Source organism: Rhodococcus sp. GA1, assembly GCF_024321955.1.
Lineage (GTDB): Bacteria > Actinomycetota > Actinomycetes > Mycobacteriales > Mycobacteriaceae > Rhodococcus > Rhodococcus pyridinivorans.
The window spans coordinates 115,344-167,169 of record NZ_CP097187.1; the positions used below are offsets into that span (position 1 = coordinate 115,344).

At 65.4% G+C, this 51,826-nt stretch carries 37 protein-coding genes and 3 pseudogenes (1 of these 40 running past the window's edge); 19 read left to right on the forward strand and 21 right to left on the reverse strand.

The window, feature by feature from the left end; all coding sequences use genetic code 11:
• Positions 1–682: the start of an IS21 family transposase gene (istA, locus tag M3330_RS23860; protein WP_247848311.1), read on the reverse strand. 974 nt of this gene lie to the left of the window's left edge; only the first 682 of its 1,656 coding nucleotides appear in the window; its start codon is at positions 680–682; its stop codon lies beyond the left edge, outside the window.
• Between the two features lie 318 nt (positions 683–1,000).
• Between istA (M3330_RS23860) and M3330_RS23865 the strand changes: the two are divergent.
• A pseudogene (locus M3330_RS23865) lies at positions 1,001–1,804 on the forward strand (recombinase family protein).
• A 249-nt stretch (positions 1,805–2,053) separates the two neighbouring features.
• Positions 2,054–2,206, forward strand: a pseudogene (locus M3330_RS23870) (leucine zipper domain-containing protein); the annotation flags it as partial.
• Between the two features lie 139 nt (positions 2,207–2,345).
• Here the strand turns inward: M3330_RS23870 and M3330_RS23875 are convergent.
• From M3330_RS23875 to M3330_RS23890, 4 genes are all read right to left on the reverse strand, one after another.
• Positions 2,346–3,113: an ATP-binding protein gene (locus M3330_RS23875; protein WP_006898359.1), complete on the reverse strand. Its 768-nt coding sequence runs from the start codon at positions 3,111–3,113 to the stop codon at positions 2,346–2,348.
• Positions 3,113–4,714 carry an IS21 family transposase gene (istA, locus tag M3330_RS23880; protein ID WP_006898358.1) on the reverse strand — a complete coding sequence of 534 codons (1,602 nt, stop codon included), beginning with the start codon at positions 4,712–4,714 and terminating at the stop codon, positions 3,113–3,115. The genes M3330_RS23875 and istA (M3330_RS23880) overlap by 1 nt, the downstream gene beginning before the upstream one ends.
• Before the next feature lie 288 nt (positions 4,715–5,002).
• A complete protein-coding gene (locus M3330_RS23885) occupies positions 5,003–6,550 on the reverse strand; it encodes a DASS family sodium-coupled anion symporter (RefSeq protein ID WP_255029160.1) in 1,548 nt (515 codons plus the stop codon).
• 12 nt (positions 6,551–6,562) lie between these two features.
• Positions 6,563–7,024 carry a hypothetical protein gene (locus M3330_RS23890; RefSeq protein ID WP_255029162.1) on the reverse strand — a complete coding sequence of 154 codons (462 nt, stop codon included), beginning with the start codon at positions 7,022–7,024 and terminating at the stop codon, positions 6,563–6,565.
• A 302-nt stretch (positions 7,025–7,326) separates the two neighbouring features.
• On the opposite strand from M3330_RS23890, the pseudogene M3330_RS23895 reads away from it, so the two are divergent.
• A pseudogene (locus tag M3330_RS23895) lies at positions 7,327–8,609 on the forward strand (IS3 family transposase).
• A gap of 82 nt (positions 8,610–8,691) precedes the next feature.
• On the opposite strand, the gene M3330_RS23900 reads toward M3330_RS23895, so the two are convergent.
• Positions 8,692–9,426, reverse strand: a complete 735-nt coding sequence (locus M3330_RS23900; protein WP_255029163.1) for an IclR family transcriptional regulator C-terminal domain-containing protein — start codon at positions 9,424–9,426, stop codon at positions 8,692–8,694.
• 174 nt (positions 9,427–9,600) lie between these two features.
• Here M3330_RS23900 and M3330_RS23905 point away from each other — a divergent pair, with 174 nt between their 5' ends.
• From M3330_RS23905 to M3330_RS23930, 6 genes are all read left to right on the forward strand, one after another.
• On the forward strand, positions 9,601–10,842 hold the full coding sequence (locus M3330_RS23905; protein WP_255029343.1) for an aromatic ring-hydroxylating dioxygenase subunit alpha: 1,242 nt from the start codon (positions 9,601–9,603) through the stop codon (positions 10,840–10,842).
• A complete protein-coding gene (locus M3330_RS23910; RefSeq protein WP_209912139.1) occupies positions 10,842–11,306 on the forward strand; it encodes an aromatic-ring-hydroxylating dioxygenase subunit beta in 465 nt (154 codons plus the stop codon). The genes M3330_RS23905 and M3330_RS23910 overlap by 1 nt, the downstream gene beginning before the upstream one ends.
• On the forward strand, positions 11,303–12,277 hold the full coding sequence (locus M3330_RS23915) for a PdxA family protein (RefSeq protein WP_255029168.1): 975 nt from the start codon (positions 11,303–11,305) through the stop codon (positions 12,275–12,277). The genes M3330_RS23910 and M3330_RS23915 overlap by 4 nt, the downstream gene beginning before the upstream one ends.
• A 1-nt stretch (position 12,278) precedes the next feature.
• A complete protein-coding gene (locus M3330_RS23920) occupies positions 12,279–13,295 on the forward strand; it encodes a 2Fe-2S iron-sulfur cluster-binding protein (RefSeq protein WP_255029170.1) in 1,017 nt (338 codons plus the stop codon).
• 194 nt (positions 13,296–13,489) lie between these two features.
• Positions 13,490–14,140, forward strand: a complete 651-nt coding sequence (locus M3330_RS23925) for a hypothetical protein (RefSeq protein WP_255029172.1) — start codon at positions 13,490–13,492, stop codon at positions 14,138–14,140.
• Positions 14,137–15,093: a PDR/VanB family oxidoreductase gene (locus tag M3330_RS23930; RefSeq protein ID WP_255029173.1), complete on the forward strand. Its 957-nt coding sequence runs from the start codon at positions 14,137–14,139 to the stop codon at positions 15,091–15,093. Before M3330_RS23925 ends, M3330_RS23930 begins: the two co-directional genes overlap by 4 nt.
• Here M3330_RS23930 and M3330_RS23935 read toward each other — a convergent pair.
• From M3330_RS23935 to M3330_RS23970, 7 genes are all read right to left on the reverse strand, one after another.
• Positions 15,076–16,239 (reverse strand): IclR family transcriptional regulator C-terminal domain-containing protein, encoded by a 1,164-nt coding sequence (locus M3330_RS23935; protein WP_369683130.1) that lies wholly within the window; start codon positions 16,237–16,239, stop codon positions 15,076–15,078. The genes M3330_RS23930 and M3330_RS23935 overlap by 18 nt on opposite strands.
• Before the next feature lie 57 nt (positions 16,240–16,296).
• Positions 16,297–17,070, reverse strand: a complete 774-nt coding sequence (locus tag M3330_RS23945; protein WP_255029346.1) for an IclR family transcriptional regulator — start codon at positions 17,068–17,070, stop codon at positions 16,297–16,299.
• A gap of 50 nt (positions 17,071–17,120) precedes the next feature.
• Positions 17,121–18,263: a 3-oxoadipate enol-lactonase gene (pcaD, locus tag M3330_RS23950; RefSeq protein WP_255029347.1), complete on the reverse strand. Its 1,143-nt coding sequence runs from the start codon at positions 18,261–18,263 to the stop codon at positions 17,121–17,123.
• 53 nt (positions 18,264–18,316) lie between these two features.
• Entirely contained in the window at positions 18,317–19,672 is a 1,356-nt protein-coding gene (locus M3330_RS23955; RefSeq protein ID WP_255029179.1) for a lyase family protein, read from the reverse strand.
• Positions 19,669–20,301: a protocatechuate 3,4-dioxygenase subunit alpha gene (gene pcaG, locus M3330_RS23960; RefSeq protein ID WP_255029181.1), complete on the reverse strand. Its 633-nt coding sequence runs from the start codon at positions 20,299–20,301 to the stop codon at positions 19,669–19,671. Before pcaG ends, M3330_RS23955 begins: the two co-directional genes overlap by 4 nt.
• The gene (pcaH, locus tag M3330_RS23965) at positions 20,301–21,014 is read right to left on the reverse strand and encodes a protocatechuate 3,4-dioxygenase subunit beta (protein ID WP_209912106.1); all 714 of its coding nucleotides are present in this window, start codon (positions 21,012–21,014) and stop codon (positions 20,301–20,303) included. Before pcaH ends, pcaG begins: the two co-directional genes overlap by 1 nt.
• A gap of 425 nt (positions 21,015–21,439) precedes the next feature.
• Positions 21,440–22,846, reverse strand: coding sequence for an IS1380 family transposase (locus M3330_RS23970; RefSeq protein WP_082908796.1), 1,407 nt, complete (start codon positions 22,844–22,846; stop codon positions 21,440–21,442).
• 494 nt (positions 22,847–23,340) lie between these two features.
• On the opposite strand from M3330_RS23970, the gene M3330_RS23975 reads away from it, so the two are divergent.
• Together M3330_RS23975 and M3330_RS23980 are read left to right on the forward strand one after the other, a co-directional pair.
• Positions 23,341–25,671 carry a LuxR C-terminal-related transcriptional regulator gene (locus M3330_RS23975; RefSeq protein WP_255029184.1) on the forward strand — a complete coding sequence of 777 codons (2,331 nt, stop codon included), beginning with the start codon at positions 23,341–23,343 and terminating at the stop codon, positions 25,669–25,671.
• A gap of 110 nt (positions 25,672–25,781) precedes the next feature.
• Positions 25,782–26,513 (forward strand): alpha/beta hydrolase, encoded by a 732-nt coding sequence (locus tag M3330_RS23980; protein ID WP_255029186.1) that lies wholly within the window; start codon positions 25,782–25,784, stop codon positions 26,511–26,513.
• 28 nt (positions 26,514–26,541) lie between these two features.
• On the opposite strand, the gene M3330_RS23985 is transcribed toward M3330_RS23980, so the two are convergent.
• From M3330_RS23985 to M3330_RS24010, 6 genes are all read right to left on the reverse strand, one after another.
• Positions 26,542–27,177: a LysR substrate-binding domain-containing protein gene (locus M3330_RS23985; protein ID WP_209912233.1), complete on the reverse strand. Its 636-nt coding sequence runs from the start codon at positions 27,175–27,177 to the stop codon at positions 26,542–26,544.
• A 346-nt stretch (positions 27,178–27,523) separates the two neighbouring features.
• Entirely contained in the window at positions 27,524–28,930 is a 1,407-nt protein-coding gene (locus M3330_RS23990) for an IS1380 family transposase (protein WP_082908796.1), read from the reverse strand.
• Positions 28,931–29,892: 962 nt separating this feature from the next.
• On the reverse strand, positions 29,893–30,321 hold the full coding sequence (locus M3330_RS23995; protein WP_198150781.1) for a heavy metal-responsive transcriptional regulator: 429 nt from the start codon (positions 30,319–30,321) through the stop codon (positions 29,893–29,895).
• Positions 30,322–30,564: 243 nt separating this feature from the next.
• Positions 30,565–32,082, reverse strand: coding sequence for a recombinase XerD (locus tag M3330_RS24000; protein WP_083961625.1), 1,518 nt, complete (start codon positions 32,080–32,082; stop codon positions 30,565–30,567).
• A 24-nt stretch (positions 32,083–32,106) separates the two neighbouring features.
• Positions 32,107–32,439 carry a helix-turn-helix transcriptional regulator gene (locus tag M3330_RS24005; protein WP_255026407.1) on the reverse strand — a complete coding sequence of 111 codons (333 nt, stop codon included), beginning with the start codon at positions 32,437–32,439 and terminating at the stop codon, positions 32,107–32,109.
• Positions 32,436–33,542, reverse strand: coding sequence for a tyrosine-type recombinase/integrase (locus tag M3330_RS24010; RefSeq protein WP_031264746.1), 1,107 nt, complete (start codon positions 33,540–33,542; stop codon positions 32,436–32,438). The genes M3330_RS24005 and M3330_RS24010 overlap by 4 nt, the downstream gene beginning before the upstream one ends.
• A gap of 591 nt (positions 33,543–34,133) precedes the next feature.
• Between M3330_RS24010 and M3330_RS24015 the strand changes: the two genes are divergently transcribed.
• Entirely contained in the window at positions 34,134–34,379 is a 246-nt protein-coding gene (locus M3330_RS24015; protein ID WP_138941586.1) for a hypothetical protein, read from the forward strand.
• Positions 34,380–36,664: 2,285 nt separating this feature from the next.
• Here M3330_RS24015 and M3330_RS24020 read toward each other — a convergent pair.
• Positions 36,665–37,852 (reverse strand): IS701 family transposase, encoded by a 1,188-nt coding sequence (locus tag M3330_RS24020; RefSeq protein ID WP_219129076.1) that lies wholly within the window; start codon positions 37,850–37,852, stop codon positions 36,665–36,667.
• A 309-nt stretch (positions 37,853–38,161) separates the two neighbouring features.
• Between M3330_RS24020 and M3330_RS24025 the strand changes: the two genes are divergently transcribed.
• Positions 38,162–38,749, forward strand: a complete 588-nt coding sequence (locus M3330_RS24025; RefSeq protein WP_255029191.1) for a recombinase family protein — start codon at positions 38,162–38,164, stop codon at positions 38,747–38,749.
• 323 nt (positions 38,750–39,072) lie between these two features.
• Positions 39,073–39,489, forward strand: coding sequence for a recombinase family protein (locus M3330_RS24615; RefSeq protein ID WP_369683132.1), 417 nt, complete (start codon positions 39,073–39,075; stop codon positions 39,487–39,489).
• A 40-nt stretch (positions 39,490–39,529) separates the two neighbouring features.
• On the opposite strand, the gene M3330_RS24030 is transcribed toward M3330_RS24615, so the two are convergent.
• Entirely contained in the window at positions 39,530–40,966 is a 1,437-nt protein-coding gene (locus tag M3330_RS24030; protein ID WP_255029192.1) for a serine/threonine-protein kinase, read from the reverse strand.
• A gap of 137 nt (positions 40,967–41,103) precedes the next feature.
• Between M3330_RS24030 and M3330_RS24035 the strand changes: the two genes are divergently transcribed.
• The 5 genes from M3330_RS24035 to M3330_RS24055 all read left to right on the forward strand — a co-directional run bounded on the left by M3330_RS24035 (position 41,104) and on the right by M3330_RS24055 (position 51,825).
• Positions 41,104–41,280 carry a hypothetical protein gene (locus tag M3330_RS24035; RefSeq protein WP_006554216.1) on the forward strand — a complete coding sequence of 59 codons (177 nt, stop codon included), beginning with the start codon at positions 41,104–41,106 and terminating at the stop codon, positions 41,278–41,280.
• Positions 41,281–41,321: 41 nt separating this feature from the next.
• Complete coding sequence (locus tag M3330_RS24040; protein WP_255029194.1) at positions 41,322–41,519, forward strand: hypothetical protein; 198 nt, start codon at positions 41,322–41,324, stop codon at positions 41,517–41,519.
• 196 nt (positions 41,520–41,715) lie between these two features.
• Positions 41,716–42,345 (forward strand): hypothetical protein, encoded by a 630-nt coding sequence (locus M3330_RS24045; RefSeq protein WP_255029196.1) that lies wholly within the window; start codon positions 41,716–41,718, stop codon positions 42,343–42,345.
• Positions 42,346–42,626: 281 nt separating this feature from the next.
• Positions 42,627–51,551 carry a helicase-related protein gene (locus tag M3330_RS24050; RefSeq protein ID WP_255029348.1) on the forward strand — a complete coding sequence of 2,975 codons (8,925 nt, stop codon included), beginning with the start codon at positions 42,627–42,629 and terminating at the stop codon, positions 51,549–51,551.
• A gap of 85 nt (positions 51,552–51,636) precedes the next feature.
• Positions 51,637–51,825, forward strand: a complete 189-nt coding sequence (locus M3330_RS24055) for a hypothetical protein (protein WP_006554218.1) — start codon at positions 51,637–51,639, stop codon at positions 51,823–51,825.
• The last annotated feature ends 1 nt before the right edge of the window (position 51,826 follow it).

Consider the following 51,826-nt stretch of genomic DNA (forward strand, 5'->3'; position numbering starts at 1 on the left):
CCTCGCGGGCCCGGTCGCCGCGGGCGATCTGGTTCGATGCCGTCGAGGCGTTGTCCGGGACGATCACTTGCGCCGCGCCGCCGAAGTACTCGAAGGCCTGCAGGTGCGCGTCGAGCCAGTTCGCCATCTTCTCGTCCACGCAGCCGCACGCGAAGACCATCCCCGAGTACGGCAGCGACGCAACGAACACCGAGACCGTGGTCTTGGTACCGAGGACGGGGTCGAAGATCGCCATCTTTGTGCCCGCCCAGTCGACCTGCATCGTGTGCCCGGGCACGTGCGCGATCCGCATCGTCAGCTCGTTGACCTCGACGTACTCGCCGACGATCTGGCAGAACCGCTGATAGCTGTAGTGCCGCTGCCCCGGCGATCCGTCGCTGTCGAGGTAGTTGGCCCACAGCACCCGCAGCGGCAGCTTGTTCTTGCCCGTGCGCTTCTTCACGGTCGCCGCCACGTCGAAGGCGACGAACTCCTTCGACGGCGTCTTGCGCCCATCTGCGAACAAGACGTCGATCTCCTCGCCGCTGAGCGCCTCGACCTGGCTCGTGGCGGTCAACCCGTGCTCGTGGCAGACCTTCTTCGCCTTCGCGACAGTGCGATGCGAGCAACCCGCGATCGCCTCGATGTCCCGGTAGGACCTGTCCTGCAGCAGTAGCGACATCACCAATCGGTAATCAGTCACCCGTGCCTCCTGTTCGGATCCACGCGCAGCCTTGTTGCCACGCGTAGAACCGACACGAGCACACGAGGACCGGCACCGCTATCCGATGCTCATACTCGCGCTACCCGATCATCAGAACCCTGCTTTCCGAAGCACGTCCCTAACACAGTGCTGGCCGGCGGGCGGCACACGCGGCTGGGTCGTTGGGTACACCCGTGCGGGACGATGTGTCGCCAACCACCGCTGCTGTGTCACAGGGTCTAGTTCCATAGTTATGAAGCGTCTTCCCGTCGGGTCTAGGATCTATTGATACAGATCTCCGGACGGAAGGGTTTTTCGATGGCTGATCGGATCGGGACGCTCTCGAACCGGGCGGGTGATGGTGGCGAGGAGGTGCTCATCGTCAGCCGCGGGAGCGTGCGGACTCGGTTCCGTCGTCGGGACGAGTTGGGCTGGAACTTTCGGGTGGAGTCGACGGACTCGGAGAACATCATCGAGCGGAAGCCACAGTCACAGACGGATCCGAAGCCGGCTCGCCGGGCTTCGCGTCCGCGGGGACAGTGAGTGGCGTACGTGCGGGTGTCGGCCGCGGATCAGAATGAGGCGCGGCAGCTCGAGGCAGTGGGGGAGTGCGACCGGGTCTACGTCGAAAAGCAGTCCGCTCGCTCTCGTGCCGATCGTGTGAAGCTTGAAGAGTGCATCAGGTATCTGCGAGACGGTGACGAGCTGGTAGTCGCGTCGATGGACCGACTCGCCCGATCTCTCGTAGATCTCAAGCAGATCGTTGGCGAGATCACCGCCAAGGGCGCGAGCGTGGAGTTTGTCCACGAGCGGGCCACCTACGCTGCCGGCGCCCAGGATCCTCGAGCGGACCTGATGCTCTCGCTGCTCGGAGCATTTGCCGAGTTCGAGCGGGCGATCATCCGGGAACGCCAAGCCGAGGGCATCGCCATCGCCAAGGCTAAAGGCAAGTACAAGGGACGAAAACGAGTCCTGACGGACGAGCAGATCGCCAAGGCTCGTGCCCGCATCGAGGCAGGGGAGGGGCCGTCAGCGATCGCCCGCGAGCTCGGAGTGGGTCGGTCAACGCTCTACCGCGCTCTTCAGCGGGTACAAGTCGGGTCCGCAGACGTGGCGCGCTGATGTCGAGCGCGGTGCCTATAGAGCCTCGTCTGATCGGTCGGGTCCGGCAAGGAGCTGCTCGCCGAAGGCGAAGCCAGCTGCGTCGAGCACCTTCGCCCGGGCATACGAGCGAGAAGGGGGCGCGACACGTCGCATTAGCTGCGATGTCCAGGGATGTTGTCCCGATTCGCAATGGTGACTTCGGCTGAAGGCCTCCGGTTGTGAAGTGGAGCCGTCTGGTTCAATGCTTCACCGACCGGAGGCCTTCGTATTCCTAACGCGACCCTGGCCCCACGCTCCCGTTTGCGGCTGACAACACTGATCGTCGACGACGGGTGGACCTATGCCACTGCGGCGAAAATGTTCATGGTCGCGCCCCGAACCACAAGAAAGTGGGCCGACCGCTACCGCGCCCAGGGACAGATTGCGCCAGACGCAATAGCTAGAACGAAAACGCCTTGGCAGATAGGGCTTGTCGGTACCGCGGGTCCGGCGAGTTGGTACCGCTGTTCCGGCGACCCGGAACCGGCCCGCGCGTGAGGCGGGCCGGCACCGTCGGGGGTTACTCCCAGTAGCCGGTGGTCGCCCGGGCTTGGTCGTCGCGTTGGCGTCGCATGTCGACTTCGCCGAGGTTGATCTCGCGGGCGTTGTTGGCCAGCCGGTTGACGATGGAGTCCGCGGCCACCCGGTCAGGTAGGGCCTCGAGCCAGTACGCCGGTCGGGATTGTGAGGCGATCATCGTCGGCAGCCGGTGCTCCCGGTTGGCCAGCACGGCGAACAGGTCGTTCGCGGCCTCGGGGTCGATGCCCACGGTGAGGAAGTCGTCGATGATCAGCAGTTCCACGTCCGACAGGTCGTTGAGCATTTTTTGGTGGCGGATGCCGTCGCCGCGGGCGATGACCAGCCGCCGGGCGAGTTCGTCCATGCGGGCGTAGGTGACGGTGTGCCCGTTCTGGCAGGCGGCGATGCCGATCGCGCAGGCCAGGTAGGTTTTCCCGCCGCCGGTCGGTGAGAGGACCAGCAGGTTGGTGGGGTCTTGGCGCCAGTGGTGCCCGGCGTAGCGTTTCATCCGCACCGGGGTGATCCCGCGTCCTTCCTGGTAGTTGATCTCCGCGATCGAGGCCTGCGGGATCGGGAACTTCGCGGCGCGGATCAGCTTGTCGATCCGGTGGGCTTGGCGCTGGTCTAGGGCGTCGTCGACGGCGGTGAGGAAGATCTGCTCCGGGGTGAGCTCGTCATTGGCCTCATCGCTGATGAGCTCCTCGAACCGGGTCGCCACGTGCGTGATGCGTAGGTTGCGGAACTTCTGGTGATCGATCTCGGTGAACATCACACGCCCTCCCCGCTGCGGCCGCGCGCATAGTGATCGGCCGAGCGGACTTGAATCGCGCCGTCGTCTCGGGCCCCGGCCGGTGGCGGCGGTTTTCGTGTGGCCGCCGCCGGGACCACGGGCCGGGGCGCCTTGTGGTCGGAGTCGATGCTCGCCATGACGCGTTTGAGCACGCTGTAGCTACCGGCACTGTTCTGGTTGAGCAGTACCTGGCAGGCTGCCTCGAGCCGCTGGCGACTGCGCTTGCCGAGAGTTTCGAGGATGTTCTGGCAGTCCAGATAGCCCTGCGCCTCGATCACGTGACGATCAAGGATCTGGGCGATCACCTGCTCAGTGGCGGGGCCGAACCCGCGGGCACGGTCGGTGAACCACTGCCGGGACCACAGACCGTCGATACCCTGGTGCTCCTTCGGGGCGTGAGCGAGCACGGTCGAGTACTGGCCTTTGCGGCCGTGGCGCCGTGGGTGCTCGCAGACGACCTGGTCACCGTCGAAGAGCGTCACCGACTGCGCGGTCAACCGGACTCGCAGCAGTTGACCGGCGAAGGTGTACGGCACCGAGTAGTACTGCGAATCGCAGGAGACGTGATAGTTCCGTCCGACCTTGAGCTGCTTCCACTCCACCGTGGCGAACCCGTCGTCTGGCAGCACCGCCAGCAGCGGCGCCTCATCGGACTCGAATCGCTCCCACCGTGTCGTACCGTCAGCCCGGCGAATCTGGGTGTTGATCTCGGCGACGCGGTCATCAATCGCCGCGTTCAGGGCCTCGACGGTGGTCCACACCTCCTCGGCGAGGTAGCCGATCACGCGCTTGTTGACCACTTCCACTGCTGACTCCACGGCCGCTTTGTCGCGGGGTTTGCGGACCCGCGCCGGCACGATCGCGGTGCCGTAGTGGTCGGCCAGTTGCTGGTAGCGGACGTTGACAGCCCTGGCCGCCTCGCCCTTGGCCTGCCGGTGGGTGGCGGTGGTCGGGTTGTCGGGCACCACCATCTGCGGCGTCCCGCCGAAGAAGTCGAACGCTGCGACGTGAGCGTCGATCCACGACGGGGACTTCATATCCGTAAAACCGCGACAGAACACCGCACCGGAGTACGGCAGCACCGCCACGAACAAGTACAGCTTGGTGACCTCACCGGTGACCGCGTCGAGGACCTCGAGGGTGTCGCCGGCCCAGTCGACCAGCATCGTCCTGCCGGGTTCGTGATGCAGCGTGGCCACGACGTCCTTGATGCGGGCGTGGTCGGCGAACAGGGCGCAGTACTGGGAGTACCCGTACTTCTTCCCGGCCCCGACGGGGTCCGCGAGATATTTGCCCCAGGCCTGCTGGATGGTGAAGTGCCGGTTGAACTTCATCGACGCCAGCACCCGATCAAAATCGGGCTTGGTGTAGTCCTCCGAGACGCGTTTGCGCCCGTCGGGGAACATCCCGGCGATCTCGGCCGGGTTCATCGACGACGCTTGGCCGGCGGTGATGCCGTACGCGGTGATCGTCTTCTTCACCGCCGCGATCTCCCGACGCGAACACCCGACGGCGGCGACGATCTCGCTGTAGCTATGCCCGGCCAGCGCCAACGTCATGATGGCCTTGTACTCGGCCACATCAGCCTCCTCAAATAGGAAGAAGCGGCGCAGTCGCGCCGCCTCACCCCGAGCAGACCACCCCGCCCGCCCTAAGGAGTACCGAGTCGCCGGAATCGAAGTACCGGATCGCCGGACTAGGCGTACCCACTAGCCCTATCTGCCAACGCCTGCTCAAAGGCAGTCCAGGCCTGTGTGAGACAGGCCCTGCCCATGATGCGTTTGCTGCCGCGGGCCGCGGCGGCGCCGTTGGCAAAGTGCAGGTCGCAGCCACTACGAGGGGAGGTCGAACTTCCCTCGCTCCCGTTTCTACAAGCTAACGTTGAAGGCCAGCGGAACTAAGGTATGCAAAACGATCATGATCATCACTATGGAGATCATGTTCATCCAGACTCCGGCCCTCACCATCTGCTTGATGGTTATCTCCCCGGAGCCAAAGGCAACCGCGTTGGAGGGTGTTGCCACTGGGAGCATATATGCGGAGCAGACGGCCAAGGCTACGGCGATTGTCATGATCAGCGGATCCACGCCCACGGCCACGGCTACCGCACCGAAGATCGGGAAGAAGGCGGCCGCAGTGGCGGTGTTCGAAGTCAGCTCCGTGAGTGCTAGTCCAACGATGATAACGGCAAGGACGATGGCCCAGCCAGGCAGCAAACTAAGTCCGGAAACCTGGGTTCCGACCCACTCCGATAACCCGGTGGCGGTGAACATCGCCGAGAGTGACAGGCCGCCCCCAAAGAGCAGCAATAGTCCCCAGGGGACCTCTCGTGTGGCGGACCAAGTAAGCAGGGCCCCGCTTTTTGGGTTGTCACGGCGCTTTTCGGCGGGGACGATAAAACAGGCCATGGCGGCAGCGATCGCGACCTGGGCATCCGAGATCGATTCGAGGAACGGCAGGTAGTCCTGGATCACTGAGATCTCTGCGATGAAGGGAACCGCCACCCAGAAGAAGATTGCGACCAGGAAGACCAGTGCGATTCGCTTTTCCGCAGTCCGCATGGATCCGAGGTTTCGGTGTTCCTTTCGGATCAATTCGTCTCCACCGGGGATGTCATTCATCTCGGGGCGAAAGACAATTTTGGTCAGTACCAGCCAGCATGCTGCCGTCATGACCAAGGCAAACGGCACACCGACGATCATCCACTGGCCGAAGCCAATCTCGAAGCTGTGCGATTCCCTCAGGTATGCCGTCATCAAGGCCATCGGTGGCTGGCCGATGATCGTCGCCATGGAACCCATGGTCACGCCGTAACCGACGCCGAGGATCATGGCAGCAGAGAACTTCTTTCCGGCAGCACGGCTATCGACCTTCCGCACCAGTTGGATGATGGAGGAGGCGATCGGCACCATGATCACTGCGGTTGCGGTGCTGGACACCCACATGGAGATAAAGGCTGAGGCAATCATCAGGCCGAGGACGATTTGTGCGGGTTTGGTCCCCACGATCTTGATGGTCAGCAAGGCCACTCGCAGATGCAAATTTGATTTCTGTGTTGCCAGACCGAGTATTACACCCCCCAAAACCAGGAAAATAACCGAGTTGGCGTAGGGACTGGCTACTTCCTCCAAGGTTCCTGCCCCGACGAGCGGGAAGAGGATGAGCGGGAGCAGGGAGGTTGCCGGAATCGGCACGGCTTCGGTCATCCACCACAGCGCCATCCAGATCGCAATCCCGGCAATGGCACGTGCTTCAAAGGTTAGACTGCCCGGAAGTAGTAACGTCAGAACGAAGGCAACTACCGGGCCAGCAAGGATTAACCACCAATTCCGCCCGCCACCGGTGTCCATCGCATCCATGCCCGGCGGGGCCCCATCCTCAACGGCGACGGCATTCTGTTGCTTACTGATATCCATTGTGATGTCCCTTCAACGGTTGCGCGTAGCACGCGAGGCGGAGTTGCCTCGGCGCGAGAAAGAAAGCTGCGGAAGGCCGACGAGAGCAGCGACCGCAAACGAGCAGAGCGGCAGTAGCCAGCCAGCGTGGAAGGTGGCGCCGTAGTGCAGGACGAGGCCGAAGCCGAGCGGGCCGGTCGCAAATCCGAAATACATCGCGGTGACCATCGCGCCAGTGGCTGAGCTCAGTGCGCCAGCCGGGACGGCCGCGGCGAGCAGACCGAGGCTTACGCCAGAGCCGATCGCGATTCCCATCATCACGTGGCGGGCGGTGAACCGCGCCGACTGACCACCGAGGAAGAAGGCACCGCCCGCCGCCGAGATGAAGGTGACAGCGGACACGGCGCCGTACTGCGCGTCGCTCATTTCCAGGTCCTCGATGACCAGCGGTGACACCGCAGCCAGGGTGTACAGCATCAGCGGGCCGACAGCCATACACAGGGGTAAGGACACCGCCAGCACAAGGGTGTCCCTGCGGCGGTCACCCCTCGAGATCCCGGCCACCGGCCTCCGTTCGCTATACGTACAATTGTTCGGTTTCGCGCCCGGTTGATAAAACCATGTGAGGCGGATCACGTCAACCCCGGCATGTGGCCGGAGCCAGCGGGGCGCTGCGGTAGCGTGCGCGCATGACGGAGAACGACAAGCCCATTTGGCCCCGTTGTGCTGTTTTGATTTGGCCCTGAACCGCCCCGGGTTTCCCGCTGCCTCCTTTTCGAGTCGAGGAGGATGGTTGTATGCCGAAGAAGATCGATCCCGCGGTCAGGGAGCGGGCGCTGCGGATGGTGGCCGAGCACCGCGGGGAGTACGCGTCGCTGACGGCGTGCTGTGACCAGGTGGGCCGCCGGTTGGGGCTGGGCAAGGAAACGGTCCGCAGGTGGGCTGTGCAGGCCGACATCGACGCCGGAGCACGCCCTGGAGTGAGTACCGAGCAGGGCGCCGAGATCAAGCGCCTCAGGGCCGAGAACCGGCGGCTGACCGAGGACCTGGAGATCATGCGTCGGGCCTCGATTTTCTTCGAGGGGGAGCTCGGCCCCCGCAACAGGTGATCTGCGAATTCATCGACCAGATGAGAGCCGAGGGGCACGGGGCCCGAGTCGATTTGCCGTGGTCTGCGCAAAGTGGGTCTGCAGATCGCCGCACGCACCTATCGGATGTGGACCTCACCCCGGGCGAGCGATAGCGACCAGGGTCGTCAGGGACGAAAGAGGTGGAGGACGTCATACGGCAGCTGGTGTGGAAGCCCGATGCGCAGGGACGCCGGAAGATGCGGTTAGCCGGGCTATACGGGCGCCGCAAAATGCTCGCCGAGGTGCGCCGGGCCTGGCTGGCCACAGCGAGTCCGGGCGCGGTGGACCGGGCGATGCGCACGCTCGGTCTTTCCGGGGTGGTCAGGGCCACGAAGGTGTACACGACCTCCCCAGGTTCGGACGCTGTGAGGGCGCCGGACCTGCTGGACCGTGACTTCACCTCAGATCGCCCGGACCGGGTGTGGGTCGCTGACTCCACTTACGTCCGAACGTGGGCCGGCTTCACCTACGTCGCGTTCATCGTCGACGTATTCGCCCAGCGCATCGTCGCCTGGAATGCAGCGACCACCATGGCCACGGACCTGGTGATGACCCCGCTGCGCATGGCGCTGGGGCAACGCGAACGCGAGGGGCACCCGGTCGAGCCAGAGTCGCTGATCAGCCACTCCGTGCGGGCAGTCAATATACATCTGTAGCGTTCACCGAACGCCTCGCCCTTGAGGGGATCGAGCCGTCGATCGGCAGCGTCGGCGACTACGATAACGCCCGCATGGAGGCGATTAACGGGCTATACAAGGCCGAGTGCATCCGCTCATCGATCTTCCATGACGGGCCGTACAAGACGCTCGCCGACGTCGAGTACGCGACCGCCGCATGGGTCGAGTGGTTCGGGCAATGACCGGCTCCACTCGAGCCTGGGCTACGTCCCGCCTGTCGAGTTCGAGCAGAGTTGCTATGCCGCTCTCAACCGAGAGCTTCAACCCACATAGGAGCAGCGGGAAACCTGGGGCGGTTCAGTCGCTGGTCCGCGGCCTGGGCGCCCTTGTCGCCGTTGGCGGAGTGGCTTAAGGCTTAGAGCAAGCGGCTTAGCTCCGTCGCGTGCTGCTGCATCACCGGGCGCAGTCGGTTGCGAAGATCGTCTGTGGTTGTACGCGATGTCGATGCACTGACCGAGATGGCTGCGACTACGCGTCCCGTCGCATCGCGCAACGGTACGGCGATTGAGAGCAGGCCCGGCTCGAGCTCCTCGTCACCGATGGCTATCCCGTCGGCTCGTGCGGTCTTGACGCGGTGCTCGATTGCCTCGGCGCTCACCGGGGTGTGAGGTGCGCGTTCGGGGAACGGCGCAGCTCTTAAGTAGTCAGCGAGCTCGTCCTCACTGAGTGCGCTCAGCAGAACCTGCCCTGTTGACGAGGCGTAGAGCGGGAGTCGAGTGCCGATGCGCACGCCGGTGTGCAGCAGGCGAGATCCCTCACTGCGCGCGATGAAGAGCGAGTTGTCACCGTCGCGCACTGCTAGCGATGCTGTCTCGTCGATCGCGTCGCGGATGGCAGTCAGGTGCGGCTGCGCGAGTTGGGGGAGGCTCGCCGATTCAGTGTATATCGAGCCGATCCGGAGCGTTCGTGGCGTGGGCGAGAAGAACTTGCCGTCGAAGGTCGTGTAGCCGACTTCGGTGAGCGTATTGAGGCAGCGCAACACCGTCGCGCGGCTGAGCCCCGTGACCCGCGCGGCGTCGCTGATCGTCAGCCTCGGCATGTCCTTGCCGAACGCCTCTAGGACGGCGAGGCCCTTTGCGAGACCGCCCATCGTTTCCCTCGGCATAAGGGTGTCCTTTCTTGACATGCGCGACTTCAGCGATTGTACTGAACGCGAATGTCCGGAAAGCATACATGTGTTCGTATAGCGAACACAACTCGGCGTCATCGAAGGAGAGCCTGAGTGAGTGAACCGAAGGGCACTGCTACCGCGGTGGAAAGTGATATGTCCGCCCGCCATTGGCCGGAGCGCCTCACTGATGTGCCGTACTGGGTATTCCAGGACGAGGATGTCTACCGAGCTGAACAGCGCAACATTTTCCACGGTCGAATGTGGAACTATCTCTGTCTCGAGGCGGAGCTCGCCGAGCCAGGCGACTTCTGCGCGACCTTCATCGGTGAGCAGCCCGTCCTGGTGACGCGTGACCACGACGGCGAAATCTACGCATTCGAGAATCGATGCGCTCACCGCGGTTCTCTGATCGCAATGGAGCACTACGGTAATGCTCAGGACTTCACCTGTGTCTACCACGCTTGGACCTACAACCTGCAGGGCGACCTGACCGGGGTCGCTTTCGAGGACGGAATCGGCGGAAAGGGCGGCATGGGGCCGGGCTTCTGCAAGGCCGCGCACAGTCCTCGCCGGCTTCGGCTCGCGAACGTTCACGGGCTCATCTTCGGCAGCCTCAACAATGATGTGCCGGAGATCGAGGAGTACCTCGGCCAGGAGATTCTCGATTCCATCGAGCGGGTGCTCGGCGGACGCAAGCCGGTCGTGCTCGGCCGTTTCACACAGACACTTCCAAACAACTGGAAGCTCTACATGGAGAACACCAAGGACTCCTACCACGCGAGTATCTTGCACTTGTTCTTCACGACGTTCGGCCTCAACAAGCTGAACCAGAAGGGCGGCATCATCGTCTCGCCTAACGGTGCCCATCACGTGAGCTGGTCCGCGATCAACCGTGAGGCTGAGGCTGATGGACACTACAAGGATCAGGGCATCCGGTCTGATGCTGAGTATCAGTTGGAGGACCCGTCGCTTGTCGACAGCTTTAGCGAGGTCGGCGACGACATCACCCTGCAGATCCTCTCTGTGGCCCCCGGTTTTGTGCTGCAGCAGATTCAAAACTCGATTGCGGTCCGCCAAGTGCTGCCCACCGGCGTCGACTCCACGAATCTGAACTGGACCCTTCTCGGCTTCGAGGGCGACTCTGAGGAACAGCAGCTAATCCGGATGAAGCAGTCCAACCTCGTCGGCCCGGCGGGCTTCGTCTCGATGGAGGACGGTGCGATCGGCGGCTTCGTGCAGCGCGGTATCGCGGGTGCGAGCACTGAGTTCGCCACTATGCAGATGGGCGGCGACGAGGCGGTCTCCAGCGAGAGTCGTGTTACCGAGGCCTCGATCCGGGGCTTCTGGAAGGCCTACCGAGAAGCGATGGGCTTCACGATCGGGAAGGACGAGTGATGGACACCTTCACGCTGATCAGCCGCGCCCAGGCCAGCTATGTGCGCGTTATCGACGATGGCCCGATCGAGGACTGGCCCGAGCACTTTACGGACGACGCCTTTTATAAGGTCACCACCGCCGACAATCACCGGCGCGGCCTACCCGCCGGCGTCATCTGGGCCAACAACAAGGCGATGCTGCGCGACAGGGTCTCGGCGCTCAAGGAAGCCAACATCTACGAGCCACACGCCTACCGGCATCTGCTCGGCCAGCCCGCGATCCTCTCTGAAGGTGGCGAGACCGTGTCGAGTGAGACGTCCTTCCTCGTCATTCGGATAACCGGCAACGGCCCGACCGACGTCTTCGCGAGCGGTCGCTACCTCGATGAATACTCGCTCGCTGGAGGCAAGGCGTTGCTGACCCGCCGGGTCGTTGTATGCGACAGTTCCCGCACCGACACGCTGCTGGTGCTTCCGCTATGACAGGCGCCAACCGGTTGCTCTTGAGCATTGGTGATCCGAATGGCAGCGGTGCCGACATCGCCGCCGCGGCCGTCGCCGAGCTCGGAGCCGCTGCTCCAGTCGTAGTCGGAGACCGACACGTCTTCGCTCCCTCAGCCGAGCGGCAGGGGCTCGCGGTGCGGGACGCTGTGCCGGGTGCGATCGCAGAACCAGGGGTGTGCGACTTCGTCGACACCGGGGCGCTGAAGCCCACCGACCTGGCTCCCGGAAAGGTGACTGCGGCCGCGGGCACAGCGACGATCGTATACGTGACCGAAGCGGTGCGCCTCGCGGCATCCGGAGACTATGCCGGAGTGGTGGCCTGCCCGCACTCGGAGACCGCGGTACACCAGGCCGGCATCAAATTCGCGGGTTACCCGCCGCTAGTCGCAGAGCTGACCGGCACGCCGGAGGATGAGGTGTTCCTCATGCTGATCGGTGGCGGGATGCGAATTGCGCATGTGACCTTGCACGAGCAGCTCTCGGAGTCGATTGCGAAGCTCACCCCGGACAGGGTGGTGACGGCCGGGGTTGCACTGAACACGGCGCTGCGCCGGATGGGCATCAAGATGCCCACGATCCAGGTGTTCGGTATCAACCCCCACGCAAGTGAGGGGGGCCTGTTCGGCGGCGACGACGCGCGGGTCACTGAGCCAGCAGTGGCGAAGCTGCGCGAACTCGGCATCGACGCGGTCGGCCCCACCGGGGCGGACGTCGTGCTCGGTGGAGCTCGTGAGGCCGACGGCTACCTTGCGATGTATCACGACCAGGGTCACATTCCGATCAAGACGGTCGCCGGACGCGATGTTGCGGCGGTGACGATCGGTGCCGGCGTCTCATTCTCAAGCGTTGGGCACGGGCCGGTGTTCGGCAAGGCAGGCCTCGGCACGGCGGACCCGAGTGCGGTGCTATCGGCGCTGCGCCTACTTGCCCCTTCGGGCCGGAAGGATTGACATGACCACCATCAGCATCAATCGCTCCGAGATTGCCTTCGAGTGCGCACCGGAGCAGACCGTTTTGGAAGCAGCCGAGAGCGCGGGCTGGGGGATCCCGTATTCGTGCCGCAAGGGCGTGTGCGACACATGCATCGGTACCCTGACGTCCGGCGAGCTCAACGTTCCGGGCACCGGCACCGTCTGCGGCCCGGCCGAGGTGCATATGTGTCGCGCGCGGCCGGTCGGAAACGTCGAGATTGCGCCGAAGCGGATCGAAGCGCGCACGGCGCCTAAGCGCAAGCGCCTCACCACCACCGTCTACCGCCGCCGTCAGGTCGCCCCGAGCGTCACGATCCTCGACCTGCGGTACCCGATCGGTCGGCGCACGCCGTTTCGGGCCGGTCAGTTCCTCAACGTGATCCTCGACGACGGCGACACCCGTTCGTATTCGCTCGCTAACTCGCCCCAGCACAACGACCTCGCGCAGCTGCACGTGCGTCACACGGCAGGCGGCGCATTCTCGGCACGGATACTGCAGCAGCTCCATTTCCACGACACTGTCGAGATCGAGGCGCCTTTCGGCGAGTTCTTCGTTGACGACTCGGATGGCCATGAGGAGGGCTTGATTTCCGAGGATCCGATCTTGCTGCTGGCCACAGGCACCGGATTCGCGCCGATGCGGTCGATCATCCTTGACCACATCGCGCGCCGGAAGACCCGCCCCGTCCACCTGTACTGGGGTGCACGGAGTCTCGAGGACGTCTATCAGATGGAGCTTGTCCGTGCTGTGGCCAAACGCTTCGACTGGTTCTCGTTTACCCCCGTTCTCTCCCGCCCCAATCGTGATTGGGGCGGTGCCACCGGATGGGTGCAGCAGGCCGCCATGAACGACCATCCGGACCTCACCGGCCATAGGGTGTACGCCTGCGGCAGCGAAACAATGGTCCACTCAGCCGCCGACGATCTCGCCCGCGACTGCGGGCTCGTCCCCGAACGATTCCACTCTGACGCCTTCGTCTCCGCACTTCCGAAATAGACGTTCGTCCGTTAGCCCCTGATCCGCCGGTGCCGCGATCCGTACTGCCTGCCAGCCACCGCCGGCGTGAAGGACTAGGGCGTTTTCGATATCGGCGGTGACTGCCTCGACGGTTTGCGATCACTGACCACCTGCGACCGCTGACCACGCTTGGAAGTTGCCATCTACACGGAAGCGACATCGATGTGACTTGAATGGAGGTCCGCACCGATAGCGGCGGCGGTCTCCAGCAGGTCAGGGACGAATTTTGTCAGCGGTGGGATGCCCGTGTCTCCAGTGGGGTGGTCGGCGATGTGGATACCTGCGATCACTGCACCGGCGCGGTCCCGGATGGGCGTGGCGATCGTGCTCAGGCCGGTATCGTCCTCGTTCGGGTCGTGCCGCTAGGGAGCGGCGGCGCCCGGGTCGTCGAGGACCTCGGCGCCGCCGGAGTGGAAGGTGTTCGTGTACTGACCGCTCCTGACGCGGTAGCGGCTCAGACTACCCCGATCGGTGCCGAGGCATGGGAGCCTCCTGAGGGGTCGACGGCGGAGGTGACGGAGTCGGCCGACATGGTGGTTCTGGTCGGAAGCGACCTGTCCGACGTACCCGAGGACGTGGTGCGTGTGGTCTGCGAGTCAGCCCGCAACGGTGGTGACCTGGTGGCGGCGGTACTCGTGGCACCCAGACACTGGGAATCGCCAGCGGGTGCGTCGGCGATGAGGACCCTCCGGCACGAGGTTGACATGTTGGTCCAGGTGCGGGGACCGAGGCTGCTCGCCGCCCTGGTGGATGTGCTTCGCGGGGGCACGCGGACGGTCGACGACGAGCCCCCGCAGGCAGAGGAAATCGAGGTGCACGCATGACCGGAGAAGATCCGGAATTCTTCGACGTGACGGTCCGTCAAGTCAGACTGGAGGCTGACGATGTGGTCTCCGTCGAGCTGGTGCCTGACGACGGCCTGCTGCCGCCCTACGAACCGGGTTCGCACATCGACATTATGCTGTCCTCCGGCCTGGTGCGCCAGTACAGCATCTGCAGTCCGCCCTCGGATCTGAGCTTCTACCGCATCGCCGTGCTCCGTGAGAAGAACAGCCGTGGCGGTTCCGAGGAGATCCACGAGACCGCTCTCGTGGGTAAGAGGCTGAAAATCCGCGGCCCGCGGAACCACTTCCGAATGGAGCCTGCATCTCGGTACCTGTTCATCGCGGGTGGGATCGGCATCACCCCAATGTTGGCGATGGTGATCCGTGCAGAGAGGGAGAAGTCGCCGTACGAACTGGTGTATATCGGACGCGACCTGGACTCGATGGCGTTCCGAGATCGATTCGCCACCGGTCCGCACGTCAGGGCGATTGTCACCTCCCTATCAGGGCGGCCGGACATCAACGAACTCATTGCGCAGGCGGGCGACGACGCGCTCATTTACGCGTGTGGCCCGGCCGGCCTGCTCACCGCGGTCGAACAGGCCTGCGCCAAGGCTGGTCGACTCGATCAACTGCGGTTCGAGAAGTTCGACTCCGATGGCGCAGCCGCCGCCGAGGCCGCTAGTGGTGACTCGTTTGAGGTGGAGCTGGCTCGTTCCGGCACAGTGCTCACAGTCGGCGAGGACCAGGGTCTGCTCGAGGTTATCGAGCCGCATTGTGAGGTGATGACCTCGTGCGAGGACGGATTTTGCGGCACGTGTGAGACCCGGGTCCTCGAGGGTGTCCCAGAGCACCATGACTCAATCCTCAGTGAGAAGGAGCGCGCGGCCAACAACACCATGATGGTCTGCGTCGGTCGATCGAAGAGCCCTCGGCTAGTGCTCGATCTGTGAGTTCACGGCCAGCTCGGCTCCGATCGCTCGCGTGGTCTGCAGGAGCTCGGGAAGGACCTCCTCGCGGAGTTGCCGTGAGGAGGTCCGGCCGACCGGTGTGGAGATGTTGACCGCGGCCACCGCCCGCCCATCCGCGTACACGGGGGCGGCTATAGAGCGCAGGGTCGGATCAAGTTCCTGGTCGGCGATCGCGAAGCCATCGACGCGCGCACGCTCGATATTGCCCTTGATCTCCTCCGGGAAGGATCGGGTGCCGCCGGCCACCCTCCCGGGGGTCAGGGTGCGCAGGTAGTCCTCGAGCTCTTCCGGAGGAAGATCCGCAAGCAGAACCCGCCCGCTCGACATGATGAACGCCGGAAGCCGGGTACCGACTGCGATATTGACCGTCATGAGACGACTGGCCTTCACGCGGTCGACATACACCACGGTGTCGCCATCCAAAATCGTCAGGGAGCAAGTGTCGCGCACCCGCTCGGCCAGTAGCGCCAGGTGCTGCCGCGCCAGAGCAGGCAGGCCGAGTCTGTCGAGGTAGAGATCGCCGAGCTCCATCAGTTTGGGCCGGAGCCAAAAGGTGGGGCCGTCGGTGGCCACGTAGCCGACGTGCTGCAGAGACAGCAAGAGGCGCCGAGCTGTGGCGCGTGTGGAATCCGTACGTTCCGCGACCGCGGCGAGTGAGAGTGGGATCCCGGCCTCGCTGAGTACCCGCAGAATCTCGATTCCTCTCGCCAGCGACGTCACCCTGTCGTCAGGCGCTATCACGATGACAGCATAGTGGGACCGGCCGAGACGACCGCGCGCGGTAGCCGGGCCATCCGAGCCCGTCGGGGCCAGACGCGTTCGAAGTTGGCCGCGAGGCCCCTGCCCGCCGCCGATGCGCAGCGTCTCCAGGCCCCATCGGGCATCGCGACGCTCGAGCTCTCCACACAGGGTGGTGAGGATCCGGCCGCCCGTCGCCCCGACGGGATGGCCCAGGGAGACACCCGAGCCGTGGGGGTTGACGTGCCGAGGACAACGTCGTCGATCAGGGACGCCTCGAGTCCGTTCCGGGTCACGAGTTCGCGGATCACGGTGGCGGCCAGCGCCTCCACAGGAACGTCTCTGAAGACCCCGCTGAACCGGTCGGCCGGTGTGCGGAGAGGGGAACATGTCACGGCGTCGGGCACAGGGGTCCTCTCGGGGCGGGGCGCGCGACGGGCGGCCGGGTCATCTGTTGACGGCAACGAGATCCGCGCCGATCGCCTCGGCGGTGGACAGAAGGGGTGGGACGAACTCCTCGATAAGTTGCTCGGATGTGTATCGCATCGCGTGCGTGGAGAGGTTGATGGCGGCGACGACCCGTTCCTCCGCGTCGCGGACGGGTGCCGCAAGCGACCGCAGCCCGGGTTCGAGCTCCTGATCGACCATGCACCAGCCCTGCTCGCGCACGCGGTCGATCGCCTCGCGAAGCGACTTCTCGTCGGCGAGTGTGGTGGGGAAGCGCGCCTTGAGCGGGGTGGTCCGAAAATACTCATCCAGTTGCTTGCTATCGAGGCCGGCGAGCAGGACTCGTCCCATCGATGTGGCATAGGCGGGGAAGCGGGTGCCGATGGTGATGCCGACGGTCATGATCTGGCTCACCTGGACACGACCGACGTAGACGATGTCGGACCGGTCGAGGATTGATACCGAGGACGATTCCCCGAGGCGATTACTCAGCCGCTTGAGGTGGGGCTGCGCGACATCCGGCAGCGACGCCGAGCTGAGAAAACTGTAGCCCAGGTCGAGGACTCGGGGGGTGAGCCGGAACGTCGGTCCGTCAGTGTCCAGGTAGCCCAACTCGACGAGCGTGAGCAGGAACCGCCGCGCGGTGGCCCGTGTGAGCCCGGTGTTACGTGCGACCTCGCTCAGCGTCTGTCGAGGATTGTCCGCGTCGAACGCACGGATTACCGCGAGACCGCGGGCCAGCGACTGGACATAGTCGGGGGAGGAAGCGCGCACGGCCTCCGCGTCGGGACTCGATCCGTCGGCAACCGACCGTTCGTCCGCGGTCACGTCGGCTTCGCGAGATCTGCGAGCGCCGCCTTGCCGAGCGCGAAGGCGTGGTTGCTCTTGGGCACCCCTGCATAGATCGCAGTGTGGAGCAGCACCTCAGCGATGAGGTCGGAGGGGACTCCCGCGCGGAGGGCCGCGCGGAGGTGCATGTCCAGCTCGCCGTCGTTACCCAGCGCGGTGAGGACGGCGATGGTGAGCAGTCGGCGCTGCGTCTCGTCGAGCCCCGGTCGGGTCCACACGTCCCCCCATGCGGTGCGGGTGATGAAGTCCTGGAACGGGGCCGTGAAGTCGGTAGTGCCCGCGACTGACCGGTCGACGTGGGCGTCACCGAGCACTTCCCGGCGGCGGCGCATACCGGCGTCATACGCGGCTGTCCGGTCGGCCATGTACGCCGTACTGCCGGAGGAGGAGAGGACGTGGTCGCGCAGCAGGGCGGTGACTCGCCCCGGCAGTTCCACGGTAGGCAAGTGGGCGGCGGGGGAGAGTATCTCCCAGCGGGCGTCCTCGATGCCGTCGGCGATCTCCCGGACGAGTTCCGGCGGCGTCGACGGATCCTGGTCGCCCGCCGCGACGAGTGCCGGGCACCCGATGCGGCCCAGGTCGGCGCGGAGGTCGAAGGCGGACAGGGCGTCACAGCACGCCGCGTAACTCTCACCATCGGTCGCCAGGACCATCTTGCGCAAGGTGGCGACGAGGCGTGGGTCCCGTTCGGTGAGGGCTGGGGTGATCCACCGGGCCACAACGGCGTCAACGACCGCACCGACCCCATCACGCTGAACTGTGGCCGTACGGTCGACCCAACCCTGTGGTTCGCCGAACCGCGCGGCCGTGCACAGAAGTGCGATGGATTGAATTCGGTCAGGATGGTGTACGGCCAGCCACTGCGCGACCGCGCCGCCCAGGGAGAGCCCGGCGACATGAAATCGGTCGACGTCGAGGAAATCGAGCAAAGTGAGGACGTCGCCGGCGAGGTCATTGACCGTGCAGGGCCCGGGGATTGCCGCGGAGTCCCCATGGCCCCGGTGGTCGATGGCGATCACCCGGAAGAGCTTGGACAACTCCCGGATCTGTTGCGACCACATCGAGCGGTCCGATCCGAGTGAACCCAGCAATACGAGAGTGGGTGTGTCGACGGTCATGTGCGACGGGTTATGTGCCTCGTGGGCCAGATCCGCGGTCGCAGAGCTGCTGGTCACCGGTGGCCTTCCTGGGGGTCGGGCTCGGAGATCGGCGTGAGCGTGGGCAGTAGACGATCGACGAGGTCGGTGGCGTGGCCGGTGTAACCGGCGGGATCGAGCAGCTCGGCGAGGCGATCAGCGCCGAGGTTCTCGACGAGGCGCGGATCGCGGTCGAGCCGCTTGGAGTTGCGGCACGCCTCGGTGACGAGGCCGCGGGCGTCCAAGACCTCCCGACCCAGAGCCACAACCACTCGCTCGGCGAGAAGCGCTCCTCCGGTCATGTTGAGGTTCTGTGCCATCGCCTCCGGGTGTACCACGAGGTCCTCGAGGGCGTCCGCCAGACGGGCGAGGGCACCCACGGTGAGGCGCTGCAGATCGGAGAGTGTCTCCCACTCCGCGTGCCAGGCGCCGGCAGCACGCTGGTGTTCGTGGGCGGCGGCCGCGTGCATGGTCGCGACGAGCCCCGGCGCTCGCATCGCCGCGGCACGGGCCTCGATCGCGGCCGTGGGGTTGCGTTTGTGTGGCATCGCCGACGAGCCGCCGCCGTCGCGGACGGAGAGTTCGCCGATCTCGGTGGCCGCGTGTCGGATGATGTCACCGGCCGCTTTCGCGGTCGCGCCGGCGGTCGCGCCGAGCGCGCCCGCGTAGAGCGTCAGCACCGTACGGTCGGTGTGCCATGGGGACACCGCACGGGGAAGGCCGAGCTCGTCGGCCAGTGCGTCGGCCAGCGCAAGGCCATGGGGATGGAGCGCGGCCAATGTACCCGCGGCACCCCCGAACTGGACCGGCACTCCGTGCGCTGCACGGACCGCTTCCGCGGCGGCGCGGCGGATCGAGGCGCCCCAGCCCGCCGCCACGAGTCCGAAGGTGGTGGGCAGCGCCTGCTGTCCGAGGGTGCGGGCGACGAGCGGGGTGTCCCGGTGCTCGTGGGCAATGGCCGCACAGGCGGCAACGGCGCGGTCCGCGTGTCCGGCAAGGTTCGTCGCGGTCCGGTGGACGAACAGCGCGACCGCCGAGTCCATGACGTCCTGGCTGGTGGCACCCACGTGGACCTCGGATGCTACTGCGTGGGGGTCGGTTTGCGTCACCTCCGCGCGCAGGGCGGACACGAGCGGGATTACCGGGTTGCCGCCGGAGACGGAGGCCGGGCCGAGGGTGGCGGGATCGGCGTCGGGGATCCGCCCAGGCTCGGCGGCCAGGGCGGTGAGGGCTTCGGCCGTCGCGGTCCCGACGAGCCCGGAGCGAGAGGCGGCGCGCGCGAGTGCGGCCTCGACCTCGACAAGAGCGCGCGTCCATGCCTCGTCGGAGTGGTCGACGCCGTTGGTCTGGCCGAAGACCGGGTCGAATAGTGGGCCGCGCGTTCCGGTCACAGGTCGAAGAACGGGGTTTCGGGACGTGCGGGCGAATCCTGCAGCTGCACGGTGAGGTGGTACGTTCCCCCGCTCCGCTCGGCCACCAGCAGTTCGCGGCGTTTCTCGGGGAGTGCCGCGAGGACCGGGTCGACGGCGTGAGCTTCGGTGTCCTCCGGAAAGTACAGGCGGGTCACCAGTCGCTTGAGGATGCCGCGTGCGAACACGCCCACCGCCAGGTGCGGGGCCTGGCTCCCGTCGGTCCCAGCGCCGACCGGCCCGGGCCGGACCGTGTCGATGGTGACGGTGCCGGTCTCATCGGCGAATACCCGGGCGAGGCCGGTGAAGCCCACGCCCCCGACGAGCGGGGTGTCGCGGACAAACCTGCCATGGGCATCAGCCTGCCAGGTCTCGATCATGGCGTCGGTGACCGGCGCACCTTCGCCGTCGAGCACAGTTATGGTCACGTGGATGTGGCCCTCGGTGCCGGGTTCAACGAGAGTGCGGGAGGCTGTCCAGTCAGGTTCGAGACCGATATGCACGTACGGACCGACGGTCTGGGAGGGCGTTAATCCGAAGCCGGCGTCATCCTGGTCGCGCGCCGTGAGCGCGGGGTAGCGCGGTGCCGCGGGGTTGGCGGTGTCGATCATCAGTGCTCCTGGCCATTCTCGAAGGGGGTCGCGTTGCGGCCGCGCAGGACGATGTCGAACTTGAACGCCGGGGCCCAGCCGGACTCGGTGGCGTCGTAGTCAAAAACGCTGATCATCCGTTCGCGGGCGCCGGCGGGCGCGGCGTTGAAAATGGGGTCTTGGAAGTAGAACGGGTCGTCCGGGAAGTACATCTGGGTGATGAGCCGTTCGGTGTAGGCGCGCCCGAACAGTGAGAAGTGGATGTGGGCGGGGCGCCAGGCGTTGTGGTGATTGCCCCAGGGATAGGCGCCGGGCTTAATCGTTAGGAACCGGTAGCGACCATGTTCATCGGTCACACAGCGACCGACGCCGTTGAAGTTCGGGTCGAGGGGGGCCGGCCACGAATCGTTCTTGTGGCGATACCGGCCCGCCGCGTTAGCTTGCCATACCTCGACGAGTGTCTCGGGAACCGGCTTGCCATCGCTGTCGAGGACGCGGCCGTGGACGATGATGCGCTGACCGATCGCCTCGCCGCTCCCGACCAGTGTGAGGTCGGCCTCGGACTCGGTGACCGCCGACCCGCAGAAGACCGGACCGGAGAGCTCCCCCATCCGCTGGGGGAGCAGGACGAGGTCGTTGCGCGGTGCCCGGAGTCTAGTGGTGCCGTACTCGGGAAAGGCGAGCGGTGGGTTTGCGTCGCGGTCGTCGACGTACCGGGCGGGGAGATGCAACATGACGTCCTCTCGATAGAAGCGACTTCTGCCGCGCGGCGGACGCAGAGACGAGGCGTCCTGACGTTGGAAAAGTGACTCAGATTACAACCTTCTATGAGTCGGAAGATTAGTCAGCCAACCCAATGTGCGCAAGTCGCACATCTGTACATTATGTGAACGCGCCCTACGGAGTAGGGCATGGCAAACAGAGTGTTTCGCTCGGCCACTTGAGAAAGAACGCGGATCGAACGGCGCCATTGTCGCTGTGGGCAGATCCGGACGGTCCGGCATCCCTGTCACCCTTAACCTCGATGCACCGATCCGCTTGAGCGTGGTGGGGCCGGCCTGATCGTGGCGGGCTGACGACTCGTGGGCAGGGGTGAGTTCCGGGCGTCTCATCCCGGTCGTCCACTTCGTTCTCGGTCGTGCCGCAGTCGCGGCGATGGTCAGCTGGCCGTTGCCGGTGGTGGTGTGTGCGTGGTCGTGAACAGGCGATCGAACGCGGTCTGCCAGGGCCAGGCCTCGGGCAGGTGAAGAGTGATGCGACGCGCGGACCGGGCGAGGCGTGCCGGCACCTGGATGAGGGTGCGGCGGATCGTCGCGGTCGTCGCCCTGGCGAGCCGACCCGCTCGGTCGGCGATCAGCCCGGCAGCGCGGGTGAGGTTGAACGCGATCACCGCGAGAACGAGCCAGGCGCTGTTCGCGGTGAACACCCCGGAGGGCAAGTGCGCGAGCGGCCCGCCCTTCAGATCGGCGTGGACCTGTTCGATGATCGCGTGCCCCCGATGGGTCTTGTCCGCCGCGACGGTGCCCATCGACTGCTTGTCGGTGGTGGTGAAGAACGCGTGGTGCCGGTAGACGTCGAACAGTGTCGGCTGCTCCACCTTGTTCGGGTTCAGGTCCGGGATCCGTCGCACCACCAGTCGCCCGTCGACCCGCTCGGCGATCTTCCGGGACCGGAACGCGGTGAAGGGCACTTCGGCGACCTCTGCCTTCGAGATCCACCGCCCGGTGGTCTCGTCGCGGATCGCGTTCGGGTACTCGATCATCTCCCACGCATCATCCGGAATGGTCGCGATCGCGGCTTTCACCGCAGGGTCCATCCGCACGGTCACCGACACGTCCGCGCCGGCCCCCAGCGCGGTGCCGATGGTGCCGTGCCCGTAGAACGCGGAGTCCGCCCGCAGCAACGGCCGAACACTGCTTCCGGGGTGCATGCGGCGGAGGGTGGCGAGAGCGTCGCCGACGATCCTGGCGGCGCCTTTCGGGGACCCGGTCTTCCCCTGCCGCAACCGCTGGCCGACGATCACCGGCGCCGAGGTGGAGGTGCTGGCGGTGGCGATGAGGGCGTTCAGACCGCGGACCCCGGAGTACCCGAACGACGCACCCTGCTTCTTGTATCCGTGGACCTCGATGATCGTGTCGTCCAGATCCACCATCACCCGCTCACCGCCCCGCGTCTGCAGTAGCGGCGCCCGGGCGGCCAGGCTCACATTCACTCGGGAGGCGACGGCGTCGAGCTGGCGGACGTGCCCGAACCGGAACTCCCGCAGGAACGAGCCGAGCGTCGACGGGGCGAACGTCCGGTCGAACAACCGGCCCATCCCGCCATGGCGCAGCACGTTCATGTCGCTGATCGAATCGGCGCCGGCCAGCATCCCCGCAACCAGCGCCATCACCTTGCTGCCGGCGTTCGAGCCCTTGTCGGTCGGGACGGTCAACCGACCCTGCGCCAGCTCGTCAAGCCCCGCATGCTGGGCGAGACGGAGCATCGGCACCAGGCCCGCGACCGACACGAGATTCGGATCATCGAACACCGCAGACACAGCGGCAGGAGCGTGCTTGAATTGCATCTACGAGATGCCTCTCGGATCGGAACAGTAGAACCCTTAGCAAGCTCTATTCTTCCTGGTCAGAGAGGCATTTCTGCGTCACGACGCCCGACCAAACCCCACCCCATCGGTGCATCGAGGCTTAGGGATCACCTTGTTTCCTGGGCCAGCGGCAGGCGGGGATCGGAAGAATCGAAGTCGGTCCAAGACGGGAGACTATGGTGAGGGGCGCGTCGTCCGGACCAACTGGGAGAACGATGATCAGGGAGCCGCGTAGCACGTTCGTGGGTCGCGCGCCCGAGTTGACGGCGCTCGCTCGCGTTCTGGATGCGGAACGGCTGATCACACTCACCGGTGTGGGCGGGGTGGGGAAGACACGACTGGCCTTTCGGGCCGCCGTCGACTGGGGGGCGCGCCGGAGCGCCTCAGTGTGGATCGTGCCGCTCGAGTCCGTGACCGATCCCGGGTTGCTCCCTTTGACAGTCCTGCGCGCGCTCGGTCTGAATGATCAATCGATGCGCGATCCGACGGAGACCCTCACCGAGTCGCTCATCGACGCCGAAGCGCTGATCGTGATCGACAACTGCGAGCACGTCATCGACAGCGCGGCCCGGTTCATCAACGAGTTGCTGGACAGCCTTCCGCAGCTGCGGATCCTCGCCACGAGCAGGCGTCCGCTGGAGTTGGTGGGCGAGCACCTCTTCCCCGTCCCACCCTTGTCGCTCGGAATCGGCCCGGACGAAGCATCCGATGCGCTGGATCTGCTCACGGCTCGTGCCCGCTCGGCGGGGTCCCCCCTGGATCTCTCGGCGGACGGCCGGCGAGCTGCCGTGGAGCTGTGCCGAGCGCTGGATGGACTCCCGCTGGCGATCGAGCTAGCCGCCACTCGGATGCGGACGATGACGGTGCACGATCTGAATGAACGGCTCTCCGCTCGCTTCTCCCTCCTGCAGAACGGCCCCCGGAACGCCGTGCAGCGGCAGCGCACGTTACGCGCGATGGTCGACTGGAGCTATGAGCTGTGCACGCCCTCTCAGCAGGAGCTGTGGGCTGCGCTGTCGGTGTTCTCCGGCAGCTTCGATCTGCCGGCTGCCGTCTCCGTCTCGAACCTCTCTGGCGCCGAGGCGGTGGACACGTTGGACCAGCTCGTCTCGCAGTCCGTCGTCCTCGCAGACCACGAATCCGCACGGTTCCGCATGTTGGAGACGATGCGCCAGTACGGGCGCGAGCGCGCGGAGGAATCAGGATCATGGCACCGGCTCGTCCGCGGCCACGTCGACAACGTGCGTCTGATGGCTGCCCATTCGCGCCGCGATTGGTGGGGACCCCGGCAGGCCGAGACCCTGACGCGCCTGCGGGCGCAGCAAGCCGACCTCCAGTCCGCCCTGACGGCGCTGAGCGCGGGCGACGATTCCGACCACCGCGACGTCGGAGCAGCGCTGGATCTATTCACCGATCTCCGCTACCACTGGGCGGTCGGCGGATTCGTGCGCGAGGGCCGCGAATGGGCCGAACGTCTCCTTGCACCCGCGGGCTCGCCCCCCGAAAAGCGTCTGCCTGCGCTCCTGACGGCAGCGTGGCTGTGTCTGCTCCAGGGCGACCTGGACGACGCGGAAGCTCACCTCTCCGAAGCGGAGCATCTCGTCGGCACCGGGGAAGGGATACGTGCCGACCGTGCGGCATCCATCGTCGAACTGCAGCGCTCCTGGGGTACGCACGCATTGTTCTCGGGCGACCCCGCGGCCGCTCAGACGCACTTCGAGAGTTCGATCAGCGCAGCCAAGGCCGCTGCCTTGCCCGCCGAAGCGCTGCTCGCCCAGTTCCAGCTGACGACGGCTCGCATCCACACCGGCCGCGCGGATGCTGCAGAGCCCGCCGAGGAGGCGATTCGGTTCGCGGAATCCATCGGGGAAATCTGGATGCGCTCTCACGCCCTCCTCGCCGTGTCCCTCGCCGCACTGATCCGGGGGGATCTCACCTACGCGGAGGAGACCACGCGTGCGGCACTCACGGTGGAGAGGGCCGTCGACGATCCGATCGGCACCTGCCTGATGCTCGAGGTGCTCGCGTGGATCCAGGCGCGACGGGGCGCGCACGAGCGTGCGGCGATGCTCCTGGGCACTGCGGCTTCACAGTGGCGGCGGATCGGCTCCGACATCACCTCACGTGGACCTCAGATCGCCGCCCACCATGATGCGTGCGTCAGGGCCATCCGTGAAGCTCTGGGGGCACGCAAGCTCGCGACGATGCTTCAGGAGGGCGCGCGGTTGACGCCGGCGGAGGCCGTCGATCTGTCGCCGGTGGGCATCAACGGCGGCACGACGACGCTCAGCGACCGCGAACGGGACGTCGCGGAGCGCGTGCACCGCGGCCTGACCAACCGCGAGATAGCCGGTGAACTGGTCCTCTCCATCCGCACCGTCGATACTCATGTCCAGCGGATCTTCTCGAAGCTCGGTGTCACGTCTCGCGCGCAGGTGGCCGCATGGTACGAGTCCCAACGTGGACCTCAGATCGCCGCCCACCATGATGCGTGCGTCAGGGCCATCCGTGAAGCTCTGGGGGCACGCAAGCTCGCGACGATGCTTCAGGAGGGCGCGCGGTTGACGCCGGCGGAGGCCGTCGATCTGTCGCCGGTGGGCATCAACGGCGGCACGACGACGCTCAGCGACCGCGAACGGGACGTCGCGGAGCGCGTGCACCGCGGCCTGACCAACCGCGAGATAGCCGGTGAACTGGTCCTCTCCATCCGCACCGTCGATACTCATGTCCAGCGGATCTTCTCGAAGCTCGGTGTCACGTCTCGCGCGCAGGTGGCCGCATGGTACGAGTCCCACGTCGGGTGACTCTCACTCGGATTCGGTAGTCCTACGGATAGTCGGATGCTGCGGGAGAGCGCATGCTGGTGGCGCGACGACGACGTCTCGCGTGTATCCGACACGAAAGAAGGTCGAAGATGACCGAGCAAGCCCGACCCCGATTGATTCTGGTCCACGGCGCATGGGTGGGTCCCTGGGAGTTCGGCGCCCTCGTCGATGTGCTGCACGATCGCGGTTGGATCATCGACACGGTCAGCTTGCCGTCCGTCGGGTCGACCGTCGGGATCGCCGACGACGCCGGAGCTGTCACCGCAGCTCTCGACGCCTCTCCCGAACCCGCCATCCTCGTCGCGCACTCCTATGGCGGCATCCCCGTGACGGAAGCGGGAGACCACCCGAACGTGGAACGCATCGTGTACGTCGCCGCCTTCGCCCTGGGCGAGGGCGAGAGCGTCCTCTCGACGAAGGGTGGGACACAGCCCGACTGGTGGGATGTCGCGGATGGCATGGTCTCGGTGGGACACAGTCGCGCCGAGCGGGTCGCGATGCTCGCCGCCGATCTTCCGCCCGAGGCCGCGCCGGTCGCCGAACAGCTCGCGGACGTGTTACGCCCGCACTCGTACCGCGCCCTCACCGAGCCCGTGACCCGCGTCGCGTGGCACACGAAGCCAGTGACCTACATCCTGACCGAGAACGATGCGATCATCCCTCCCCCCTTTCAGGAGGCGCTCGCCACTCGGTGTTCCGACGACGTGGTGCGGATCGCGCACGGTCACAGTCCCTTCGCCGAGGACCCGGTGGGCTTCGCCGATCTTCTCGAGCGCGTCGTGCTCGGCACGCGCCCCGAAGTGCTGACTCCGGGGGCCTGAGACCTCGCGGCCCGCGTGACGGGAGGTCCTACTCGTCCTCGCCGAACTCCACCAGCTCGGCCGCCCTCCGTAGCTGCTGGACGAGCCACTGCAGTGCGGCATCGTCGGACTTCGAGGGGTGCCAGTGCGCCGCCTCCACGAGAACGCTGGGCGCGATCGAGGTTTCGGCGATGACGAGGCCCAGCGAGGCGGCATAGCGATTCGCCGTCCGCTCCGGAACCCAGCCGACCCATCGGGTGCCGGCGACCGCGAACGGAACCGGCATGAAACCCTGCACGGTGACCGCTGTGCGGGGCACGATGCCCGCCGCGCTCAGCATGTCGTCGACGTGGGTGGAGACATGCGGACCGAAGACGGAGCGGACGTACGGGAGGCGACTCAGTGCCTCGAGCGACAGAGTTCCGTCTTCGAGGGCGGGGTTCGCCGCATCAACGATGCACACGAATCGGTCGGAGAACAGGGACGCACGCTTGCCGGGCACACCCCGACCCGTACCGACGATCGTGATGTCGCGGCGAAGGAGATCGATCGGCGAGACGACATCCGCGACGGGAAGGGCGTCGAACTCGACACGCGTGTGGGGCGCCTCACGGCGCAGCACCGAGAGGAGCGGGCTCGTGATCTCGGCGAGGACGTAGTCGGATAGGGGGTCAAGCGTGGTCATTGCTACCCCCGGCTGCTTCGCATCGTCGACCGGCCCATTGTATTCCTGCCTTCAGAACAGGCCCGCTCCGCCCGTGCGATGTGAAGCGTCATCGAATGTTGCGAAACCGCCGACCTGGTCTGCGCCGACTACGGTCTCAGTTCCATGAGACCGTCGAAGATGACATCCGGGATCCGTCAGTGCTGCCAGTGCGGGGCCGGGCTTAGCCTCGATGCACCGATCCGCTTGAGCGTGGTGGGGCCGGCCTGATCGTGGCGGGCTGACGACTCGTGGGCAGGGGTGAGTTCCGGGCGTCTCATCCCGGTCGTCCACTTCGTTCTCGGTCGTGCCGCAGTCGCGGCGATGGTCAGCTGGCCGTTGCCGGTGGTGGTGTGTGCGTGGTCGTGAACAGGCGATCGAACGCGGTCTGCCAGGGCCAGGCCTCGGGCAGGTGAAGAGTGATGCGACGCGCGGACCGGGCGAGGCGTGCCGGCACCTGGATGAGGGTGCGGCGGATCGTCGCGGTCGTCGCCCTGGCGAGCCGACCCGCTCGGTCGGCGATCAGCCCGGCAGCGCGGGTGAGGTTGAACGCGATCACCGCGAGAACGAGCCAGGCGCTGTTCGCGGTGAACACCCCGGAGGGCAAGTGCGCGAGCGGCCCGCCCTTCAGATCGGCGTGGACCTGTTCGATGATCGCGTGCCCCCGATGGGTCTTGTCCGCCGCGACGGTGCCCATCGACTGCTTGTCGGTGGTGGTGAAGAACGCGTGGTGCCGGTAGACGTCGAACAGTGTCGGCTGCTCCACCTTGTTCGGGTTCAGGTCCGGGATCCGTCGCACCACCAGTCGCCCGTCGACCCGCTCGGCGATCTTCCGGGACCGGAACGCGGTGAAGGGCACTTCGGCGACCTCTGCCTTCGAGATCCACCGCCCGGTGGTCTCGTCGCGGATCGCGTTCGGGTACTCGATCATCTCCCACGCATCATCCGGAATGGTCGCGATCGCGGCTTTCACCGCAGGGTCCATCCGCACGGTCACCGACACGTCCGCGCCGGCCCCCAGCGCGGTGCCGATGGTGCCGTGCCCGTAGAACGCGGAGTCCGCCCGCAGCAACGGCCGAACACTGCTTCCGGGGTGCATGCGGCGGAGGGTGGCGAGAGCGTCGCCGACGATCCTGGCGGCGCCTTTCGGGGACCCGGTCTTCCCCTGCCGCAACCGCTGGCCGACGATCACCGGCGCCGAGGTGGAGGTGCTGGCGGTGGCGATGAGGGCGTTCAGACCGCGGACCCCGGAGTACCCGAACGACGCACCCTGCTTCTTGTATCCGTGGACCTCGATGATCGTGTCGTCCAGATCCACCATCACCCGCTCACCGCCCCGCGTCTGCAGTAGCGGCGCCCGGGCGGCCAGGCTCACATTCACTCGGGAGGCGACGGCGTCGAGCTGGCGGACGTGCCCGAACCGGAACTCCCGCAGGAACGAGCCGAGCGTCGACGGGGCGAACGTCCGGTCGAACAACCGGCCCATCCCGCCATGGCGCAGCACGTTCATGTCGCTGATCGAATCGGCGCCGGCCAGCATCCCCGCAACCAGCGCCATCACCTTGCTGCCGGCGTTCGAGCCCTTGTCGGTCGGGACGGTCAACCGACCCTGCGCCAGCTCGTCAAGCCCCGCATGCTGGGCGAGACGGAGCATCGGCACCAGGCCCGCGACCGACACGAGATTCGGATCATCGAACACCGCAGACACAGCGGCAGGAGCGTGCTTGAATTGCATCTACGAGATGCCTCTCGGATCGGAACAGTAGAACCCTTAGCAAGCTCTATTCTTCCTGGTCAGAGAGGCATTTCTGCGTCACGACGCCCGACCAAACCCCACCCCATCGGTGCATCGAGGCTTAACGATGCGCTCCTCCAGTGGGGGCGAAGCGCCGGATCTCGCGACCCACCGCGTCCTTGTGGGGCCCGATCGGAGTGTCGCGCTTCAGAAACTCTCCGGTGAGTTTGAGGCGGGAACTCACGATGCAGGTCATCCGCGCCGAGCGAATGCGCTCCGGCGACGCCAGGACCACGTCTTCTACACTCCCGCCGGTGGTGGCCACACCGTCGGTGGCATCGAGGCGGGCGGCCTCGCCGAGAACTGCCTCGAGAAACCAGGCATATCGACGGCAGTTCGCTAGCCTTGCCGTCGCGATTGATCCAAGCTGGCAGGCCTCAAATGACGGCGTGCGCCACTGGCGTCGTTAGAGGAAATTGACGGTTGCCACAAATTGTACTTATGGGTGCCGGGTTTTGAGGTGTCGAGTTCCCGGCGCTGGCTGGGCCCAGAGCGTTTTGGGGCGCCCAGTTCACCTGCGCCAGCTCTGAGAGAAGGTCCGGGCAACTCGGGTAGGGGCCGAGTTTGCACAATCTACAACTCGGCATCGTTAGGTGGAAGGTCTGCGTATTAGATTCATGCGTATTCGAGTCGGCAGGCAGGGGCCGTCCCTGGCCGTTGTTCCGAGCGGGTTCTCCCGCAGGGGGAGGCCGGATCACAACGTGCGGCCGGTACGGTTTGCGTGCCGGGTTGGCGGTATCGCGTTAGGGGATCCTCAATCGGAACCAGTCCGCAGATTGCTCAGCCGACCCGCGACCCAGGGCGAGGAGCAAGGAGGGGGCCGGAGCCCCCTCCTTGCTGGTTAGCAGCCGCAGCCGCAGAGTTCTGGCGGGCACATCGGGTCTTCGCAGCAGTCGTGCATCTCAGTTCACCTCCTTCTTTGTTTCAAGCCAAGTTCCTGGGGTCGGGGGTGGGCAATTCTCGGCAGGCAAGGCTGTGAGCATGGTCGTCATCTCGGTTCGCAGAGTTTTCAGACGTTTAATTTCTGCATCGAGTTCGGTCAACCGGCGGGTGAGTAGGTCTCCTGCCGGTTCACACGGACAGGCTCCTGTGTCTCTGACGGAGAGGAGGTCACGGATGTCGTCGAGCTTGAGGCCTAGCCGCTGTGCCCCCTGGATGAAGCGCAGACGATCCACCGCTTGCGTGCTGTAGATCCGATAGCCCGACGGGGTGCGGGCTGGGGGCGGTAGTAAGTCAACTCTCTCGTAGTAGCGGATCGTGTCCGGGCTGAGGCCGACGACGTTGGCGAGCTCTCCGATCCGCATGTAGCTCGTCATTGCCTGGCTTGTCATGACCTCACGGTAGACCTTGGAGTGCACTTCAAGGTCAAGCGCCGGGATCAGGAGTCTTCCCGTCAGCCTCAGCTAGTGCTCCATGTGGTTTGGTACCACCCAGCTCGTCGGCCGGATTTTGCTCGTCGACGGCGACTCCAGCGTTCGTCCGGACCCCATTCGGGAAACAGCGGAAACGCGTAACGTTGCCTGTTTTCGGATGCTGTGGACCCGAGTGTCTCCACGGCGGACGATTGCGCGACGCTACGGGGTATCCGTTGGGCGGGGGAGGGATCGGCCGACGTAGCGGGCCCAGGGTTCGGCTGTTTTGCTGGCGTGGCGGAAGGCGACTTGGTGGCTGTAGCCGAGGGCGTCGGCCACGAGTGAGGGCGGGCATTCGACGACGAGCTCGGCCAGGGCTCGGTTGCGTGCTCCGCGCAGGTTGATGCCCAGGCCGCGGAGTCGGTTTGCGACGGTGGTGGGGTGGAGGTGTCGTCCGGCGAGCGTGCCGGGCAGTAGCCAGGGGTTGTCACCGCCGGCGCCGGTGCGCAGGTTCGGGCGAGTGGCCAGGTGGGTGCGCAGGAGGCCGGCGAAGGGTTCGGGCACGTCGGTGGGGCGTAGGCCGAGTGCGATGGTCATCCCGTCTGCCTGGTCGGTGACGTCGGAGACTTGCAGGGTGACGATTCTGGTGATCGGACGGGCGTAGAGGAGCAGGAGTGTGCCGGCGACGCGGTAGGGCAGTGTCTCGCTGTTGCCGGTGAGGAGTTCGTGGATCCACGCGATCCGCTGGTCTTGAGTCAACGACGGGCTGCTGCGGGCGGCACGGTGCCCAACGGTGACGGTGGTGTTGAGGCGGGTGCGTGCGGCGACGACGAAGAAGGTCCGGATCAGTTGTCGGGTACTGGGTCCGGTGGCGAGCCACTCGTCGATGTCGGGCTGGGTGCAGGTTGCGGCAGTGCGCCCATAGGTGGTGTGCAGCCAGCTCAGGAACTTGATGGTCTCGGTGATCTCTTGCTTCGCCGAATGGATCGGTGCCCGGGTGGGCGTCCCGTCGGCGGCTTTGGCTCGGATGCGGCGCAGGTGATGCCAGGTCGCGAAGTGATGGACGGGCTGGCGGACCTCGTCGGGCAGGCCGTCGAGCTTCGTGGCGATCCACTGTTCGAACCGCGGCAAGTAGGGATCCCGTGTGGGTAGGAGGTCGTGGTGCTGTAGCAGTGCACGAACGTGTTCGGCCGGTTTGCCGCCGACGGCGTCGAATCCGTCGTGGGTGCAGGGGATTGAGCCGTCGCCGAGTCCGGTGAGCAGGGTTTTCACTTTGGGTGAGCGTTTCCAGGTGATGATCGATTCGGGTCGGTCGGCGGCGCACAGGGCGTCGACGAGACCGGCCAGTGTGGGATCGCTGGGGGCACTGCCGAGCAGGGCGTGAAGGTCCTCGCGCAGGACGCAGCGGACACAGAGGTTGCCGCGGTGATGGCCTGCTTCGGCGCCGCAGCGCTGGCAGTGGAAGTCGACGTCGATGCCGGCGCAGGTGCCGCAGACCGGTTCGCCGTCGGCGCCTGGAGGGCCGGGCAGGAGCCGGTCCTGTCGGCAGTTCGGGCAGGTGCCGTGGGTGTGGATCGCGGTGTTGTAGCAGGTGAAGCACAGTCGCCCCTCTGGCCAACGCGCTGCCAGGCGGGGGATGTTGCGGCCACACCGGGCACAGGGGTCATCTCGGGTACTGGTGGCGCGTGGTCGGCCGCGGCGGGTGGAACGAGGCGACAGGCCGTCAGGGGTCGGGTTCATTGGTCGTCCTCCTCGCGGGCGGGGCTATTCGTCGAGGATGTTGGCGCGGCGTGGGCGGACGGACCGGTCGAGGTCGACGACATTCGCTGCCGGGGTGGTGCCGGTTTTGCGGGCGCGTGCATCAGCAGCGGTGACGGTGAGCAGGTCGTCGGGTCCGCAGTTGAAGATGTCGCACAGGGCGGCTACGACCTGCAGGGAGATGCGTTCGGGGCGCTGGGTAACCAGTCGGTAGACCTGCGGCCGGGACAGGGTGATGTCGCGTTCGGCCAGGTGCGGGATCAGTTCGGTGGTGTTGTGCATGCCGCGTGCGGCCATGAGCTCGGCCAGACGCCAGCGGTAGTCGACGGTGCGCTTCATGATGGTCCGCTCCGATCGTCGGGTGACAGTGCTTGATTCATCGTGCGGTCGAGCGCGGCGCGGAGGGTGGAGCGCCGGAACTCATCGGAGGTGAACTGGTAGATCCCGGTGGTCGAGGCGTACTCGTGGCCCATCTGGTCCTGGACGAACCGGGGATCCCATCCCGCTTCCAGCAGGTGAGTGGCGTACGAGCGACGGAAGGAATGGATATCGAGACCATCGGAGAATCCGAGTTCGTCGCAGTACCGGCGTAGCCGACGCAGCAAGGTCGATTCCACGACGAGTCCGCCACGTTCACTACAGAACAGCTCGAGGCCGTCGGGGGCGCCGCGGCCATTGGCCAGCCAGTCTTCGAGGATGCTTGGAGTCCAGCGCCATACGGTCAACACGCTGCGGGGCCGAAAGGGAGAGGCGCGTCGGGATTTTCCGTAGCGGACCTTGCAGAGGCCGAAGGCCCCGAATTCGCGGGCGTGGGGATTGCGGGCGAAGTCGACGGTTTGCAGGTGGCGCAACTCGTTGAATCGCAGACCGTAGCCGTAGGCGATCTTCATCATGACCGCGTCCCGGTAGGCGGGCTGCCAGCCTTTCCGCCCGGAGGCGCCAGCGCGTGCGACTTCGTTGTCGGCGTGCTCAAACAGTGCATCGAGTTCCTCGCGAGTGTAGGGCCGCTTTGTGGCCCGCCCGTCGTAGGCCTGCACGTGTGGTGCGGTGTTCCAGTCGAAGAACACCTGCGCCGGATGGGTGCCGAAGTGCTGCTCGCACACCCGATCCCAGCCGTAATCCGGATTGGCGATGTAGCTGGTGAACGCCCGCAGTGCGCAGTGGTAGCCGCGAAGAGTGGAGTGGGCGACGTGTTTGACCGTACGGAGATCGGCGGAGAATTCCTCGACCATCGCCGGGGTCCAGTGCCACGGCTCCGCATTGACGTGGTCGACGAACCGCTGCACCAGGCGCAGTCGCTGTTCGATCGTGTTGAACTGCAGATTTCGGGATAGCTGCTGGTTGCGCCAGCCCTCCAGCATCAGCCGGAGCACCTGCTCGGCGGGCCGAAGCACCGGCAGCGACGGCGCCATATGGACCCGTCCGGAGCCATCCAGTCGCATCGCTAAACCCCAAACCACGACGTCTCATCTGATGAATCAATGATACAACCGATGAGCCTTCACGGGAACCCCTGCAGGTCAACGACGTGCCAAAGATCGTCTTTCGGCCTCATTGAGGCCCAGTGCCCGGGCCGGAAAGCAGTGGTGGCAGCGCCCGAGAGTGGGTGACTTCGCAGGTCGGGGCAGGGATCGGTGCCGGACGCGAAGGAGGAGCTGGAAATGCGAGGGGCGATTCATCTGATGCAATACGCAGATTTTTAGTTTACATAACGAAGGTTATCGGCACTGCGTTGACCTGCGAATACGCGCGCAAACCCACGAACTCCTGCTGGCGTCGCGGCAGTCTCCATCCGCGACGAGAGCTTGTGAAGTCACGCTAGGCGTGCCCGATCCGAGTGATATGTGAGCGTCGTGAGACGTCATCTGATATTAAGAACGGACGCTCAGGTGAACCTCCTCAACGTCTTATGTCGCCGACCTTGTCCCAGAGCGTCATCGTCCCAACGGGGATTTCACGTAGGTAGCAGAAAATTTCCGCAAGTGCGGCGTGTCTGGAGTGACAAAACGAGACAAGCTGACATGATCTGCGGCATGTCCGAATGTGTCCGTCGCCGCCGAGTGGGGCGCCCAGCGCTGCCCTACACGCCCGTGCAGATGAATCTCCGCGTGCACCCCAGCGTGCGCCGGTTCCTGCACGCCGAAGCGGAACGCCGAGGGCTCAACGCCAACACGTTGCTGATGGAAATCGTTGCGGACGCGATGGGAACGACAGTTGCTGACCTGACTGCCGCAGAGGCACAGGAAGAGGAGGGCACCCAGATCCAACGCAGCGCCTGATCGAGTAGATCGGCCCATACAAAAACGAAACCCCCGGCGTGCCGGCCAGGGGCTTCGAAATAAGTCACGTAGAGGAGAAGCGCCAACTTCTCGTTCCTCTACCTCCCCGAAGGGACACTCTTGCCTGAGTGGTCTCAGGGTAACCCACACCCTGAAAAAGGTTCAATCAAATCACCGCGTGTCGCGAGCGATTTCAGGACAGTCACCAAATGCTGCCCCCCTCAAACGCCGCAAACAAGTGATCTGCGTCTCGTACAACACCTCTTCGAGGTGTGTACTCGTACATGGTCACCGCGATCTCGTCTGCGTCTCGATCCGCAGAAGACACACAACTACCTAGCTACATCCTCAATTCCCGCCTTGGCGCCGACCGTCCCTTGGGCAACGCATCTTGCTGACAGGCAGGGGCGGTTCCGACTATTGGCTTTCGACTTCGACAGCAGTCGCCATGGGCCGGACGTAGCTACTACCGATGCTGACCGACTCTGCTCTGTTCTCGACCAGCTAGGTGTCCCCCATCTACGCACCACATCAGGCCCCTCGGGCGGACAGCATGTATGGCTGCGACTAGCGCACCAGGGCGCAGCCGCAGATCCAGTGCGGCAACTCGCCCACGCCCTGCGCCAGCACTATCCGAGCTTGGATCCATCTGCACTCAACAACCCTGCAACGGGGGCAGTGCGACCGCCTGGATCCCCTCACCGCCACGGGGGCCGCTCACTCCCCCATCTACGCGGCCCAGCTCTGGACGATACGTTGGCGCGCATGACCGTGGGGGCGCCCCCGGACGTGGTGCAGTGGCTCCTTGCACGACACCCACATGCTCACCCACCCGAACATAAGTACCGCCGCGCTGTCCGGATCATCGAAGACCCGGCCGGGCCTCGTCTAGACCGACCCCGACGACACCTGACAGCCCGTACTAAGTCATTGCTCGCCACCGATCCCCCACCGGGGAGCGATAGATCAGCGCTCGCCCACAGCATCCTGCTCGGTATGGCTACCTCCGGCCAGACCCTTTCCGACGTCGAAGCAGTGCTTGCATCAGCTCCCGGGCTCATCCGCCTACGTGAAGATCGGGACCGAGGGCGGGACGACACTGCTCGGCAATGGCGACGTGCCGTCGAAACAGCCGCCCAGTTCACCCCTGTAGTGCTCGATAAGCACGACTCGATCGATGATGAGCTCGTCCAGATTGAAGCTGCAGTGACAGCAGATCCCGCCCGCTGGGCACGTCCCGGCGGGGCAAGCGACGAACGCATCCTCCACGCGCTGATCGTTCTCGCGCGTACGGCACGCACGCGCACATTGGATATCGACGTGCGCAGATTGTCCGAGGCAGCCGGTATCGACGCGTCCACAGTCTCGCGCCGGCTCCGCGTACTAGCTGTAGAAGGCTGGGTCACGCGCATACGTCCAGGAGTTGGTACCCGTTCAGCCACCTGGAAAATCAATCTTCCCTCTTCGGCTGCAACACAAGGGGAACCCGCCCCCGGCTCTACTTCTGGTCTCTCATCTACTCTGCTTGCCCACCACACCCACGATGTTTGGCTCAACTATTCGGGTCTCGGTGCGGTAGCGGCTCGTATCCACTGGACAGTGCACAGATTCTGGAAAACTATTAGTTCCGCTCGCGGCAGAAGATCTCTTCCAACGTTAGTCGCTGAGCTTACTGGTTACACCACGAAGACAGTCGCGAAGACACTTCGCACACTGCACAAGTGGCGCCTCCTACCACCCCTTCCTACTTCGTCAATTGAGAACCGAATGAACGACGTGGCATCGACTCTTGGTGTGCGAGGGGCTGCAGCCCGGAAGTCATACCGTTACTTGGTGGATCGGGAGCTACATCGTTGGTGGCTTGAGGAACTCGAATGGAGGACTCGACGCGGAAAGAAACGGGGCGTCCCTGCCACTACGCCCAATAACCTCACTCTCCCAATCGAGGCAAGCGCACGTATGAGGTACGGACGATTCCCTACAACCTCGAAGGGCGGTGCTGACTATCGCTCAGCACGAGCGATAATTGCCGAATTGCTCACTGAGACAATTAGTTCGCAAGCTGCCTAAGTGGGGATTTGTCGCTGCAGAACGGGGTCGGGCTCCCCCCACGTCCTAATACTGCAGCCGCAGTTTGTGATGTCTTCGAGCGTAATGGCATAGGCGTGCTCGGGCCTGGTGAACGCGCCGCCATAACGACCAACGCCAGATGTGTGCGGGCGAATGACGGACCGGATGGACGATACGGTTGAAAAGTCGTCGTATCTCGTTGACAGAGAACGAAATCAGAGGCCGATGCCGGCCCTCGGGTAGTGAGCTCGGGGCGGCGGCACCCGGTTCGGAACCGGCTGTGCAGCCCCCTTTTCCATGCCGTGGCGCAGGATCGTCAGGAAGGCGGCCGCGGCCATCGACAAGGTGATGTGCCGGTACCAGGCGGAATAGCCACGCACCTGATAGTGATCGAGGCCGGTCTCGTTCTTCGCGGTCTGGAAGCATTCCTCGATCGCCCACCGGCTGCCGGCGACTCGAACGAGTTCGGCGAGCGAGGTGTCGGCTGGCCCGTAGCAGATGTAGTAGGCGATCTGCTCCGGGTCGGTGATCGACCGGCGGGCCAGCAGCCAATGACCCCGGCCCCGTTCACGCAACGGTCGGATGTCGACTGCGGCCCAGTGGTAAACGCGGGGTCCGTGGGCACCGTCGCCGCAACTCATGGCGTGCCAAGCTGATTCGTCGAGCTCAGCGATCACGGTGTGGGCGCGGCGGCGCTGCAGTCGCATCGTGACCACCATCTGCGATTTCGGTACCGCCAGCACGTGCGCCACCCCGCGCGATTCGAGCCACATCCGCAGGCGGCCGACCTGCCCGTAGGCCTCGTCGGCGGTGACCCATCCGAACGGGATATCGGCATCGATCGCTCGTTCGATCATTGACTGTGCCAGTTCGGGTTTCGTCGCGAATGTCACCTCGTCGTCGATACCTGCGTCCCGGCACCGCTGCCGGTCGTCGGTCCAGGCCTTCGGCAGATACAGCTCTCGGTCGATCAACGCCCGGCCCGTCGGCGACGCGTACGCCAGGAACACGCCGATCTGGGAATTCTCGATCCGCCCCGCGGTACCGGAGTACTGCCGGGCCACCCCGGCCGACGTGCTGCCCTTCTTCAGGAAACCCGTCTCGTCGACGATCAACACCCCGGCGTCGGCGTCGCCGATCGTCTCGACCACGATCTCGCGCACGTCATCACGCAGGCCGTCGCAGTCCCAGGCATAGAAGTTCAGCAGCCGCTGCATCCCGTCCGGGGTGGCCTCACCGGCCGCCTCGGCCAGCGTCCAACCGTTCTTGCGTTCGAGCTCACCGAGCAACCCACGGATATAGGCCACCATCCGCCGCCGCGACTCCACCCGGGAGAACCGCGGTGCGAACCGGCCACAGAACGCTGCGAACCCCGACGACCACTGCTGCACCTCCACCTGCACCACACAAGATCAACTACCAGACCGGATACCGGATTACAAACTGCGGCTGCAGTACTAACTGCTTGTTTCAAAATGGACCGAAGTCCGGTGCAGTTGAGTGGACCATTTGCGGTGACCGGTAGGCAAACATGGAAGAGCTGTCCTGCCGCGCCGCCGAAACGCGCCGGCTTGCCACCGGAGAGGACTGCTGGTTCCTTCCATGAAGCAGCACCGAGACTGTGGGACTCGTGAGGAGAGTCTTCCTTCTACCTGGGGTTACGCTTCGGTGAGTCTTATCAGTAATGTTGCTGAATGAACTACGGTGGAGGGGTGATCGGATACGCCCGAGTTGGTGATGCTCAGGACCAGGAAGAGCAGCGCAGGCAGCTCATCACCCTCGGGGTACGACCGGATCGCGTCCGATTCGACGCCGGGTTGCAAGGCACTCGCCACCGCCTGCCGAACCGTGACGCACTGTTCGACGAGCTGACGTCCGGCGACACCGTGGTCGTCACCGGACTCGAACGGCTCGTCCGTTCGGCCGCCGAACTCGGAGAGATCGCCACCATGATTCGCGACCGGAACGCCCGCTTGAATGTCGGCGGTACCGTCTATGACTCCGCAACCGAGGCCGGCCGAACCGCATTTGAATTGTTCACCAGTGTTTTTCCTGACTTCGAGGCCGGCATCTACGAGCTGCGTCTGGCCGGACCACGCGAACGAGCCAAGGCTGCAGGACGATACCCAGGCGGACAGTCGAAACTCACCGCTGAGCAACGACGCCAACTCTACGAGCTGTACATGTCCGGCAGCGAGACGGTTGCTCAGCTGCAAAAACGCTTCGGCCTCAGCCGATCCGGGGTTTATATGCAGATCCAACGTGAACGCGAGACTCAAACTCACCAGGCATCTTCGTAGTGTGTTCGTGGCTTAGTTGACCGCGACCGATCGTCGCCGCGAGGCTTAGCGATACTAGCGTGGTACTGGCCACGGTGGACCCGATGATCCTGATTCCCAACGGTTTTGAGGTCTTATGCCCTGAATATACACGCGATCCAGCTCAGCATAGCTGAGTAGGGCAGCAGCTTCATCGTCGAGCTGCTGCTGACGTCGAGGAGGAACGGCAATCGCGCAAGCGATCGCATCACCGGGACGCTCGAATGTTCCTAGGTCGGCCCCAGCCCAGAACACCTCCCAGATGATGATGATGACGACCGATGCGCACCTTCGTCCGACAGGTCATGGGGGCCGCCGCTCAGCTCGAACGTGGATTGATCGTCAAACGCCTGAAAGCAGGCCGACGGCACAAAGCCGAAAGCGGCGGATATGCCAAAGGATCGCCTCCCTATGGTCAACGTGCGATCGATGGGGAACTTGTCGAACACCCCGGAAGAGTCTGCTGTCCTGCAGCAAATGCATGCCTGGCCACCGAAGGCGCCGGGGTGCGAACAATCGCCCGGCGACTCAACGACGCTGGCATTCCCTCGAAGCGCGGCGGACGATGGCACCCATCGACCGGTTGCGCGGCTGATGGATCCAAATGCGCGAGTCGACTCTCGTCGACGCTCTGGGGCAGCACGCGCAGCCGATCGGGAGCAAGAACGCTTGGCTCGAGCGAGCCGGGGTTCTGGGGCGACTCTCCTGAGCGCACCACCTAAGGGGTAAACCCTGGTAGCAGGCTCAGTCGAGCCGTATCCGTTAATTCCTATATGAACCTTGAACGTTTCCTTCCGGAAGGCATCCGGGTTGAGAAAGGGTTCCTTCGATGGATTGAGCGAAACGCAGGAGCCATTTTTCGACGAATTGCTCCACCGCTTCGCTCACAAGCGCCGTGAATGGCACAGCTACCTGTTCGGTATGCATTACACGCTGTACGGCGAGCTGCGCGTCATAGTCGGACGGTAACCTGTCATACGGTTCGAGGCGGCGACTGTTCCGCAGATTATGAAACGCAGTTTCGAACCAGTAATATTCCCCTGGGGATTGCGCATCGCAATACCATAAGCAGTGTGCTCGCCCAGCCCAACGATTTTGTACATCCGTTCTTTCGACTGAAATGGAAGCAGCGCAAACGACGTCAAAGGGCTGGCTTTCGGGCCAAGACGAGATCTTCGGCTTGGTGATGGTTAGTTGAGCATTTTCGAAATAAATGCGAATCTCGTTCGAATTTTCTATTTTCTTCGTGCTGGGAAGTGTGCTGAGCTGCTCTACGATCGGACCGATGAACTCGTCGGCCATGTGGATTGCCGATGTAGCAAGCTCGTTTCGCTGCTCGGCCTTTGTTTGGGCTGTAGCTGCTGCCGCGTCGGCCGCGGCCTTCTTCTCGGCGGCCTCCCCGGTCAGTTTCTGGAGGAGCGATACTGCATTTGAAGAGGTGGGACTGCTGATGGGCTTCAGTCTCTCCAAGATTTTGCTTGGTGCCGGTCGCGCAGCAGGTGACTTAGCGAGCATCTCGAGGATCAGAGTTCGAAGTAGGGGTGATGCCCCGGCGGGTGAGGGTGGTTTTTGATTCCGGTGCTGATCGGAGAAATCAGGTCCTGAAAAGGGAAGTTCCCCCGTGACCAGCTGATATGCGACGACTCCTAATGAGTATACGTCAGACTTGATCGTTGCCGTTTCAAGGCGCCATCGCTCGGGTGCGAGCCATGGTTGCGAACCGTGGAACTTGTATGTCACCGTTTGCGTCGCTTGTTCAGCGTATCGGGCTATGCCAAAGTCGGTGAGGCACCAGGCGCCGTTGTAAAAAAGGATGTTTTGCGGCTTGATGTCCCGATGTACTACCGCGTTGCCCATATCCTGGAGCGCTGTGGCGATGTGGGTCAAGACGGCAACGGTATCAGCTTCAGAAAATAGGCCGACCTCATTTAATCGCTGATTTAGCGACGTTTCAGCTTTAGGCATTCTGAGCAGTAGTTCATTGGCGTTTTCGCCCACTTCGAGAATGGGCACGATGTTTCGGCAGTTCTCCAGATTTGTCGCTAAAAGATCGCGATTACCTCCGGTGAGCTTCTCGATTTTCTTGACGACCGCCCTCTCTTCTCCGCGGGCAACCTCAAGGACGGTGCTCATGCCAGGGGTGTCCCCGATGGGGCCGAGTATTTCCCACTGATCGGCGAGCTGGATGAATTCGGTCATATAAGGCATTTACCACAGGAGTCCGACATCAAGGGTGGTCGTTGTAGTGGCTTGAAGGCGCGCTCGTTCTTGTAGTCTAAGTAGCAATATTGCAAAATGGACACACTGAAAGCCGGCTGACAGGAAGGGGGCGCGGCATGGATGACGATCTGCATCGCGCTGCATGGGAGATGAACGCCGACGGTGCTGATTGGCACGCAATCGGGCAGGAACTCGGTTGCACGCCGGAAGCTGCCCGACTGCTGGCGCAACGCTACGAACGCGACACCGATGCCGAGGCCGCGAAGAGTCAGTTCTCGTTATTCGACCTGTAGGCCGCCCCGGTGCCTAACACGAGCTGACGAAGGGGATGTGTGTGAGCTTTGTTGTGGTTCTGATGCTGTTCAACCTGCTGGCCACGGTGAGTGCGATCGTGTGTGCAACGCGCTCGTATCGCCGCTACGGCAGCACTGGGCGAGTGGTGCTCGCTGGACTCGGGGGGCTGATGATTTTGCCGCTGCTGTTCGTTCTGGCGACCGTGGTGGCCACTCCTCGCGCCACCCGGTTGCCGTAGCGAATGACACTACAGAAATCGGTAAAAGCCCAGGTTGAACGTGGTTTTTAGGATATTACTGTAGTAATATCAACCTCGTGAAACCCTCCGCGTGGGAGGGAACTACGCCCGAAAAGGCGCAGTCGAGGAGGTCGCGTGGCAGGCGAAAACGCCCAGCAGGGTGCATTCGGTTCCGAGGATCAGGGAGGACAGGGCAGTGGCACAGAGCGAGGAATTCACGACACAGGTCGAGGGGATCGACCTGACGATCGCGGCCGAGACCAGGCGGATTCTGGTCGAGTGGCTGGGCGTCGAACCAGCGACCGAGCAGGAGCGGATCGACCGGGAGGCCCTGCGTCTGCAGCAGCTGACCGAGGACGCGGCCGAACAGTTCGAGCAGGCGAACCCGCCGATGCCGGGCGCGACGTACCAGGACGCGGTGCAGGCCAAGGAAACGGCATGGCGGGCAGCACGGGAGATGGTGCTGGAGAACGAGCTGTATCCGCAGGTGACCCCCGAGATCCGGAAGGACTGGGAGCAGTTCGAGGAGTGGGCCGAGCAGGAACTCGACAAGGACTGGGAAGCAGCCCGGACAGCGCAGGACCCGGATCGCTGGCGGACACGGAACGTGAAGCCGAACCCGACGGCAATTCGCGTGGTGGAACGAGTGTGGCTGGACAGGCCGGGTTGGTTCCGAACGTTGGCGAAGTCTCTGATCGCACAGCGGATCGAGGACAACCAGCCGGTGCCGATGACCTCCCGCGACCGGTTGGCCGACGAGCTGACGGAGCTGATCGAGGACGAAATGCGGCGCAACCCGCCGGAGGACCCGGATCTGCCGTTCTGATCCAGGCGCAGTGGGCGCAGGCCCGTGACCAGCTCGTCGAGCTGGAAACGCAGGGTGAGAAGCTCGGTGATCTTCTCACCAAGGCCAAGAACGCCCTGGCGACCGCACAGGAACGCGGTCTCGACCGTGGCATCGAGACCAACAGTCAGCGCGTCACCACGCTGGCCGAACGGCTCGACCGTCTGCGTGGACGCTGGCGTGAGCTGCGGGCGCAGGAGAACCAGCTGCGCACCGAGCTGCACACCTGGGGCATCGACCCGGAGCCCGTCCCCAAGCAGACGGTGCGCGAGGTCGCCGCCGCACAGCCGGCCTGGCGGGAGCATCCCGCGACCGAGCGGCAACTGCGCACCATCGAGCGTCTGGCAGCGGAGACGAACGTGCCGTTCGTCCTCGACGAGGGCATCACCAAAGGCCAAGCCCACGATCTGATCGCGTCGATGCTGGCCGGCAACCTGCCCAACGCCCAATTCACCGACCGCCCCGCAGGGCCGATGTTCATCCCGGCCGCGACACCGGCCGAGCCGGCCACACCACCCACCCCAGCCGCTGCCGAGGCATCCCAGGACGAAGAACCGCAGGTCGAGCAGCCTCAGCAACCGCGACCGCGGATCGACCCCCTGGCCGAGGTCGAGCGCCGGTTGCTCGAACGCCTCGCCGAACCGGACACCGAGGCCGACGCTGCCGCCAACCCCCAGGTCAACACCGCAGCGCAATTCCTGTCGTGGGCAGACGGGCATTTCACGGTCAAGGCTCAGATCACCCTCGCGGACTTGATGGCCGACCGCGACGTGCTGACCGACGAGCAGTTCCTGGTGTGCCGGGCGATCCTGTCCGACCCGAAACGCTGGGGCGAGCTCGGGCACCGGGCTGCCGGGGCGTACTGGCAGGCCCGCACCGGCGAGCCGGTGCAGCACCCCGTCACCGCTGAAACCGTCGACGCGATCGTCGACGCCCGCGCCAGCGAGGACCGTGCTGTCGCCGAGGACTTCCTCGACACCACCCAGGCCGTGCTCGACAGCCAGGAGCCGGCCGAACCCGCCACCGCCGAGCAGCGCAATAAGCAGGTCGAGGCGATCCAGGACGGGATCGACCAGGCCGCCACGGTCGAAGTCGATCAGTGGTGGGCACGAGGCCGCGCCGCCTACGACCCGGCCGATCCGCTGACGCTGCCGCAGCCGGACATCGATCCGCAGATCGCCGCCGCGATCGGCAAGGTGCGCAGCCGCAAGGGCCGCGATGAGATCCGCCACCAGTGGTTCGGCGGTGTCGAACAGGCACGTCGCGAGGCCACCGCCGGCGAACGGCAGGCCCTGATCGCCGAGGTCGCCGTCGATCCTCGGCTGATCGCCCAGGTCGAGGGCCGGCGCTCGGACTACCTGCCGGCCGTGACCCGTTCCGAGGTCAAGAGCCTGATCGCCGAGGCCGCCCGCGAGGCGCCCCTGCTGCGCCAGGCCGCAGCGAAGGTACTGCTCGAGCACCGGTTGCCGGACGAGCTGTACGAGCGGGCCTACGCCGAATGGGAGCGTGTGCACGGTCCCGAGCTGACCTGGGATCAGGGCACCGCCGCGCAGTGGACGGCGTGGATGACCATGCACGCCAGACGGGACCCGCTGCTCGGATCGTGGGTCGGGCTGCCGATGTACTCGCGCACCCCGATCCTCGAGATCGGTATCGAGACCGCCTTCGAGGTGATGGCCGAAGAGCGCCCCGATCTGATCGCCGCCACCTCGGACATTCCCACCGAGCGTCTCGCTGCGGAGATGCGCGGGAACATCATCCCGAATCTGCCCGCACCCGACCCGTCGGAGTTGTCCGCCCAGTTCCGGGACGGGGCGGCGTACTGCGCCCTGACGTTGAAGGACCGCCCGAACAGCAAGGTCACCTACTTCCCGATCCGGGGCTGGGACTACACCCTCGGCGGCGATAGCAGCTCCGTGACCTGCGGCCGCAACGCCCGGGCGGCAATCGGTGCGCTGCTCGAGGCACGCAACATCGCGCTCCCGGAGTGGATCGAGCGGGCCTACCGGCCCTACGCCCACGCCCGCGCCACCGTGCTGACCAGGGCGATCGCCTACGCCCGCAACAACGAGTTCTACCACGCTGCCGCCGGTGCGGACCTGCTGTGGCGCTACAGCCAATCCGGTTCCGCGGTTGCCGACCACGCACTCATCAAGGATGTGCGTCGGGGCATCATCGACCAGCTGCGCAGCGACTTCCCGGCCGAGACCGCCCTGCTCGACCGCTACGGCATCGACCTGGCCTGGACCCTCCAACACGATGTGGACCCGAGGGTTCTGCGCGACCTTCGGGCAGCGGGGGACGACCTCTACAGCCTCACCCCGGCCGATCTGACTTTCGCCGGGGCCGGAGATGTGGTCATCGGGGACCAGGACGGCCGGCACATCACCCTTAGCTTCTCGTGGGCGCGCAACAGCACCGAACGCATCACCTACGTCGATGATCAGCCCCGGCCCGAGCTGACCCTGCGTGATGCGATCGCCGAGGCCCGCGCCGTGCTTGCCGCCGAGCACGCCGGTGGACAGTTCGACGCCGACACCGCGACAGCGGTCCAGACCCAGGCCGACACCGCCGAGGCCGCCGAGGCCGAACCACAGGTCAATGAGGAGGCCGAACCACCGTCCCCCCGAGTCATAGCGCCTGCAATCGGCGACGCAGGCGCGGTGATCTTCGAAGAGGTCGACCCGGCTCCAACCGAGCCGTCGGCCCCGACCGGCACCGCCCCTGCCACCGACACGCCCGCGACCTCATGGGTGCTCACCGACCGCCTGACGGTCGGCCACATCAGCCCGACCACCGGCCCGACATCGACTGTAGAGACGACCACCGAGCCGGTCGCTACCACCTCGACAGACGAAGCGGCACAATCCGCCCCGGCGGTGGACACCGCCGAGCTGGTCGTTCCCGACACCGAGTACGGCGAGCCGCTGTCGAGTCCCCTCTGGCGCGACCGCAGTCGGTCTCTGGTCAAGGTCCGCAAGGAATCCGGCGCGTACGTATGGGTCTCCCGCGACACCGCCGCCCAGTACGCCGCCGCTGCCGGCATCGAACCGCAGCCCGCCACTGACCAGTCACAACGCGAAAGCGCCGCCGCGGCCGCGGCCATCACTCCCGAGATCGACCCCACGGCCACGGCCGAGACGGTGCCGCCCGAGACCGGTGCAGCGTCGACCCGCACTGACACCGAAGCCGAGGCCGATCAGAGCGCAGCGGTCCCCGAGCCCTCCGAGACCACGGTGGCCCGTCCTGCTGCCCCGGCCGTGGCAGTGCAGGACTTCGCCCTCGGAACCGAGGTGCTCGTCCCCAGCGGGGCGAAAGCACGGGCACGGGCGAACATCGCCGCTCTGCGTCTGGTGCAGCACCTCGACCAGCAGCAGCGACCGGCCACCGCCGACGAGCAGGCGGTGCTGGCGCAGTGGTCCGGCTGGGGAGCGATCCCGGAGGTCTTCGACAACCGAGCGAGGATCCTCGCGCAATGGGGCGACGAGCACGCCGAACTACTGGACCTGCTCGGAGACAAGGGCTTCGCCCAAGCGCGTCAGACCACCCTGAACGCGCACTACACCGACCCCGCGGTCGTCGCGGAACTGTGGCGGGCGGTGGCGCGGGCCGGGTTGCCCGAGGGTGCCGTGGTGCTCGAGCCGGGCTGCGGGGCCGGCCACTTCGTCGGCACCGCACCGGAGTCGGTGCGCATGGTCGGCGTCGAGATCGAGCCGATCAGCGCGAAGATCGCGCACTACCTGTATCCCTCGCAGCAGATCCGCAACCACGGCTTCGAGCGCAACTTCGCCCCCGAGAACACCTTCACCGCCGCGATCGGCAACGTCCCGTTCGGCAGGTTCGCGCCCGTCGACCCGATCCACAACGCGGACGGTCTGTCGATCCACAACCACTTCATCGCCAAATCGCTGGCGTTGACCGCTCCCGGTGGCTACGTCGCGGTGGTCACCTCGATGTTCACCTCCGATGCCCGCCGCGCCGAAGAACGCGCCGCGATCGTCGCCCAGGGGGATCTGATCGGGGCAGTGCGCCTGCCCACCGGGGCATTCGACCGGCAGGCCGGCACCGACGTGGTCACCGACGTGCTGGTGTTCCGCCGCCGCGACGACGGCGCCACCCCCACCGAGGACACTCTCGAATGGGCACAGCCCGCCGTCCAGGTCGAGGCGGTCGACGCCAAGACCGGCGAGGCCGCCCACACGTGGATCAACCCGTACTTCAAGAAGTACCCGCAGCGGGTGCTGGGCGCCCTGACTGTGGGCAACGGCATGTACACCGGGTCGTCGCTGCGCGTTGCCCCCACCACCACAAAGCCGTTGGCGACGCAGCTGCGCGAGCAGCTCGACCCGATCATCGACCAGGCCCGAGGGCGCGGACTCGGATTCACCGCCCCAGCCCCCGCTCCGGCGCAGGTCGAAGCGTTCACCACGCCGGGGCTGCGCACCGGAGCCGACCTCGATTCCAACGAGGTGCTGCCCGGTGCGATGCGCTTCAACGAGGCCGAGGACCGCTTCGAGCAGTTCACCCTCGGTCGCGGCTGGGCCGAGGCCGGCTGCCGCGGCAAGGGCCTGGCCGAGCAGTGGAAGGTCATCATCGGTCTCGGTGAGACGGTGATGGAGCTGGCCGAGGCCAGCCGCTCGCGCACCGCCACCGTCGCCGACCGCGACGTCATCCGCGCCCGCCTCGGTGGGCTCTACGACCGCTACATGGCCACATGGGGGCCGCTGAACCGCTTCAAGCTCACCGAACCGACCCCGCTGTCGGAAGACAAGATCGCCGCCCGCCTCGACAAGGCGATCGCCGAGTGGCGGATCAAGACCGGTCGCGAGGAGGCCCTCGCCGACGGGCTGGATCCGAAGGAGGCCGGCCCCTACACCGGGTCGATCCCCGACGAGGTGTACGAGGAGCTGTACGAGGAGGCGTCCGAGCAGCCGCAACCGCGCCGCTATTCCGCGCATCTGCAAGGCGCGATCGCCCGGGATCCACGCCTGGGCATGGTTCTCGCCATCGAGAACTTTCAGTCGAAGTTCGACGGCAGCGATGCGGTGGCGACCAAGACGGCGATCTTCACCGAGGACACCACCCCGTTCAAGGACAAGGCCGTCAGCGCCGACGATGTCGACGAAGCGCTGGCGATCAGCTTCGACGAGCTCGGACATATCTCCCCGCAGCGAGTCGCCGAGCTGCTGAACCTGCCGATCGAGGACGCACTTGAGCAGGCCCAAGGGAAGATCTATCCGTCCCTGCACGACGCCGATCGGTGGGAATTGGCCACCGTTGCCCTGTCCGGGCAGGTGCGCGACAAGCTGGCGCGGGCGACGATCAAAGCCGGCGACGATCCCCGCTACGCACCGCTGGTGAACGCGCTGACAGAGGTGGTGCCGCCGGATGTGGATCCCGCCGAGATCGGGGTGCGCATCGGCACGACCTGGGTGCCGATCGAGGACTACCGCGCGTTCCTGGTCGACGAGTTCGGGCTGCGCCCGGACCGGCTGACCGTCGAACACGATCAGGTCAGCGGAAACTGGCAGATCACCACCGATCAGCGCAGCCGCCACGAATTCTCCGGGGGCTACCCGGACAAGTACGGCAGTGCCCGGCTGCCGGGCGTGAAGATGGTCGAGCTGCTCGCCAACAACAAGCCGGTCCAGGTCAACAAGACCGGCGACGAGCTCGAACGCTCCCCGAAGCCGCGGTTCAACGTCAAGCTCACCGAACAGGCACAAGCCTCGGCCGCAGCCTTACAGGAGCGGTTCGAAAAGTGGCTGTGGGAGGACGGCGACCGCTATGTGCGCCTGGCCCGCATCTTCAACGAGCGCTACAACTCCTACGTCAAGCCGGTCCACGACGCGACCGGTAAGGCGTTTCCCGGTATGAACCCGAAGTACACGCCGTACGACTACCAGGCCGCCGCGGTCACACGGTTCCTGCACGACGAGACGATCCTGCTCGACCACGTGGTCGGGGCCGGCAAGACCTTGACGATCACCGCCTCGTGCATGGAAGCCAAACGACTCGGACAGATCCGCCAGCCCTGGATCGTGGTGCCCAATCACCTGCTCGGACAGTGGGCGGTCGAAGCCCGCGACGCCTACCCGAACGCGAACATCCTCGTCGCCGCCGACCTGGACGGGCGCGATGACCGGCAACGCTTCGTCGGGCAGAGCGCCGTTGGGGACTGGGACCTGGTGATCGTGCCGCAGTCGGTGTTCAGTCGCATCGCCATGCGCCGCGAAGCGCAGATCGAGTACCTCGAAGGTGAACTCGGTGAGCTGCGCGAGGCCCTCGACGCGGCCAACAGCCAAGGCGCGGAGTTCACGGTCAAGCAGATCGAGCAGGCGATCAAATCCACCGAAGCCAGGGTCGAGAAGATCATCGCGGCCAAGGCCACCGACGAAGGACTGACCTTCGAACAGTCCGGGGCCGACTTTTTGTTCATCGACGAGGCGCACGACTACAAGAACCTCACCCGTCCGTCCAACAGCGCAGATCTTGCGGTCACCAACGGCTCCCAGCGGGCCACCGACCTGGAGATGAAGGCCAAGCACCTGCGGGAGAAGGCCCGCGCCCTGGGCGCCGAGCAGGGGATGGCGCACGCGCCGGCCAAGGCGATCGCCTTCGCCACCGGCACTCCGATCAGCAATTCGCTGTCGGAAATCTGGGTGATGACCAAGTACCTGCGCCCGGACCTGCTGCACGAGGCCGGCCTGGGACGGATCGACAACTGGGCGGGCACCTTCGCCAAGCCGGTGTCGGTGCCGGAGATGAACACCACCGCCACCCGCATCCAGATGAAAACCCGCATGGCCGAATACGCCAACGTCCCGCAGCTGGTGGCGATGCTCGACCAGTTTCGGGACGTGGTGACCTCCGATTGGATCCCGGTGCGCCTGCCCGTCCTCGACGGCGGGACACCGAAGATCGTGGAATTCGACATGGGCCAGGACGCCATCGACGCGATGGCCGACCTCGATGTGCGCATGTCCCAGATTCAGGGCGATCGGATGGACCTGGACAACAGCCTCAAGATCGCCACCGACGGGCGGAATCTGACGATGTATCCGTCATTGGCGAACCTGGGCGCACCGGACCCGCAGCACAGTCGGGTCGAGCACGCCGCCGACCTGATCTGGCAGGTCCACCGCGACCACGCCGACCTGCACATCCCGGCCGACAAGTACGGCCCCGAGATGACCGGGGTGTTCCAGCTGGTGTTCTGCGACCGCGGCACCCCCAAGGCCGGAGCCGGCCCCAAGGCCCGCAATCTCTACACCGAGCTGCGCGACGCCCTGGTGGCCCGAGGGATGAAACCCGAGCACGTCGCCTTCATGCACGACTACGACAACCCCAAGGCCAAGGCCCGCCTGGTGCAAGCCTGCACCGACGGGCGGATCCGGGTGCTGCTCACCTCCACCAAGAAGGGCGGCACCGGCCTGAACGTCCAACGGGCACTCAAGCAAATGATCAACCTCGACCCGGCGTGGACCGCCGCGGACATGGAACAACGCCTCGGCCGCATCATCCGCCAGGGCAACGTCCACGAGACCGTCAGCGTGGTCAACATGGTCGCCCGCCGCTCCTACGACGCGATGATGTACCAGTACGTGGCACGCAAATCGAACTTCGTGGCGATGATCCGCAAGGCCGACGTGCCGCCCACCATGGAAGACCTCGGCGGGGACCTGACGGTCTCCTGGGCGCAGAGCAAGGCCGCCGCCACCGGTGATCCGGTCTTCGTCGAACAGGTCGAAGCCGACCAGAAGGTCGCCGAACTCGAAGCCCGCCGCGATGCCGTGCTCAATGCCAACGCGGCCCGCAACGCTGCGATCCGGGCACTGAGCCGGTCCATCACCGCCGACGAGAAACGGCTGCCCGAGGTCCGGGAGGTCGCCGGCAAGCTCGCAGCCTGGAGCGCCGTCGAGGACCGTGCCCGGAAGATGTGGGCCTTCCCCGACGGGACGATCCCCGACTCACAGACCGCGGAGCTGGCCGATGCCCTGCGAGGGTCGTTGATCCGGCTCAAAGACGAGGTGACCCGCAGCAGCGACGAGCAGGTCTTCGGTGTCATCGGCGGGGTGCCACTGACTCTGGGTTACAGCCAGACCCTCGGCCAGTTCTACGTCACCGTCGGTGAAGAAACCGCCTGGTACGAGCGGGATCGGTTCTTCAACGTCCTCGAACGTGCCAGCGGAGCGCAGGGGATGCTTTCGACGATCCGCAAGATCGCCGACCGCGCCGACCGGCACATCACCACCATCGAAGCGCGGATCGAACACAACCGCGGCCGGCTCGCGCAGGCCGAGGCCGAACCGGAACTCGACTTCACCGACACGGCCGAACTCGAGGCCGCGAAGCTGCGAGCCGAGGAACTGCGGCTCGAAGTCAACGCCCGCGAGAACTCTCCCGAGGCGTTGCGCCGAGTCCGCGAAGACCAGCAGCGACGAGCTGCGGACGGGCAGTACCCGCAGTGGACTCTGGATCTGAACCCGACCGATGCATGGGCCGAACACCGGAACATGAGCAAGGCCGAGCTCATCGCCTCGGTGCCCGAGCGCATGGCCGCAGCCCGGCAAGCATGGCTCGACGGCGCCGAGATGCGCGAGGCGAACCGCAAGGCCGATCCGTGGGTGGCCCTCGACGACACCGAAGCGATCTGGCAGTACGGCTTCGACTCGGGCAGCGGCCGGCCCGGCGCGCGAGTGTCCTGGGACGAGCGGCAATGGCACCTCGAAGCCTGGGACGGCGAGAGCGGTATCGACCGCGACGCGGTCAACACCCGAGGCGAAGCCTTCAGCCTCGGCAGCCGACTGGTCGACACGTTCGCCGCCGACCGGCAGATCCCCCGCGAAGCGATCCACCAGGCCAGCATCGAACGCCGCGAACGCCTCAACAGCGCCGCCGCCCCCACGGCGACAGGGTCGGTCGACGCGGTGGTCGAACCTACCGAAGCTGTGGCCGAACTCAACGGTGACGCGATCGTGGAGCCGACCGAGACGGTCGACATCGATGCCCCGGACGCCTTCGAACTCGACGAAACCCTCGCCCAAGGGTTGCAGGCCGCAGGGGATGTTCGTCCGCTGCGCACTTTCGACCCGCACAGCACCACAGGACAGCAGCGACACCCCGACCCGCTGCCGCAGTACGAAGCCGGATACGACGGCGGATACGAAGACGGTCGCGCCGTCTGAACTCGCCTTTAGGCTCGACATCACCGGTGGGGCAGAACCGGCCCCAAGGCTCTGCCCCACCGCCACCACCGACCAAGGGGAATCCGTGACACCACGCAAGACCGAATCCGAAGCCCGCGCCGCCCTCGCCGCAATGGAACCCATCATGGCGATCGAAGGCCGCCAGATGAGCGACGGCGACAAGGAATTATTGGTCGAGCTGATCCGGGGAACCAAAACGGTCGAAGAAGTCACCAAAATCATCGCCCGGGAGGCCGGATACGACATCGACTGAT

Coding starts and splice junctions, on each gene's coding strand:
- M3330_RS23980 (WP_255029186.1), top strand. CDS start 25,782: ATGACCGAGCAAGCCCGACCCCGATTGATTCTGGTCCACGGCGCATGG.
- M3330_RS24030 (WP_255029192.1), bottom strand. CDS start 40,966: ATGACCGAATTCATCCAGCTCGCCGATCAGTGGGAAATACTCGGCCCC.
- M3330_RS23900 (WP_255029163.1), bottom strand. CDS start 9,426: ATGGGCGGTCTCGCAAAGGGCCTCGCCGTCCTAGAGGCGTTCGGCAAG.
- M3330_RS23975 (WP_255029184.1), top strand. CDS start 23,341: ATGCGCGATCCGACGGAGACCCTCACCGAGTCGCTCATCGACGCCGAA.
- M3330_RS24015 (WP_138941586.1), top strand. CDS start 34,134: ATGTCCGAATGTGTCCGTCGCCGCCGAGTGGGGCGCCCAGCGCTGCCC.
- M3330_RS23915 (WP_255029168.1), top strand. CDS start 11,303: ATGACAGGCGCCAACCGGTTGCTCTTGAGCATTGGTGATCCGAATGGC.
- M3330_RS23935 (WP_369683130.1), bottom strand. CDS start 16,239: ATGTTCCCCTCTCCGCACACCGGCCGACCGGTTCAGCGGGGTCTTCAG.
- M3330_RS23905 (WP_255029343.1), top strand. CDS start 9,601: ATGTCCGCCCGCCATTGGCCGGAGCGCCTCACTGATGTGCCGTACTGG.
- M3330_RS23910 (WP_209912139.1), top strand. CDS start 10,842: ATGGACACCTTCACGCTGATCAGCCGCGCCCAGGCCAGCTATGTGCGC.
- M3330_RS23985 (WP_209912233.1), bottom strand. CDS start 27,177: ATGACCACGCTTGACCCCCTATCCGACTACGTCCTCGCCGAGATCACG.
- M3330_RS23970 (WP_082908796.1), bottom strand. CDS start 22,846: ATGCAATTCAAGCACGCTCCTGCCGCTGTGTCTGCGGTGTTCGATGAT.
- M3330_RS24010 (WP_031264746.1), bottom strand. CDS start 33,542: ATGCGACTGGATGGCTCCGGACGGGTCCATATGGCGCCGTCGCTGCCG.
- pcaD (WP_255029347.1), bottom strand. CDS start 18,263: ATGACCGTCGACACACCCACTCTCGTATTGCTGGGTTCACTCGGATCG.
- M3330_RS24615 (WP_369683132.1), top strand. CDS start 39,073: ATGGGGGCCGCCGCTCAGCTCGAACGTGGATTGATCGTCAAACGCCTG.
- pcaG (WP_255029181.1), bottom strand. CDS start 20,301: ATGATCGACACCGCCAACCCCGCGGCACCGCGCTACCCCGCGCTCACG.
- M3330_RS23885 (WP_255029160.1), bottom strand. CDS start 6,550: ATGGATATCAGTAAGCAACAGAATGCCGTCGCCGTTGAGGATGGGGCC.
- M3330_RS23890 (WP_255029162.1), bottom strand. CDS start 7,024: ATGGCTGTCGGCCCGCTGATGCTGTACACCCTGGCTGCGGTGTCACCG.
- M3330_RS24005 (WP_255026407.1), bottom strand. CDS start 32,439: ATGAAGCGCACCGTCGACTACCGCTGGCGTCTGGCCGAGCTCATGGCC.
- M3330_RS23990 (WP_082908796.1), bottom strand. CDS start 28,930: ATGCAATTCAAGCACGCTCCTGCCGCTGTGTCTGCGGTGTTCGATGAT.
- M3330_RS23930 (WP_255029173.1), top strand. CDS start 14,137: ATGACCGGAGAAGATCCGGAATTCTTCGACGTGACGGTCCGTCAAGTC.
- M3330_RS24035 (WP_006554216.1), top strand. CDS start 41,104: ATGGATGACGATCTGCATCGCGCTGCATGGGAGATGAACGCCGACGGT.
- pcaH (WP_209912106.1), bottom strand. CDS start 21,014: ATGTTGCATCTCCCCGCCCGGTACGTCGACGACCGCGACGCAAACCCA.
- M3330_RS24000 (WP_083961625.1), bottom strand. CDS start 32,082: ATGAACCCGACCCCTGACGGCCTGTCGCCTCGTTCCACCCGCCGCGGC.
- M3330_RS23920 (WP_255029170.1), top strand. CDS start 12,279: ATGACCACCATCAGCATCAATCGCTCCGAGATTGCCTTCGAGTGCGCA.
- M3330_RS23875 (WP_006898359.1), bottom strand. CDS start 3,113: ATGTTCACCGAGATCGATCACCAGAAGTTCCGCAACCTACGCATCACG.
- M3330_RS23995 (WP_198150781.1), bottom strand. CDS start 30,321: ATGACAAGCCAGGCAATGACGAGCTACATGCGGATCGGAGAGCTCGCC.
- M3330_RS23925 (WP_255029172.1), top strand. CDS start 13,490: ATGGAGGTCCGCACCGATAGCGGCGGCGGTCTCCAGCAGGTCAGGGAC.